The following is a 57,671-nucleotide window of genomic DNA, read 5'->3' on the forward strand; positions in this document are numbered from 1 at the left end:
CTGCACCTAACAGCATCGCCGCATAGCCCGCTTCTCCTGCAACCGGCACTTTTTCTCTTCGAGGCGCTTGGTATCCAGTGTCATAAAGAGATAATGCCAATTGCTTCGCGTCATGGATCAAGTGATCGCTGTTGACGCTGATGCCATCGACGAAATTCAGGAAATTATTGTCTCGTGCTTCATCGGCGGATGTCGATACTTTCGCTGTCGCGATCGATTCGAATACACCGGCCGCCAAATTGACGTAATCTGCTGTCACGTTATTCGGCAACCCTTTCAATTGTTTCATATACAATTCCTTGTTTCCGCCGCCGCCCGGAATTAGTCCGACGCCCGCTTCAACTAGGCCCATATACGTTTCCATGGAAGCCTGTACACGTGCAGCCGGCAAAATGACTTCCGCACCGCCGCCAAGTGTCATGCCGAATGGTGCCGCCACGACCGGTTTGGAGCTGTATTTCAGTTTCAGCATGGCGTTCTGGAACGTTTTTATCGTAAAATCCAATTCAAAAATATTGTCATCTTGCGCTTCCATCAAAATCATGCCAAGGTTCGCGCCGACGCAGAAGTTTTTGCCTTGGTTGCCGATGACGAGCCCTTTGAAGTTTTTCTCGACTTCGTCAACAGAGAAATTGATCATCTGCATAATGTCCAGGCCGATCGCATTCGAGCGGGAATGGAATTCGAGCAGTGCGATGCCGTCTCCGAGATCGATGAGGCTTGCGCCGGAATTCGATTTGATGACGCCGTGTTTTTTCTTGTAACGCTTCAAGTCGATCACTTTTTTATTGACCGGGACGAGCTGGTAATCCGAACCGTCGAAATAATAGAGATCGCCGTTTTCTTCTTTATAGAAGGAATCAAAGCCCTTTTCAAGCAATGCTTCCACAAATGCCGGTACAGTCAAACCTTGTTGTTTCATCATATCAACAGATTGTTTCACGCCGATCGCGTCCCACACTTCAAATGGTCCTTGTTCCCAACCGAAGCCCCATTTCATAGCGTTGTCGATAGCCACGATATCGTCGGCGATTTCACCGTGCAACTGTGCAGAATACACTAATGTCGGAGACAGGATGCTCCATAATAATTCACCTGTACGGTCGTCTGCATAAACGAGTGTCTTCATTTTTGCAGACAATCCTTTTTGCTGCTTCGCCATTTCCTGTGAAGGCGTTTTCAATTTCTGGGAAGGGCGGTATTCCATCGTTTCCGGATCGAGCTCCAGAATTTCTTTGCCTTTTTTCTGGAAGAAGCCTTGCTTTGCTTTTGCGCCGATCCAGCCGTTTTCGACCATTTTTTTCATAAAGTCCGGCGTTTGGAACACTTGCTGTTCTTCGCCTTGCGTCTGGTCGTAGACGTTTTTCGCGACGTGCATGAACGTATCGAGTCCGACAACGTCAAGCGTGCGGAATGTTGCGGATTTCGGGCGGCCGATGAGTGGTCCTGTGACAGAATCCACTTCGCCGATCGAATAGCCGCGTTGTTGCATTTCGCGCAGCGTTACGAGAAGTCCATATGTGCCGATGCGGTTGGCGATAAAGTTCGGCGTATCTTTTGCCAAGACAACCCCTTTTCCGAGGCGGTCTTCGCCGAATTGCTGCATAAACTCGACCACTTCCGGAGCTGTCGTTTCAGCCGGAATGACTTCGAGCAGTTTCAAATAGCGCGGCGGATTGAAAAAATGAGTTCCGAGGAAATGCTTTTGGAAATCGTCCGAGCGCCCTTGTGCCATTGCGTTGATGCTGATGCCTGATGTATTGGAAGAAATGATGGTGCCAGGCTTTCTGACCGCATCGATCTTTTCATAAAGCGATTTTTTGATGTCCAAGTTTTCAATGATGACTTCGATGATCCAATCCACGTCGGACAATTTTTCGAGATCATCCTCCAAGTTGCCGGGAGTGATCAGCTGTAAATTATTCTTCACTGTCAATGGTGCCGGTTTTTGTTTCAATAGATTCTGAGTTGCAGTTGTTGCGATCCGGTTGCGCACTGCTTTGTCTTCCAGTGTCAGCCCTTTCGCTTGTTCTTCTTTCGAAACTTCTCTCGGGACAATGTCGAGCAACATGACTGGAATTCCGATATTAGCTAGATGAGCTGCGATTCCTGAACCCATGACGCCTGATCCGAGCACTGCCGCTTTTTGAATTTTGTATGACACGAGCAAACCCTCCTATTTTTGAATGAACACTCATTCATTTTCTGGGTAAAAAAAAGAAATACTTTTCTTCTCATTCCTAGTGTAAATTATTTTGCCTATTTTCGCAATATTTAATCTGAAGATTTTCATGCGCTTTAATTCAAGCACTTGGAGATAAAGGAAATAAAGGGTAAACTGATGAAGACTATTAAAGGAGGCAATTTCATGAAATCCCTGAAAACTACTGACCAATTTAACGATACAATCCAAAACGCCAAACCCGTCATTGTAAAATTCCAAGCCGGCTGGTGCCCGGATTGCACACGTATGGACATGTTCATCGACCCGATCATCGAACAATACAATGACTATGAATGGTTCGATGTGAACCGCGACGAATTGCCGGATATCGCCGAGCGCTATGAAGTGATGGGCATTCCAAGCCTGTTGATTTTTAAAAACGGTGAAAAACAAGCACATCTGCATAGCGCCAACGCCAAATCACCGGCGTCTGTCATCCACTTCTTGGAAGAACAAAACGTTTAATACCTGGAGCGTTGGAAGACTTTCGCGAATTATATGAAGCAGAGGTGCAGGAATGGATCAACAACAGGAAATCAAGGAATTATAAAAACTCGTAACATACTACAAAGACGTCATCCACAATATGTCGGCGCCGATCATCCCGTCCATTGTGCCGAACACCATTCTCGTGCCGATTGCCGGATATATCTTCCGCAATCGTTTCGAAACGATCCGGACAAAAGTGCTCGATTACGCCGATACCCACCGCGATGCACAACAAGTCGTCTTCGATTTTACCGGTGTGACGATGCAGGACGTCCAGTCATTCGATTTCAATGAGCTGGCACTCGAACTGAACCCGTTGAACAGTGCACTGAAATTAATGGGGCTGCGCAGCATTTACGTCGGTTTTAACCCGCGTTTTGTCCAGAAATCGTCCATGCAGGCATTCAAGTCAATTTGGAAGTCTATACGACGTTCCGCAGCGCCTTGCAAACCTTGCTCGACGAACGGGGAAAACAATTGCGCTGAACCGCTCCTAAGGAGGATGCGACATGAAAGTGCTGCTGCCTTTTCAAGCAATGAACCAATACGCAGAAGAAATTCCCAAAGCTTTTCGTCCCTCTGCTTGTGGTCCGGTGACAGCCGCCTCGATCCTCAACTACCACGAAGGTCTCGCGCCGGGAATCGGACCGTTATATAAACATCTCGGTGCGACGAAGATCGGCTTGAGCGCATTTTGCCTCATACGCCGTCTGCAAAAGGTGACCGGACCAAGGTACGCTATCAAGCGGACCCGTTCAATCCAACAAGTTAAAGAGCAACTCATTGCCGGATATCCGCTCGCAGTTAAATTCGACCGTTATTTTTCATTGCGCTGGAAAACAAAAACCGCCTTCGCTTATCATTGGGTTCCGCTCGTCGGCTTTGAGGAAACCGGGGATGATATCATCTTGTATGTACACGATAATGGACAAAAAAACCGCCCGAGCAAATTGCGGGCGGTGTCGTTCCGTGAAAACCGGGATGTAATTAGTTTTATCCGGATAACCCCGGTGGCAAAAATTACGTAAACGATTTTTCCAATAGTCTTGCGAGCAGACGGAACTCCCGCTCATCGCATAACTGGACCAAATCAGCAGAATAATTCGGCACTGCAATCTCTTCGAGTGCCACATCCAACTGGAGGTCATCTTTGATGACCGCCAGTTTTTTGGATAATGCGAGCATTTCCCCGTTTTCTTCGATCTTCTTTTTTTGCGCAGGCTTCAACTCATCGATATTGTTGAGCACGCCTTCAATCGAACCATAGCGCTGGATGAGTTGTAACGCCGTTTTCTGGCCGATGCCTTTAACGCCTGGATAGCCGTCGCTCGCATCCCCCATAAATGCTTTAACGTCGGCAAATTGTTCCGGCAAGATGCCGTACTCTTCCCCGAAGCGCACATCCGTGTATACGTCATAGACATGGAATCCTTTTTTCATAAAAGCGATCTGCACTGAGGGGTTCAATAGCTGTAGCATGTCTTTGTCGCCGGTGATGATCGTATAATCCGCCTCATCCGGCCATTGCTTCGTAAACGAACCGATAAAATCATCCGCTTCGATGCCTTTTTCGCCGTAGTTTTTCCATCCGAGCAATTTGGACACTTCCCGTGCCTGGTCGAATTGATGTTTCATATCCGCTGGCGGCTCCGGGCGGTTCGCTTTATAACCATCGAACATTTCCGTGCGGAACGTATGCGCCCCCATGTCCCAGCACACCGCGATATGCGTCGGCTTCATCAAGGATTTCGCCGTAAGCACGTGGCGCGCAAATCCTTGGACGCCGTTCGTCGCAAGCCCGTCCTCTGTGCGGAAGAACTGTCCGACCGCTGCTGTCGCAAAATACGAGCGGAACAACAGCGCCATCCCGTCTATGAGCATGATATGTGGTTTTTCCATAATAATTCCTCCATTCAACTCTATTTCCATTGTCCATTATACATGCTAAGCCATTAAAAAAGGGTGCCGGATTCCCGGCACCCTTCCTTTAGCTTCCTATCGTTTGCGCTTAATCGCTTTGTATTCAAGATTCACAGCTTTATAGAACGATGCCATCATTAACAGCATGATGAACGAGAACGGGAATGCGGCAATGATCAAAGCCGTCTGCAAGGACCCGAGTCCACCTGCAGAGAGCAGGATGACCGCGATGGTCGATTGCGCAATTCCCCATGTGAACTTCACCGCATTCGCAGGATGCAAAGAACCGTTAGTGGTCTGCATGCCGAGCACGAATGTTGCTGAATCTGCGGATGTAATGAAGAAAGTCGAAATGAGCAACACAGCGACGATCGACAAAATCATGCCAAGCGGCAATTCATTAAAGACCGCAAACAAAGTTTCTTCTGTCAAGAGCCCTGTCAGATCAACGCCGCTGCTTTGGACATCGATTGCCGTCGAACCGAATGCCGCGAACCAGATGAAACTGATGAACGTCGGAATGAGCAAGACGCCAAACAAGAATTCCCGGATCGTCCGGCCTTTGGATACGCGAGCGATGAAAATCCCGACAAATGGTGACCATGAAATCCACCAAGCCCAGTAAAAGATGGTCCAGCCGTCAATCCACGAGCGGTTCTCACCGTCGACAGGTGCTGCACGGAAACTCATTTGCACCAGATTTTGGAAATAGCTTCCGAGTGAATCGGTGAACATATTGAAAATCAACAAGGTTGGCCCAAGAACAATGACCAATATGAGCAATGTGCTGGCAAGCACCATATTCGTATTAGACAAATACTTGATCCCTTTGCTGATTCCTGACCAGGACGAAATCATGAACAACACCGTCACCACTGCAATAATGACGATTTGCGTAATCAAACTATCCCCTGAAATTCCATCAAACAAATAAGCGAGTCCGCCATTGATTTGGATAGCGCCGAAACCGAGCGTTGTCGCAACACCGACTGCTGTCGCGAATACGGCAATCACGTCAACAAGCACACCCCATGGCCCTTTCATCCGGTCGCCGAATAACGGGCGAAGCGTAGAAGAAATAAGGCCTGGCTCTCCTTTACGGAATTGGAAATATGCAAGTGACAGGGCGACTACCGCGTAAATCGCCCATGCATGGATGCCCCAGTGGAAAAATGTAAAACGCATGGATTCCCGGAACGCTTCCTGAGATCCCGGCTCTGCTGTGGCCGGGTCAATCGCGAAATGCGAAAGCGGCTCTGCCGCACCCCAGAATACGAGCCCGATACCCATGCCCGCTGAGAACAGCATCGCAATCCAAGTTATGAATGAGTATTCCGGCTTGTCTGTATCTTTCCCTAAACGAATCTGCCCCATCGGACTGACGAGGAAGTATAGGCAAAACAATACCATTACAGAGACGATCAATAAATAATACCAACCGAAGGAAGTAGTCAGAAATGATTTCATATTGCCTGTAACTTCTTCGAAATGCTCTGGAGCAAGCGCACCGTAACCAACCGCTAAAGCAATTAGAAAAATTGCAATCCAAAACACGTTTGTTACTTTCTTCATATAGTCTCCTCCTTTTATTTTTCTTCACAAGATACTACGCTACGGAACAATCGAAGCCTTGTCAACTGTCTGAATTATGTATCAATAGCGCGGTGAAAAGCACTCTATTCAGTACCCCGAGCCTTACAGAACAAAACAATGGGAAAAGTGCCCAGTTAATGAATTCTATTGATCGAACGGTTTTCATGTCTTCCTATTATAAGAGTGTCGCAAAAACCGCCATTATTCAGATGAGATTTTCCGCATATAAACACCCCCACCTTGCGAAATTTAAAGCACAGACAAGGAAAATGACGATGCACAGTTTCACCCTGGTTGTTTGAGAAAACAGGATGGACGGGTAAAGTGTTAAGGTACTTTTATCATTAGTCATTTTTTCATCCAAACATCAAAAAAGAACTGGAGCTGAACTGATATGACAAGTAAAAAAACTGCAATCATTACCGGTGCAAGCAGCGGAATAGGGCAAGCGACCGCAAAGGAGTTAGCGGCTAGGGGATTTCATGTCATGCTCGCTGCGAGACGCGAAGATCGACTGGTGGAATTGAAAAAAGAAATTGAGGCTGCCGGAGGTACGGCGGACTATAAAGTGACCGATGTCACATCAGCAGATGAAATGAAGTCGTTGGCAGAGTCCGCACTTGAAAAAACCGGAAGCATCGATGTGCTGGTGAACAATGCCGGGCTCATGCCGCTATCTTTTATGAACAAACTGAAAGTAGATGAGTGGGATCGCATGGTCGATGTCAACATCAAAGGGGTCCTTTATGGAATCGCTGCAGTTCTGCCAATCATGGAAAAGCAGAAATCGGGCCACATCCTGAACGTTTCTTCAGTGGCTGGCCATATGGTCTTTAAAGGAAGCGCAGTTTACAGCGGCACTAAATATGCTGTCCGTGCCATTTCCGATGGACTGCGCCAGGAAATCGATCCGTCACATGAAATCCGTGTCACCATCGTGTCACCGGGAGCGGTCGAAACCGAATTGACCAACACTATTACCGATGAAGATATACTAAACAGCTTCAAAGGCGCACCGATGAAGATGCTCGAAGCACAGGACATTGCAAATGCCATCGCCTATGCTGTCGAACAGCCGCCGCATGTTGACGTTAACGAGATTTTGATCCGCCCTAGACAACAGCCTTAAAAAAGAATGGAGACGATTTAGATGAAAACCGATTTTTCCAAGATCTATATAAACGGTCAATGGGTTACAGGTTCCAGCGATAGCCAGATGAAAAATACAAACCCTTTTACGGGTGAAGAACTGGTGACCACGCAAGCTGCAGATAACAACGATTTGGATGCCGCCTATAAAGCTGCAGCGACCGCGCAAGCGGCATGGTCAAAAGAGTTGCCCCAGACCAAACAGGCTGTTATGGAAAAAGCACTGAAAGTCATGCAGGAAAACAAAGAGTTGATCATCGATTGGCTTGTCAAAGAAGCAGGCAGTACCGTCACAAAAGCGACGGTGGAGTTCGGGGCATCGATCAACATCCTGAAAGAGGCTATGACATTCCCGTTCCGGATGGAAGGCAAAATTCTCCCCTCTCAGCAAGCGGGTAAAGAAAATCGGGTATACCGCAATTCACTAGGCGTCATCGGTATCATCAGTCCATGGAACTTTCCCTTCCATTTGGCGATTCGTTCCATCGCACCCGCAATCGCAACAGGCAATGCTGTTGTCATTAAACCGGCAACCGATACTCCGGTAACCGGGGGCCTTCTTTTCGCCAGCATATTTGAAGCGGCCGGATTGCCTAAGGGGCTGTTGAACGTAATAGTAGGAAGAGGATCTGAGATCGGCGACGACATCGTGACACATCCAACACCGCGTTTGATTTCGTTTACCGGATCGACGCCTGTCGGCAAACGCATCGGCGAACTAGCCGGCGGCGCTTTGAAAAAAACTGCACTGGAGCTTGGCGGTAACAATAATTTCATCGTACTCGGTGACGCTGATTTAGATCAGGCTGTAGATTCTGCACTATTCGGCAAATTTTATCATCAAGGCCAAATCTGCATGTCCATCAACCGCATTTTTGTCCACCAGGATATTTACGACAAATTTGCAGAGCAGTTCATCGAGCGCGCCGGCAAATTGAAGTTCGGCAACCCCGCTGAACAGGACACTCAAGTCGGGCCGCTGATCAACCGCGATCAGGTCGACCGCATCCTGAAAGAAATCGACGCAACTGTTGAACAAGGCGCAGAAGTTCGCCTTGGCGGAAAGGCCGATGGCAATGTGCTCGAGCCGACTGTCCTGACAGGTGTCACCAACGACATGCCGCTCGCTGAAAATGAAATCTTCGGCCCTGTCGCGATTTTGATTCCTTTTGACAGCGATGAAGAAGTCGTCGGAATGGCGAATGCCTATCCGTTCGGTTTGAGCGGGGCTGTCCATTCTGCAAACATTGAACACGCTACGAACATCGCTCACAGGATCCACACCGGCATGATCCATGTCAACGACCAACCGGTAAACGACGAAGCGCATATGCCGTTTGGCGGCGAAAAAGACTCCGGCCTCGGCCGCTTTAACGGCGAATGGGTGCTCGAAGAATTTACGACCTTAAAATGGCTGTCAGTTCAACACCAGCGCCGTGAATACGGTCCATTTGTTGATAATACTAAAAATTAAAAACTGTTACGCCGGCAGCCTCGGATTTGGTACTGCCGGTTTTTTCTGTCTATTTTTAGAGATTGAAAATAGAATTCTCCCATTCAAACTGCTTCATTTTATTTAAGTCAACTTGAAGATTTTGTTTAATTTCTTTATCTCACTATAATATACAGCTAATGCAAATCTATAATATTGAAGCTCCTACCTGCAAAATATAGCACGAGTGCTGATGAGATTCATTACGATGCTTTTAGACGTTTCTAAGCCTTTAATAATTTTCTTCTTTTACTTTTATACAGCTGGTTGAAGTGTAAGTGGTGACTCCAGCGGAAGAACGGAGTGATGAGACCCCGCAGGAAATGAAAGAGCGAAGCATAGCTGAGTTCATTCATTTGCGACGCATCTGCTTGCAGATGCGTTGCAATCGGTTTTAAAGCTACGAGGAGGCTCAGCGCTTCGTCCGCTGAAAGCGTCCGCCGAAACGGAACTCAGCGGCTTTCTATAATGCACAAAAAAACGCCAAAACCCTTCTAAAAGGATTTTGGCGTTTCGTTTACTCCATAAAATTCTATGGAGACGGCGGGAGTCGAACCCGCGTCCAGAGACTCCGTTACTTGAGCATCTACGCGTGTAGCTTATCTATTGGATTTCGCCGCACAGTCTGCCGATAAGCAGGCTTCCTGAGGGCTAGTTCGAGAATCTCTTCCAGACGGCTCAAACGGCACCGGCTGTCGTATCCCACTAAAAGTGAGCTCTATGCAGCCACATGGGCGATGGATACATAAAGCAGATCCGAGCTTACGCTGCGAATGCTAGGTTGTTGTTAGTTTTGCCAGTTGTTATAAGTTACGTTGGTGACGAAGCCGACCCTCCGACGCGCAACCCAAGCCCAGATCATCCCTGTCGAATCCGTAACGTCCCCTCATTAAAAGAGACACGGAAGATGTTTTGGCTTCGGTGTACTACTCTTATTATAGGACAAGATTGATCAGACTTCAAGCTTAACGGCTGCGTTCTTTCATGGCGCGGTCGATATCCCGCTTGGCATCCTTTTTCTTAAGGTCTTCACGCTTGTCGTATTTCTTCTTCCCTTTACCGACACCGAGCAGCACTTTCGCATAACCGTCCTTCAAGTACATCTTCAGCGGAATGATCGCTGCCCCTTCGACTTTCGATTTGCCGATGAGTTCATTGATCTGTTTTTTATGGAGCAATAATTTCCGTGAGCGCAGCGGGTCGTGGTTAAACTGGTTGCCTTGCTCGTAAGGTGCAATGTGCATGTTCGAAATCCAGGCTTCACCGCCCCTGATACGGACGAATGCATCCTTTATCTGGACTTTGCTTTTACGCGCAGATTTGATCTCCGTACCGAGCAAGACGATGCCTGCTTCGATCGTCTCTTCAATTGCGAAATCAAAGCCCGCTTTTTTGTTCTGTGCAATTACTTTGCCTTCTCCTTTGGCCATTTCTGTTCACCTCAAACTGTTGGAAAAAAGCGGCTCGCGGCCGCTTTTTTTATTTCTTCTTTTTGTGGCTCTGCTGTTTGGCAGCTCCTTCGTAAAACTTTTTCTTTTGGCCTTTCGGTTTGCGGTCCGGACCGCCTTCACCGCGCTTTTTGCCGTCTTTCGGTTTGTCGCTGCCGTTTCTGCCGCTGCGAATCACTTTCGGGCTATCTTTGCGCGTACGGCGTGTGTTTTGCGTCATGCCGACGATTTCAAAATCGATGGACGATTCTTCCGGTTTAACCCCGATCACTCGCACTTCGACTTCGTCACCGATGCGGAACTGGCGCTTTGTACGCTCGCCGATCATCATCATCTGGCGGTCATCAAACTGGTAGTAATCATCGGTCAAGTTGGAAACGTGCACTAAGCCTTCAATCGTATTCGGCAGTTCGACGAACATCCCGAAGTTTGTCACAGACGATATGATGCCAGTGAATTGTTCCCCGACTTTATCCGCCATATACTGAGTTTTCTTCAATGCGTCCGTATCGCGTTCCGCTTCAACTGCTCGGCGTTCCCGCTCAGATGTGTGCGTTGCGATATCATCCATTTCCGCTTCCCAGTGGCGCAATGTCTTGTTCGACAAATCCTTTTCGATCAAATATGTCCGAATCAGACGGTGGATGATCAAATCCGGGTAGCGGCGGATCGGTGAAGTGAAATGCGTATAGAATTCCGTCGACAGCCCGAAATGTCCAAGGCTTTGCGCTGAATATTTCGCCTGTTGCATCGAACGGAGCATCATCGTCGAGACGACAGGCTCTTCCGGCGTGCCCGCGATGGACTCGACGATCTCCTGCAAAGCCTTAGGATGAATTTCATTGCCAGATCCTTTGACGACGATTCCGAAATTCGTGATGAACTCGAAAAAGCGCTGCAGTTTTTCCGGTTTCGGCTCTTCGTGAATGCGGTATAAAGACGGTACGTCCATGCGGTGGAAATGTTCAGCGACGGTTTCATTCGCTGCGAGCATGAATTCTTCGATCAAGCGTTCTGCGACCGTACGCTCACGGACGACGATATCAATTGGATAGCCTTCCTCATCGACAATCACTTTGGACTCCTTAAAGTCAAAGTCGATAGCTCCGCGGCTCATCCGGCGCTGGTGCAACACAGATGAAAGTTCTTTCATCAGTTCAAACATCGGAACCAGCTCAGCGTATTGCTCTTTTAATTCTTCATTATCTTTTTCAAGAATTTCATAGACGTCAGTATACGTCATGCGTGCAGATGTGTTGATGACACTTTGGAAAATATCGTGGGACACCACTTCGCCTTTGTCGTTGAAAATCATTTCACAAGACAAAGTCAAACGGTCGACTTGCGGGTTGAGCGAGCAGATTCCGTTCGACAGACGGTGCGGAATCATTGGAATGACCCGGTCTGTCAAATAAATGCTTGTTGCCCGGTCATAGGCTTCCCGGTCGATTGCGGATCCTTCTGTCACATAATGGCTGACGTCTGCGATATGGACACCCAGTTTGTATGTGCCGTCTTCGAATTTTTTCACTTGAATGGCATCATCCAAGTCTTTTGCATCCGCGCCGTCGATCGTCACGATTTGTTCCGTACGCAAATCGCGGCGGTCATCTAGATCGCTCGGTTCGATTTGGTCCGGCACGGCATTCGCCTGATCCAGCACGTCTTGCGGGAACTCGACGTCGATGCCGTATTTGTGGATAATCGACAGAATGTCGACGCCCGGATCGTTTTTATGGCCAAGTACTTGTGTCACCATACCAGTAGCAGACAAACGCCCCTCCGGCCAGCCGGTGATTTCAACGACGACTTTATGACCGTCGACAGCACCAAGTGTGTCGTCCTTGGCGATGAAAACATCCATATTCATTTTCTTATCATCCGTGACGACAAAGCCGAAGCCTTTGTTAGCCTGGAACGTGCCGACGACTTTTGTCGTGCCGCGCTCTAGTATGCGGATGATGGTGCCTTCACGGCGGTCGCCGGACGAGCCTTCAGAGACACGAATCATGACCGTATCGCCGTTGACCGCTCCGTTTACTTCATTCGGCGGGATAAAGACATCATCAAGACCCGCTTCTTCCGGCGCAAAAAAACCGAAGCCTTTTGCGTGGCCGATAAACTTGCCGCGCATCAAATTCATACGATCCGGCACGCCATAGCGGTTAGAGCGCGAACGCACCAATTCGCCTTTTTCTTCGAGCTTAACGAGTGTTTTCACCAATTCTGTAAATTCATCGGCATCTTCAAAGCCGAACTGTTCTTCTATTTCTGTTACGGTTAATGGCTTGTAAGCCTCTTCCCGCATAAACGCCAATAAGCGCTGATCCAATGACTGTTCATTCTTACCCAATCCTAACTCCTCCTTTTGAGACCGTCTCATACGCTCCAATCGAGCGATTCGAGAAACTCATATATATCCTCGTGCAATTGCTTTTTCTCCTGATCCAGCGTAATGACATGGCCGGATTTTTCGTACCATTTGATGCGCTTATCGGTCGATTCCGCTTCGTCGTGGATGATGTTCGCGGACTCTGTGTTGATGACTTTATCGAGTGAGCCTTGCACGACAAAGAGCGGCGTATAAACATGATCGACATTGTTCCGGACTTCACCGATTAATTCACGCAGCTCTGCGAGTGTTTCCATCGGCTTTTCCTCGAACCTCTTCATCTCTTCTTCGATAAGTTTATCATCTTTTCCTTCATAATTCTTGTATTCGCGGGCATACTTCAAAACACCTTCATACATGAGGTCTGTCGACTTCATATGCATCGGTGCGCACATCGTGACAATGCCCTTAACAGGCTTTGTATACCCGAGTTTCAAGCTGAATACGCCGCCGAGCGACAATCCGGCGACCGCGATTTCTTTATAGCCTTTATCGATCAAGGTTTGATATGCTTCTACTACATCTTTCCACCAGTCAGCCGGTCCCGTCTCCACAAGCTTTTCCGGTGCGACGCCATGTCCCGCGTAATGAGGCGCGATACTCGTATAGCCTTTCGTCTCCAAAAACCGGCCGAGCATCCGCACGTCCGCAGAGTTCCCGGTAAACCCATGCAATAACAACACGGCTCTTGGCCCATTCTCAAAGAAAAATGGTTTCGGTTGTGAAATACGCATGAAAATTCCCTCCAACTATTTCTCGTTACTACAATATTTAAATGAGTATATATGTTGAACTAAAGAAATATCAGTGAATTACCACTACTACTTGAACACTAACAATTTGCGAACAAACAAACAGATATGTAGCAAAACTACGGAGAAAACCGTGCTGCGCACTGCGTCGCAAAGGATCGCCCTCGGAAGGTCGGGCAACACCTTTCCCGCGGGAAAGCGAGTCAACCGAGACCCCGCAGGAAATGAATAAGCGAAGGGAAGCTGAGCTTATTCATTTGCGATGCTCGAACGCAGTGAGAGTTGAGCAATGCTTTTCTCGGAATGGTTTTGCGGAATATCTACAGTGGAAATTTATTAGTTCAACTTATATAGTTCCCAATTCCCACTAAAAGAAAACGCCCAACCACTATATGGTCGGGCGATTTGCTCTACATTATACTTTCGTTACAGCGATAGCCAGAATAAAGAATAAGGCAGCAAGAACGATCGTTACCCGGTGAAGGACAAGATCCAACCCACGGGCTTTTTGCTTGCCGAAAAGTTGCTCTGCTCCACCGGAGATGGCTCCTGAAAGTCCTGCACTTTTCCCTGATTGCAATAGGACGACAACAATTAAAGCTATCGAGACTATAAGAAGTAATGTCATTAACAATGTATGCATAAATACCACCTCCTGAAAAGAACGTTCACAACAAACTCTAGTTTACCAAAAATTGAAACCTGTAGCAATAGAGCCCCTAAAAAATACAAATGGAATGGAGAAATCGGCTGAACCTATCCCCTGCTAGCTCGACAATGCTTAATCCCGAATTGTCACTATACCAAATGAAATTATAGAGGCTGGTGAAATACATTTCAACGCTTCTTAATTAAGCACGCTAGCGGAAACAGAACTAGCTTAGCCGCTTGTAAACTCCTTGTGCTCATACATCCGCATTGTAAATGCATCGCAAATGAATACTCGCCTATTCCTCATCACTCTTATACTCAACACTCCAAGCTAAAAGGAGTTTACAGATGAAGCAAGTTTCGTTAATACTCACTACAATTCGCTGACTTTCTTTCACTACTCCTTTAAACCTGAAGCGAAAGCTCTCCCCGCTTAACACTTAAAAAGGGTTAAGGCCATGCCCACTCCGCGGAAAGCGTACCCTGAAACGCAGCCTCGACCACCCCGCACTCTAACAAAAAACTGCCGGAAAAATTCCCGGCAGCTTGTCATCATCTATTCACTCTTACTTTTTCAAGTTATAGAAAGTTTTAACGCCTAAGTATTTCGCAGTATCGTGCAATTGGTCTTCAATGCGCAGTAGCTGGTTGTATTTCGCTACGCGGTCCGTACGGGACGGAGCACCTGTTTTGATCTGGCCGGCATTTGTCGCAATTGCGATATCCGCAATCGTGACGTCTTCCGACTCGCCTGAACGGTGGGAGATGACCGCTGTGTAGCCTGCACGCTTCGCCATTTCGATCGCATCGAAAGTCTCAGTCAATGTACCGATTTGGTTTACTTTGATCAGGATCGAGTTGGAGACGCCTTGCTCGATGCCTTGTGCAAGTTTCTTCGTGTTCGTTACGAACAAATCATCGCCGACAAGCTGGACTTTTCCGCCGATGCGCTCTGTCAACAATTTATGGCCATCCCAGTCATTCTCGTCCAAGCCGTCTTCGATGGAAACAATCGGGTATTTATTGGACAATTCTTCATACCAGTCGACCATTTCGGCAGATGTTTTCACCGTGTTGTCGCCAGCCAAATTATAAACGCCTTTTTCTTTATCGTAGATTTCAGAAGCAGCGACGTCCATTGCGAGCAAAACGTCTTCACCTGGTTTGAATCCGGCTTTTTCGATCGCAGTCATGATCGTTTCAAGCGCTTCTTCGTTCGATCCAAGGTTCGGAGCGAATCCGCCTTCATCGCCGACGGATGTGTTATAGCCTTTTTCTTTCAGGACGGATTTCAAGTTATGGAAAATCTCCGTTCCCATGCGCAGTGCATGGCGGAATGATTCCGCACCGACTGGCATAACCATGAATTCCTGGATATCGACGTTGTTATCCGCATGCTCACCGCCATTTAAGATGTTCATCATCGGTACCGGCAATTGCTTGGCGTTGAATCCGCCGAGGTATTGGTAAAGTGGAAGATCCAAGTAATCCGCTGCCGCATGAGCCGCTGCCATGGAAACTCCAAGAATCGCGTTTGCACCGAGGCGCCCTTTGTTTTCAGTTCCGTCAAGCTCGATCAACGCTTGGTCAATCGATACTTGGTCAAGAACCGAGTAGTTTTCTTCGAGTTCTTCAGCGATTTCATTATTTACATGCTCGATCGCTTTTAGAACGCCTTTTCCGAGGTAGCGGCTTTTATCACCGTCGCGCAGTTCGACTGCTTCGTGCTCCCCAGTAGATGCGCCGGAAGGTACGATCGCACGTCCGAATGCACCGCTTTCTGTGAATACTTCTACTTCAACTGTCGGGTTCCCTCTGGAATCGAGTACTTCGCGTGCTTGGATATGAGTAATAATTGGCAATATCAACAGCTCCCTTTTCAATGGTTTGATCGGTTTCATGCTTATGTGCAAATTACAATCGATTCTAATAAAGCGGTTTGCCGGTCATTTCTACCGGCTGTTCAAGGTCGAGCAGTTTCAGGATGGTCGGCGCCAAATCGGCTAAAATTCCGCCGCTTCGGAGCACTTCACCGTGTTTCGTCAAAATGACCGGCACTTGGTTTGTCGTATGCGCCGTCATTGGCAAGCCGTCTTCTGTCAGCACTTCATCGGCGTTGCCGTGGTCAGCCGTGATGAGTGCCGAACCGCCTTGGCGGTGCAGTGCTTCGACAATGCGGCCGAGGCATTCATCGACTACTTCGACGGCTTTGATCGTCGGCTCAAGCATGCCGCTATGGCCGACCATATCGGGATTGGCAAAATTCAAAATGATCGCATCATGTGTGCCCGCATCGATTTGTTCGACGAGGCGGTCAGTCACTTCGTAAGCGCTCATTTCCGGCTGCAGATCATAGGTCGCCACTTTCGGTGAAGAGACGAGAATCCGTTCTTCTCCCGGAAAAATTCCTTCACGGCCTCCGCTCATGAAAAATGTGACGTGAGGGTATTTTTCCGTTTCGGCAATGCGCAATTGAGTCATGCCGTTTGTGGATAACACTTCGCCGAGCGTATTCACCAAATTGACGTTGTCGTAAGCGATACGGGTTCTCAGTTCTTCACTGTAAGTCGTAAAGCTGACCAACAGCACATTCATCGGATGGTGGACGCTTAACGGGAAATGTGTGAAATCAGGACGCGTCAAGACAGAAGTCAGCTGAATGGCGCGGTCCGGTCGGAAGTTAAAGAAAATGATGGAGTCGCCGGACTGGATTACAACAGGTGGCTGTGCATCGCTTGCTATTGTAAATGGCAAGACAAACTCATCGACGATGCCATGTGCATAGGAAGCTTCTACACCTTCTCTAGCTGTCGCGGCATTCAGGCCAGTCCCGTCGACCATTGCCCGGTAGGCAAGCTCGACGCGCTCCCATCTTTTATCACGGTCCATCGCATAATAGCGGCCGCTGATTGAAGCAAAGCGCCCGATCCCGATCTCCTGCATCTGCTTCTCAGTTTCTTCTATATAACGGAGCGCGGTTTTCGGTCCAACATCGCGGCCGTCCAAAAATCCGTGAACAAACACTTCGCTCAAGCCTTGCTGTTTCGCGAGTCGCAACAGGGCGAACAAATGCTCGTAATGACTATGGACACCCCCGTCGCTGAGAAGTCCACAAACGTGCAATGCTTTGCCGTTTTCTTTAGCGTTCAGAACGGCATCCAAAAATGCGGCATTTCGGAAGAAATCACCGTCTTTGATTGATTTGTGGATACGTGTCAAATTCTGGTAAACGGTGCGGCCGGCACCGATGTTCAAATGGCCCACTTCGGAATTGCCCATTTGCCCGCCCGGCAAGCCGACCGCTTCGCCGGCCGCCGTCAACAATTCATGCGGGTATTCATTCCATAGACGGTCGAAATTCGGCTTATGCGCTAGTGCAACTGCATTGCCCGCTGTTTCTTCACGGCAGCCAAAGCCATCTAGGATGATCAAGGCTGCCGGATGTGCCGTTTTACGCATGTGAACCAGCCTCCAACAGCTTGACGAACGATTCCACTTCTAAGCTCGCCCCGCCGACCAATGCGCCGTCAATATGCTCCATCGAAAGCAACTCCTGGATATTTTCAGGTTTGACACTTCCTCCGTATTGAATGCGCAGTTTTCCGGCCGTTTCGCCGCTGTAGAGAGCAGCAATTTTCTTGCGGATAATACCGCATGCTTCATTGGCATCTTCGGCGGTTGCTGTTTTTCCGGTTCCGATCGCCCAGATTGGCTCGTAAGCGATGACCAGCTCAGCGATTTGCGCGTCCGTCAAGCCGTCGACTGCCTTTTCAACTTGTGTTTCCACGATGCTTTCCATTTGGCCGGCTTCACGCTGTTCATTTGTTTCGCCGACACAAAGAATCGGCATGAGTTGATGCGAAAATGCCGATTTTACTTTGGCATTAACTGTTTCATCGGTTTCATTGAAATACTGGCGACGCTCTGAATGGCCGATAATGACATAATCGACAGCGAGATCGGCTAGTTGCATGGGACTGATTTCACCCGTGAATGCCCCTTCGCCTTTTTCATGCATCGTCTGCGCACCGATTTTCAAGGCGCTGTTTTCTGCAGAGCCTACTAATTGCGATAAGTATAGAGCCGGTGCACAAATAACAGCGTCGAGCTTATCTGCATCCGGAACCAAGCCATTGACTTTCTCCACAAACTCTTTCGCTTGCGATGCTGTTTTGTACATTTTCCAGTTTCCTGCAATGATCGGTTTTCTCACAAAAACACTCTCCTTATTTATCGCTTAATGCGGTGACGCCCGGCAAATCTTTACCTTCCATAAATTCCAAGGAAGCACCGCCGCCTGTAGAAATATGGTCCATTTTTTCTGCGACATTGAACTTCTCGACCGCTGATGCGGAATCGCCGCCGCCGATGACTGTATAGCCGGATGTTTCCGCCATAGCCTCAGCCACCGATTTGGTCCCGTTTGCGAAAGCTTTGATTTCAAAAACGCCCATCGGCCCGTTCCAAATGACCAGTTTCGACTGTTTGATGACTTCAGCGTAAAGCTTCGCCGTTTCAGGCCCGATATCAAGCCCCATCCAATCGGATGGAATCTCTTCGATTTTCACTGTTTTCGTATCTGCATCTTTTGAGAATTCACTCGCGATTGTCGCATCGACCGGCAAATAAAGCTTAACGCCTTTTTCCTGAGCTTTGTCGATGAACGATTTGGCAAGCTCCAATTTGTCTTCTTCGACTAGCGAATTGCCGATTTCATGGCCAAGCGCTTTAATGAAAGTATACGACAAACCGCCGCCGATCAGCAGATTATCGACTTTGTCGAGCAAATGATCGATGACGCCGATTTTGTCTTTCACTTTAGCCCCACCGATGATCGCAGTGAACGGACGTTCCGGCTCTGATAAGGCTTTACCGAGCACGTCGAGTTCTTTTTCGAGCAGCAGCCCTGAGACCGCCGGCAAATGTTCGGCAATTCCGGCAGTAGAAGCATGCGCTCTATGTGCAGCGCCGAATGCATCATTGACGAAGACATCTGCAAGTGCCGCAAACTGTTTCGCGAGTTCCGGATCGTTCTTTTCTTCCCCGGCATGGAAGCGGACATTTTCGAGCAGAAGGATTTCGCCGGCATCCAGTGCTGCAATTTCCCTCTCCACTGTTTCTCCTATGGATTCATCCAGGCATTTCACGTCACTCCCGAGCAATTCGGACAGTCGCGCACCTGCCGCAGCAAGTCTCATGTCTTCATTGACTTGGCCTTCCGGACGGCCGAGGTGGCTTGCTAAGATCACTTTTGCGCCTTGCTCGACCAAATACTCAATCGTCGGGATCGCCGCCCGAATCCGTGTATCGTCGTTCACTTTACCGCCACTCATCGGCACGTTAAAGTCGACACGGCAAAACACACGTTTTCCTTTCAAATCCAAGTCCTTCATGGTCATTTTCTGCAGCATGAAAATACCTCCTAATTATATTCAAAAAAAATAAGGGGCGGGGTAAATTCCCCACCCCTTTTACCCTCTTTATTATAGAGGTTCATCGGTAATTAAGCTATGATTTTCAGGTTACAGGCCTTTTTTGTACATGTGCACTGCCAAGTCGACGCAGCGTGCAGAGTAGCCGGTTTCGTTGTCATACCAAGCTAAAACTTTGACCATATTTCCGCCTAAAGACATTGTGGACTGTGCATCCACTGTAGAAGAAGCTGGATTGCCGTTATAGTCGCGGGATACAAGCGGAAGTTCGCTGTATGCCAAGTAGCCTTTCAGCTCATTTTCAGTCGCTTCTTTGAGCGCTTGGTTCACTTCTTCGACTGTAGCGTCCATTTCAAGTTCTGCCACAACATCGATCAAGGACACGTTCGGTGTCGGAACGCGAATTGCCATGCCGTCGATTTTGCCTTCGAGTTCCGGCAATACTTTTGCAACTGATTTCGCTGCGCCAGTTGTCGTCGGAATCATGGACTCGGCTGCTGCACGTGCCCGGCGGTAGTCGGAGTGAGGCGAGTCAAGCAGGACCTGGTCGTTCGTGTATGAGTGGATCGTTGTCATCATGGCTTTCTTGATGCCGAATTTATTGTTCAATACTTTGGATATGCCGGCCAAGCCGTTTGTTGTGCAAGATGCGTTAGAAACAACGTGATGCTCCTGGGGGTTATAGGAATCTTCGTTGACACCCATGACAAGCATTTTCATGCCGTTTTTACCAGGTGCAGAAACGATGACTTTCTTAGCGCCCGCCTCAATGTGTTTCGATGCAGAATCTTCAGTGGTGAAAATCCCTGTAGATTCCAATACGATGTCGATTTCATGTTTTTTCCAAGGCAATTGAGCCGGATCTTTTTCGGAGAATACTTTGATTTCTTTGCCATTGACGAAAATCGATCCTTCTTTAGCAGAAATATCAGCATCCAATATGCCATGTACAGAATCGTATTTCAATAGATGCGCAAGCATATCTGCATCTGATAAATCGTTAACTGCCACTACTTCCACTTCATTGTTGTTCATTGCTTCACGGAATACAACGCGGCCGATACGGCCAAAACCATTAATTGCTAATTTTAAAGTCATTTATAATTCCTCCAGTTTTGTTGTTGGATTGAGTATTGCTCTTGCTGCACCTTCATCAGTAATTAGGATGGTGCGTTCCGGCGCCGCTTGAAAATAAGATTCGATGGCACGGGCTTTTGTTTGGCCTCCAGCAACCGCCATGATACTCGGTGCTTTTTGGACCTGCTCTAGTTGAATGCCCGCTGTTGGAATGCGGTAAACTATTTTTCCTGTTTTGTCGAAATAATAACCGAACGCTTCGCTGACAGCTCCACCGGATTTGATCTTTTCGACTTCTTCAGCAGAAGAGCGGCGCCTAATGGCCATTTCTTCTGCATCGCCAATGCCATGTATGACCAAATCAGTTTGGTCATACAACTCCATCATTTCCTTAATGATCGGTTCTTTCACCATCATCTCCAGCGCTTCCGCACTTAAATGTTCAGGCAAGTAAAGCGTGCGGACTGCACCGCCTGCTTTTTCTGCAAAGGAGGAAGCGATCGTATTCGCCTGGTGCAACATTTCTTCACCTAGGCCACCTCTTGCTGCGACAAATTGCAAATCGGGATTTTTTCTCGCCGGCCGGACCTGCGCTGCAACACCAGCCATCGTACTGCCTCCAGTCACGGCAATCACGCGGCACGTTTCGAGCATCTCTTCGACTAGACGAGCCGCCTGGCGCCCGATTGCCGATTTGACCGTTGATAGCCGGTCGCTATCTCCCGGCAATACGACTGCCAGCTTGATGCCAAGTTTTTCTTCGAGCTGTGCTTCTAAAACAGCCGTTCCTGACAATTCCTTGACCAGCTCTTGAAGTTGTTCGAGTACAGTAGCTCCAAGACTTGTCAATGTCATGCCGCTTTTGCTCATCTCAATCAATGCATGATCGCGCAACAAGTCGGTTTCTTTACGGATTTCCCTTTCGGCAGCACCTGTCAGTTCACTAAGCGTGCGCCTTCCTACAGGCTGCTCCGCTTGAATCAGCTCGAGAATGCTATAGCGCTTTTTCAGCAAGCTGGGCAGTTCTGGCAATAAATTCACTTGTGCTTGCAGAACTGAATCCATCGCTCCACCCCTTTGTTGGACGTTTTTAGTCCCGCTTAGTTTTATTTAGTCCCACTACAATCATTGTAGCGGACCAGCTGAATTTATGCAAACAAAAAGAAGCGCTAAAAAACTAACGCTTCCAGTAGTTCGCCGTAGCCGAAATTCCCGTAAAGCAGTATGTGCTCATTTTCTGCAAGCACCGGAATCATCAGCATGTATTTTTCATGTAATTGTTCATCTTCTTCTATATTGACTTCCCGATACTCGAGCGGGAAGTCCTCTTGGAACAGCCGAATCGCAGATTTCGCTTGTTCGCAAAGTCCGCAGTTCGGCCGTGTGTATAGCGTATACATTCAAAGCCCCCCTTTAAAAGCCGCGACCAGCGCCGCCGCCACCGGAAGATCCGCCACCGCCGCCGCGGAATCCGCCACCGCCACTGCCGCCGAATCCTCCGCCAAAGCTGCCGGGACCAAAGAAACCGCCGCGTCTTGAGCTTCTGCCTCTACCACGTTTGCCGCCCCGGCCGCTTCCACCTGTAAATAACAACAGCAACACCAAGACGACGATAAATGTGATGATCAACTTCATGATGCCGCTCCCGCCTTCGTCGGAGGTCACTTCATTGAGCGGTTGCGGGCTGACAGCTTCACCGTCCCAGCCGTATTCTTCCGCGACTTCCTGATACAGAGCTTGATACGTATTAAGCAGCGCTTGATCTGGCTGGTCTTCGCGCAAATACGGAACGGCGTAGTCATCCAAAATCCGTCCGACTTTGCCGTCTGGAAGCGCGCCTTCCAATCCGTAGCCGATCTCGATGTAAATTTCACGATCGCTCATCGACAGCACGACCATCACGCCGTTGTTTTCTTCCTGAGACCCGACACCGTAATGGCGCAAGGCTTCGTTTGCATAGCTTTCAATCGGTTCACCTTCTAGTGAATCAACGACCATAACGGCAATTTGAGCAGTCGTGGCATCTTCCAGTTCCGCACCCAGCTGGTTGATTTGAGCTTCCTGTTCTTCACTGAGGACGCCGGCGATATCCTGAATGTAAATATCATCAGTTAGTTCCGGAAATTCCACCGCCTGAACAGACCCGCCAAAGAATAGCAGAAGAAGGAACAAGCTTGCAGCTTTTTTCATCATTCTTCATCAGTCCCAAAATCTACATCCGGTGCATCTTCCGCTCCAGCATCAGCTTCGAAGTATTCTTTCTCATCAAATCCGAAGATGCCAGCTATCATATTGCCTGGAAAACTCCGGACTTCCCGGTTGAATTCAGTCACTGAAGCATTATAATCCTGGCGTGCTACCGCGATGCGGTTTTCTGTTCCAGCCAATTCGTCGGATAATTGCTGGAAATTCTCGCTCGAGCGGATTTCCGGATAATTCTCGACGACGACCAACAAACGGCTAAGTGCTCCGCTCAGTTCGGTATCGGCCTGCGCCTGCTCTTCGACAGATCCTGCAGAAGCCATAGTTGCACGCGCTTCCGTCACACTATCGATGACAGACTGTTCCTGATCGGCAAAACCTTTTACGGTCTCCACCAAGTTCGGAATCAAATCGAGCCGGCGCTGCAATTGACTTTCCAATTGCGCATACGATTCGTTAACGTCTTCTTCTAATTGAACAAAATTATTATAGCTTGAGCTGAATACGGCAATTGCCACGCCAATCATTCCAACCAGCACAAGCAATGGAATAAGTAGTTTTTTCATCTTTACGCCCCCTCTTCTTTTACAATAGTAATTTCTACGGTACCATCCTGTCCATTTTTGGCAACCATTACTCGTATATTCTACGTATCTCCACTTGAAAAGATTCAACAAAAAACCCGCACAGTCTTATGATAGACTGTGCGGGGTTTTTCATTTTTATGCCCTCGGAGGGGATCGAACCCCCATCTCAAGAATCGGAATCTTACGTGTTATCCATTACACTACGAGGGCAATTTTTCTTGACGACTTTTCTATTATACAAAAGCTTTCCCGTTATTTCAAGCGCCTATTTTCAATTCGTTAGATTTGACCTTCATTGACCAAGATGTGTATGATGAATGTACGGCTGAACGGCGTTTCAGTAGCCCTTACATTTACCCGAAGGAGGAAATTATCTATGAATTTAATCCCAACAGTAATCGAACAAACAAGCAGAGGCGAGCGTGCTTATGATATTTATTCCCGTCTGTTGAAAGACCGCGTCATTATGCTCGGCAGCGGAATTGATGATAATGTCGCCAACTCCATCGTGGCACAATTATTGTTCCTCGAAGCGGAAGATCCAGAGAAAGACATCTCGATTTATATTAATAGCCCAGGTGGCAGCATTACAGCTGGCATGGCGATTTACGATACGATGCAGTTTATCCGTCCGAATGTCCAAACGATCTGCATCGGCATGGCTGCATCCATGGGGGCCTTCTTATTGGCGGCTGGAACAAAAGGCAAACGCTTTGCGCTTCCTAACTCCGAAGTGATGATCCATCAACCACTCGGCGGTGCCCAAGGCCAAGCGACTGAAATTGAAATCGCTGCGAAACGCATCTTGTTCTTGCGCGACAAACTCAACACCATTCTTGCCGAGCGTACAGGACAAACGCTTGAAGTCATTTCACGCGATACAGACCGCGACAACTTCATGACCGCAGAACGCGCGCTTGAGTATGGTTTGATCGACCAAATCATCACACGCAGCAAAATGCCGGAAAACCATCAAAAAGAAGATTGACCTAAACAGAAAAGAGCCGTTTCCACTGCGCTTACAGCGCAGTGGAAACGGCTCTTTTTTTACGGAATAGAAATCCCCTTGCTTTACGCTTCTTTTTCGATCAATTTCGCCAGCGAGTCGACCGCTGCTTCTTCATCTGCTCCATCTGCAGAAATCGTCACGTTCGTACCTTTGCTGACAGCGAGGCTCATGATGCCCATAATGCTCTTGGCATTTACTTTTTTATCGCCTTTTTCCAAGTAAACGTCCGAACTATAGCGATTGGCTTCTTGTACGAATAATGCCGCTTGCCTCGCTTGTAATCCTGTTTTCAATTGCACTTCAACTTGTTTTTCCACCATGCATATCCTCCTCCGGAAACTTGACTCTCTCGCAATCTATAGAAAAGAACAACCGACTAACGGCTGATCGTTTCGCCTTTTCTCAACGACTCGGCAATCTCATCGATTTTCCGAAGTCTGTGGTTGACGCCAGATTTGCTCACTTTTCCTGCCGAGACCATTTCGCCCAGTTCTTTCAGCGTCACATCTTGATGTTCGACACGCAAGCGAGCAATTTCTTTCAAGCGATCCGGCAATTGATCGATGCCGATCACTTGGTCGATAAAGCGGATATTTTCGATTTGGCGAAGTGCAGCGTCAATCGTTTTGTTTAAATTCGCTGTTTCGCAATTGACTAAGCGGTTTACGCTATTGCGCATATCCCGCAGTATGCGAACGTCTTCGAACTTCAACATTGCTACATGGGCACCGGTTAAGTTCAAGAAATCAGATATTTTTTCGGCTTCTTTCAAATAAGTAACAAAGCCTTTTTTGCGTTCGATCATCTTGCCATTCAATTGGAAATGGTTCATCAAATTGACTAAAGACTCGGCATGGTCTCTATAGGAAGAATAAACTTCCAAATGGTAGGAGGACGTTTCCGGATTGTTGACAGATCCTCCGGCTAGGAATGCACCGCGGAGATACGCTCGCTTGCAGCACGTCGTTTCAATGAGGTCTGGTGAAATATCCTGCTGAAACTGAAAGCCTTCCGATAAGATCAATAAATCTTCGAGCACTAGTTTCGATCCCTCCCGCAAGCGGCAAATATAAACATTGTTTTTTTTCAAACGCATCTTTTTGCGGACCAGTAATTCAACCGGATAGGCCTTATAGAAGCGCTTTAGCAATGTATAGATTCTTCGCGCAATCGCTGCGTTTTCCGTCTGGATGTCCAGGCTCAACTGGCGGTTGGAAAATGACAGCGTGCCGTTCATGCGGATCATCGCCGACAGCTCTGCCTTGCCACAGCAGTCATCCACTTCGATCTGCGTCATTTCTTTTTTTGTTTCTGATGCAAAAGACAAACCGTGCCCCCCCTTTCAAGCCCTATGAATAACGGCTCTGCGGCTCGTTTTGCTGTTGGCCGTTTGCATATTCAAAGAGCCACTTCGCCACTTTCATCGGTTCATGCCGAACAGCTTCACCGAAAATATTGGTGATGTCGTGGCGGTATACTTCCAGCCCGAGCTTTCTCAGCCGCTCTTCATCGTATTCCACTGGCCATGCTTGTTCTTTTTTATATTTTTCAGCCACGTCATGCGGCATCTGGACTTTGTCGAGGAGAATAGCATCGAGAAAACCCGCGCTCACATGATTGTATAAAGCAGTTACGTGATCCGAAGCGCTATAGCCGTAAGTTTCGCCCGCTTGGGTCATGAGGTTGCATATATAGATTTTCCGCGCCGTTGCATTCAACAGCGCTTTTTTAATATCCTTCACTAGCAAGTTCGGCAAAATGCTCGTATAAAGCGAGCCAGGCCCAACGACGATGACATCTGCTGATTCAATCGCTTGAATGGTATCCGGCAAGGTTTTGACGTTAGCCGGTTCAAGGAAGACGCGCTTGATCGGCTGCATATAAGCGGGTATTTTAGACTCACCTTTGATAATTGTGCCGTCTTCCAGCTCGGCATTTAATGTCACCAACTGATTGGCAGCAGGCAATACGGTGCCGTTAACATTCATCACCCGGCTCATTTCGCGCACTGCGTGGGAAAAATCACCCGTCATATCAGTCAAGGCGGCGAGCATTAAATTGCCGAGTGAATGCCCTTCCAAATCATGCGAATGCGTGAAACGGTATTGGAACATCTCTGCCACGAGTGGCTCAGCGTCCGATAAAGCAGCCATCACGTTTCGGATATCTCCGGGCGGCGGAATATCCAAATCATCACGTAAGCGACCCGAGCTGCCTCCATCATCCGCAACTGTGACAATCGCCGTCAAGTCGAGCGGAAAAGTTTTCAAGCCGCGCAGCAAAGTGGACAGACCTGTGCCGCCCCCGATAATAACGATTCGCTTTCGCTGCAGACTTTTTTCCATGAGCTCAACCCTTTCTGATTTTCACGTCTCTATGCGTTATGATGACTTTATGATTTTTAGATAAGTATTTACCAAAGTATTCAGCGAGTGTCACGGAGCGGTGCTGGCCGCCTGTGCATCCAAAGGCGATTACAAGCTGTGCTTTGCCTTCCTGCTTGTACTGGGGAATCATGAAATCGAACAGATCTTCCAGCTTGTCGACCAAGGTGCGAGTTTCCTGCCATTTCAAGACATAATCCGATACCGGCTGATCCAGACCGGAAAGCGGATTCAACGCTTCAATATAATAAGGGTTCGCCAAGAAGCGGACATCGAAAACTAAATCCGCGTCGATCGGCATGCCGTGTTTAAAGCCGAAGGACACCACATTGACAGTAAAGACATTACTCGATTTCGTAGAAAAATCCGTTGTAATCTTTTCCTTCAGTTGGCGCGGACTCATTTCGGAAGTGTTGTACATATAATGTGCGCGCCCCTGCAGGTCCTTCAACATATCCCGTTCTTTTTTGATGCCACCCAGAACGAGTCCGCCTGGCGACAGCGGGTGGGAACGCCGTGTTTCCTTATAGCGGCTGACGAGCGGCTGGTTTTCCGCGTCGAGAAACAGAACGGTGATCGACACTTCCGGTTCTTTCGACAGATCGTCGATAGCGTCGACTAAACTGTCGAAAAAGTCGCCGCCACGCAAGTCCATAACCGCAGCGACACGTTTCATCGACTTGCCGGAATCCCGCATCAATTTGATGAATGTCGGCAAAAGCGCCGGCGGCAAATTATCGATTGTAAAAAAACCGAGGTCTTCGAAACTTTGAATCGCTACTGTCTTTCCTGCACCGGACATTCCGGTGATGATGATCAATTCGGTTTCTTCATAGTGATTATCCATGTTGGCGGTTCTCCTCTTCAGTCGATGTTTGGATGTTTTCTTCGAGCAGTTCGAACTCTGGCGTGTAATAAAACGTACCGTATTGAACGCCTTCCTGACAAGCTGCAAATAACAGGTTGGTGCGGTCGCCTTCTGCCATCGGAAGTGTCCGGAGGCTTTCAACCGGATGCCACTCAAGCACTCCTTCACGCGTTTCTTCATACGGGGTTCCGTGAAGTTCGGTCGCACGGAACGTAAAGAGCATCCATTCGTCGACGGTTTTGCCGCCTTCTTGAATCATCATCGTATAGACGCCTTTTAAATGCACACCAAATGGCTCTGTACCCGTTTCTTCCTTAAATTCCCGGATTGCAGCTTCGTAAATGGATTCGCCGCTTTCCATTTTACCGCCGGGTGCCACATACCAATCCCTGCGCGGCTTTTTCATCAGCAATACTTTGTTATTCTTTATAAGCAATAAATTCGCGATTCGCTGCACATTTGCCACTCCGCATCTAATATAAACTAATTTCATTATACATCTATCCCGGCGTGTCATGCAAAAAAACGCAAAAAAAGAGGCCACTCTCCGGATAACCCGAAAAGCAGCCTGTCAAATAAACTTTATAAAAAGGGGGTTGATTTACTATTCATATACTACCTGTTTTGCATGACAAAGCTGTTACAAAGCGATTAAGAAAGCATTAAGCTTGTGCTTTCGCACCGATTTTCTCTGCAAGCTCCTCCACGTAATGCTGAACGCTTTGTGCTGCGATGCTGCCGTCGCCTGTCGCAGTCACGACTTGGCGCAAGGTTTTGTCGCGCACATCGCCCGCTGCATAGATCCCAGGCACTGACGTTTCCATTGCGTCATTCGTTTCGATATAGCCTTGGTCATTCAAGATGCCCAAAGACTCAAACGGTTTTGTCAGCGGCAGCATGCCGATATAAATAAAGACGCCGCCTGCTTCAAATTCCTGTTCGGAATCATCTTCTGTTGAAACCAATGTGACGCTGCCGACTTTGCCGTCTTTGTCGTTGATTTCTTTTACAGTATGGTTCCAGATAAAGTCGATTTTATCGTTAGCGAATGCGCGGTCCTGCAAGATTTTCTGTGCGCGCAATGTGTCTCTGCGGTGAACGATCGTCACTTTATCTGCAAAGCGCGTCAAGTAGACGCCTTCTTCGACTGCAGAATCTCCGCCACCGACAACGACCAGCTCTTTGCCTTTAAAGAAGGCGCCGTCGCATACTGCACAATAGCTGACACCACGGCCGCCCAATTCATTTTCGCCCGGAATGCCCATTTTTTTGTATTCAGCACCAGTCGTTAAAATGATCGCACGGGCTTTGTATTCTTTTGAACCGGCTTTCACCGTTTTAAACTCATCGCCATCGACGATTTCAGTAACATCGCCATATGCATACTCGGCTCCGAATTTTTTCGCATGATCGAACATTTTAGTCGATAAGTCTGGTCCGAGAATATGTTCGAAGCCTGGGTAGTTTTCGATTTCTTCAGTGTTTGCCATCTGACCGCCTGGAATTCCGCGCTCAAGCATGAGCGTCGATAAATTCGCACGGGATGTATACACTGCTGCAGTCATCCCTGCTGGCCCTGCACCGATAATTAGTACGTCATAAACATTCGTTGTTTCTGTCATCATACGCCCTCCTCATTATCACTAGCTAAATCGTAAAGCAATCAACTGCCACCTTCAACTTTTATGCCTAGTTGCCGGAATTCGGCACAAAGCGGCTCAGTTCTTCGACGTATTTGGTCACTGTCGAAGCGGAAACACCAAACTTGGCAGCGATGCCTTTTTTGGTCATTTCCCGTTTTTCCGCGGCTTCAACCATATAACTGGTGGCTGCCGCTAACGCAGCAGGATTGCGGAAGCTGTATTGCTCTTCAAACGCCCGCTCGAGGAAGATGAACCATAACTGGAATACGCCGTCATTACGCTGATCGACCATTCCTTCTTGCGCATACAAACGCTCGGCTGTTTCCATCGCGCGCATAAACGCTTTTTCTTCCTTGACTGATTCGCGGAACGGATGGCCAAGCGCATAGCCGAGCATAAACGTTTCCAATATGGATGGCTGTTCCGTTTTTAGCCAGTTCGGGTGCGAAATGATTTCTTGCTTATGGGAAGACTTGCCGACTAGAAACAAGCCGTACAAGCGCTCACTTAAATGAGGGTGGTCGAGCTTGTGGATCAAAAAATCACGGTCATGCTCGAGTGCATCCGCATGCGGCATGACCGCTTGCTCACCCCACGGCTCATAGCCTTCTTTTGCCGGGTCCATTCGTTTCAGTTGCTCCCACGCTTGCTTGGCGGTTTCCTCGTGGCCGGAATGATATGCGGCATGGGATAGCCAGAAATAAAATGCCGGATCTCCGTCAAATCCGCGCTTTTGCAAGCTTTTCAGCCAACGATAAGCTTCTTTGTATTTGCCGACCAACGCGAAAGTAGCGCCCAATTTATAACGATGCTCGAAAACATACGGCTGGATTTTCTTCAGCAAGCCGAGAATATCTTCCAGCTCATCGTTTTTCTCGTAATAATGAAACACTGCCAAATTGCACAAAGCATGCAGATTGCCTGTGTTTTTTCTCAATACATTGTGGAGAAGCGCTTTCGCCATTTCCGTTTCACCGATATAAAAATACGCCAGCGCCAGATTATTATAGGCTCCCCAGAAATCTGCTTTTTCTTCAATAACTTTTTCGAGTAGCTCTATAGCTTCGGGAAACTTCCCTTGTTCCATCAAGCGGCGCGCTTTTTCCTGCATATAGTAATGCTCGCTGTCTTGCGCTTCCCCTTCATCGTCAAACAACTGCCAGTCTTCTTGCTCGGCGAAGTCGATGATTTCCATCGCTTCTGCTGCATAGCTGCCGCGTGTATCCTTCTCCAAATAGTCTTTGGCGTATTTCCGGGCATCAAAAAACAAGCCCAAATGTGCATGGACTTCGGCCAAAAAGAACAGTATATTCGGCTCTTCCGGATCGATCTTATGCGCAGTCTGAAGCTCATCCATCGCCAGTTCAAACTCTTCCCGCTCCATCAACACCACGCCGTAATGCATGAGAATGAGCGGATCGTTCGGGCTCAGCCCTTTGGCGCGCTGTAAGTATTTATACGCTTTATCGTATTGTTCACGCTGCAATTCCTTGAGCGCTTTCTGGCAGTAAAATTCCCCTGTCGGAATGAATGACACTACATTGTCGCGATTTATCCTTTTGTTTTTCTCCAAAATATGCCTCCGTAACAGGAAAAGGAACGATCGAAATCGTTCCTAACCCTAAATGTGCTGTTATTATAGCATATTTCCCTGTTATTTACTTGTCCTTTTTCATGGCATGACGTTCTTGCAGCACGCCCGTCACTTCTGTGAAATCAACTTTCTGTTCTTGCAATAACACAAGCAGGTGATAAAGAAGATCTGCGCTTTCCGTTGCCAATTCACGGGCATCGCGATTTTTAGCCGCAATGATAACTTCGGCTGCTTCTTCCCCGACTTTCTTGCAAATCTTATCGACCCCTTCTTCGAATAAATAGGTCGTATAGGCGCCTTCCGGCATATCGATTTCACGCTGTTTGATCAATGCGCTCAGCTGCCCGATCATATCAGACGCTGTGTTTGAACGTTCACCTGACAAAGTCTCATGAAAACAGCTCGTCTCTCCTGTATGGCAGGCCGGGCCGTTCGGAATCACTTCATAGATCAAGGAATCCCCGTCGCAATCGATCTGCACCGACTGGACGGTCTGCGTATTACCGCTAGTCGCACCTTTGTTCCACAACTCATTGCGGCTTCTTGAGAACAGCCAAGTTTCTTTTGTTTCAATCGTCCGCTCGAGCGCTTCTTTATTGGCGTACGCCAAAGTCAATACTTGTTTCGTAACTGCATCCTGCAATATGACGGGCACTAACCCATTGTCATCAAATTTTACGCTTGTCACCGGACATTCACTCCTTTTTCGTGCAAATACTGTTTCACTTCTCTGACGCTCGTTTCTTTATAGTGGAAAATCGATGCCGCAAGTGCCGCATCGGCATCCACTTTCTCGAATACTTCTTCAAAATGTTCGCGGCTTCCTGCACCGCCGCTCGCTATGACCGGCACTTCGACTGCATCGCGCACGGCCTTGGTCAGCTCCAGATCAAAGCCTTCTTTTTGGCCGTCGCAATCCATGCTCGTCAGTAAAATTTCTCCCGCTCCTAAAGCGACTGCATGTTTCGCCCATTCGACTGCATCCCATTCGGTCCGGTTGCGACCGCCGTGCGTGTAGACGTCCCAGCTATCGCCGCTTTTTTTCGCGTCGATGGCGATGACGATACATTGCGAACCGAAAAAGTCTGCGCCTTCTTTGATCAATTCAGGCCGATCAAGCGCCGCCGTGTTCAAAGACACTTTGTCCGCTCCTGCCCGCAGCATGCGTTTCATGTCATCGGTCGTGCGGATGCCACCGCCTACCGTAAATGGAATCGACAGTTCAGTGGCGACAATACGCACGACTTCGACCATTGTTTCTTTGCCTTCATGTGATGCCGAAATGTCCAAGAACACCAATTCGTCCGCGCCTTGTGCATCGTAAAACTTGGCGAGCTCCACTGGATCTCCTGCATCGCGGAGTTCAACAAAGCTGACGCCTTTGACGACGCGCCCTTCTTTTACGTCCAGACACGGAATGATGCGTTTCGTCAGCATGACAATGCCTCCTCGAGCGTAAAGCGTTTTTCATACAAAGCTTTGCCGATGATGAGACCGGCGATTGGGCTGTCCTGCGCCGCCTCTTTCACCCGTTTCACATCATCAAGCGTCCCGATTCCTCCTGATACGATGACCTGTGACGCATCATCTGCAACTAACTTACGGTTCGCATCGATATTCGGGCCGGCAAGCGTGCCATCCGTCGAAATATCCGTATAGATGAAATGTCTCGCGCCTTTTGAAGCAAAATAAGCGGCTAGTTCAGAAGCCGGTTTATGTGAAGTTTCGATCCAGCCTTCGGTTGCCGCCATGCCGTCTTTCGCATCGATGCCGATGACGATTTTATCTGCACCAAACTCTTCGATGAACGAGGCGACAAGCTCCGGCTCGCGCACAGCTAAACTTCCGATGATGACACGGGCGACACCGTTCGATAAATAATGCTCGATATCTTCCCGGCTGCGGATCCCTCCACCCACTTGGATGTTCGCCGGAAGCTTAGCTGCTTCGATGACGACTTGGTCGTTGATGCGGCTGCCGTCTTTCGCTCCGTCCAAATCGACCATATGGATCCACTTGGCACCTGCTTCGACGAAGCTTTTCGCCATTTCGACCGGCGAATCCGCGTAAATTGTTTCCTGCCCGTAATCGCCCTGGAAAAGGCGGACACATTTACCGCCCCTCAAATCGATCGCCGGATATATTTGAAACTCATTCATGAAGATTCCCCCTGACATTTGCAATCCATTGCTCTAATAGATAATGGCCGAATTCACCCGATTTTTCAGGGTGGAATTGCATTCCTGTAATCAAGCCGTCGCCGACTACGCCCGGCACTTCCAGACCACCATATTCGGCAGTCGCCCAAACTTGTGAATCGTCTGTATCTGCCGCAAGAAACGAGTGGACAAAATAGACATGCGTATCGGCGAGAATATCTTCCAGCCAGTACGGCTTATGAGCAAAGCGCAAGCGGTTCCAGCCCATATGCGGAATGCGGTAATCGCCTTTTGGAAAGCGGCGGATATGCCCTTTCAATAAACCGAGCCCACGCTCCGGGCGCACTTCATCACTGTCTTCATATAATAATTGCATGCCGAGGCAGATCCCGAGAAGCGGTATATTATGCTCCGGAAGCGATTGGATAAACCGCACTAACCCTTTTTCTTCCAGCTGCTTCATCGCATCCGGAAACGCACCGACACCCGGCAGCAATATTGCATCCGCTTCTCCGAGAATCGCCACATCGTCTGAAGTGATGACTGTGCAGTCAAGCTTTTTCAATGCTTGCTCGACACTGAATAAATTGCCCATCCCATAATCGATGATGCCGACAATCATGTTAAAAGCCCCTTTGTCGAAGGAACGCCTTCTACGCGCGGATCGATCATCGTTGCGTCATCGAGCGCACGGGCAAGCGCCTTGAAGATTGCCTCGATGATGTGGTGGGTGTTTTTTCCGTAATGGACGATAACATGTACATTCATGCGCGATTCCAAAGCGAACTTCCAGAGAAATTCATGGACCAGTTCGGTATCGAATGTGCCGACTTTAGCATTCGGAATGTCTCCGCGGAACTCCAGATGAGGCCGGTTCGAGCAATCGATGACCACTTGCGCGAGCGCATCATCCATGGGCACAAATGCATTACCGTAGCGGCGCAAGCCCTTTTTATCGCCTAATGACTCAAGCACCGCTTGCCCGAGGACGATTCCGATATCTTCTGTCGTGTGGTGATCGTCGATATGCGTGTCGCCATTTGCCTGGATGCGGCCGTCAAACTGGCCATGCTTGATGAATAGATCAAGCATATGATCCATAAATGGAACGCCTGTATTAATATCTGCCTGCCCTTTTCCATCAAGCGAAAAGCTGACAGCGACTTCGGTTTCAGTGGTTCTCCGTGTAATGTCTGATTTCCTCATGATTGACTCTCCTTTTTCCAAGCGCGTGATTCGACTGCGCGGGCATGGGCTTCAAGCCCCTCTAGCCTTGCGAGCCGTGCAATTTTTTCCTGGTTGTTGCGCCACGCCTGTTCGCTGTAATGGACGATGCTCGTACGTTTGATAAAATCATAAACCGATAAAGCACTGGAAAAACGGGCAGTGCTATTGGTCGGCAGGACATGGTTCGTGCCAGCGAAATAATCGCCGACCGGTTCTGACGAATAGCGGCCGATAAAAATCGCACCGGCATGGCGGATTTCTTCTGACATTTCTTCCGCATCACTCGTCATGATTTCCAAATGCTCCGGTGCCAATTGATTCGCGGCTTTGATCAGTTCAGCGCGGCTGTCGGCGAGATAAATCGCCCCGTGGTCACGGATCGACGCAGCGGCAATCTTTGCGCGCGGCAAAGATGCCAATTGTTTCGAGACTTGCGCTTTGACTTTTTCTGCAAGCGCCCGACTCTCGGTCAACAAAACAGCGCTTGCAAGCGGGTCGTGCTCTGCCTGCGACAATAGATCCGCCGCCACTTCGTCCGCATAAGCTGTATCATCCGCAATAATGGCGATTTCGCTCGGCCCTGCGATCATATCGATTGCAACGTCTCCGTTCACTTCGCGTTTTGCGAGCGCGACGAAAATATTGCCGGGACCGGTAATTTTATCGACCGGCTCGATCGACTCGGTACCGTATGCCAGCGCGGCTATGGCTTGTGCACCCCCTGATTTATACAGTTCTTCAATGCCGAGAATATGGGCCGCGGTGAGCACACCGTCCGATAATTTCCCGTCAGCATCCGGCGGTGACATCACGACGATTCGCTCAACTCCTGCCACTTGCGCCGGAATGACGTTCATCAGCACCGACGAAGGATAAGCCGCCGTTCCGCCCGGAACGTAAAGTCCAGCCGACTCAATCGCTGTGACACGCTGTGCGACGTAAGAGCCGTCTGCACGTTCGTGCCGGTAGCCTTGCTGCTTCTGCCCTTCGTGGTAGCTGCGGATATTTTGCGCCGCTTCTTTTAAGTCCTCTAACAGCTGCGGATCAAAACGGTCAGTCGCTTCCTGAATTTCTTCTTTCGTCACGCGCAAAGAGGACAGCTCTGCCTGGTCCCATTTTTTCGCGAAGCGCACCAAAGCGGCATCGCCTTCTGTTCGCACCTGTTGAATTATTTCCTTTACGGCTTTTAATTGAGTCGCCGTGCCGTCAGCTAATTTGCGCCGAATCGACAGTTCGGACGACAGACGCTGAATGTTCATCGTGTCACCTGCTCCCGCAGTTTATCGACGAGTTCCGTTATGCGCTGCTGCTTCAATCGGTAGCTGACCGGGTTCGCGATGAGGCGCGACGTAATATCAACAATTTTCTCATATTCCACCAAGCCGTTATCTTTCAGTGTGCGGCCTGTCGACACGATGTCGACAATCCGGTCGGACAAGCCGATCAAAGGGGCCAGTTCAATCGAACCGTTCAACTCGATGATTTCCACTTGTTCGCCTTTGCTGCGGTAATAATGCGAAGCCACTGCCGGATATTTCGTCGCAATGCGCGGCGTCACTTCATTCATTTCCGTATTCGGCAATCCCGCTGTGGCGATATAGCAAGCGCTGATGCCAAGGTCGAGCAGCTCGTGAACGTCGCGGTCATGCTCGAGCAAGACATCTTTTCCGGCTATGCCGATATCCGCTACACCGTGCTCGACATATGTCGGAACGTCCATCGGCTTCGCGAGAATGAATCGAATCCGTTCTTTCGGCGCTTCGACGATCAACTTGCGCGAGTCATCGAGTTCTTTCGGCAGATCATAGCCCGCTCCGACCAATAGCTCATAAGCTTCTTCAAAAATTCTGCCTTTGGGCATTGCAATCGTCAATTCATCCATTTCGCAGTTCCTCCCCTCTGATAACTTTCGTGAATAGCTCACTGAATTGCTCGAGCGCTTTCACAGCAGGCGCAAACTGCAAAGTTACGCGCTTGCCTTCTGCTCTCAACTGTTTGGCTTTATCAAATGCAATTTGTTCGCTTTGTTCATCGAATAAGATCAATGTATGCGGTTCTTGAGGCTCTTCGACCGACAACGTTTCGATCAGCCGATCAACCCGCAAGCCAAAACCGGTTGCTCCGACTTGCAGTCCGAACTTTTCCAACAAGCCGTCATAACGGCCCCCGCTGCCGAGCGGAAATCCGCTGCCAGCACCGTAGAATTCGAATACCAAGCCGGTGTAATATGTCATATGGCTGCTGAATGACAGATCGAACGTCATGGCATCCCCGAGGCCATTTTGTCCTAGCAATTTCTCTAAACGCTCCATATCTCGGTAGAGCTTTTGCTGTTCCTCATTTTCTTCATTGATCCATGGCTTCCAATCCGACACTGTCGTTGCCTGCATCAATTTGCGGAAAGACGGTTGCTTATGTTCCGGAACCGGCAGCTGTTGTGCCAGCTGTTCAAATCCGACACCATTTTTCGCCACAAACAATTCCTGGACGTTCTCACTTTGTTCCGTGTTCAAGCCGAAATCAGCCAATATCAGTTCGAGAAGGCGCGCATGGCCGATGACGATGCGGCCCGAACGGATCCCCAATTCCTGCAGAATGTCCCAGGCTAAGCTGATCACTTCGGCATCCGCATACAAGGAGTCGTCGCCGATCAATTCAACGCCCATCTGTTCAAATTCCGCCGGACGGCCGCCTTCGCGTTTTTGTGCACGAAAGACGTTGGAGTAATAGCCGAGCCGAATCGGCATTTTTTCCCGCAGTAATTTGGATGCCGCAACCCGGGCGATCGGCGAAGTCATATCCGGGCGCAACACCAATGTTTTGCCTTGGCTGTCGAGCAGCTTGAACAGCGCATCGTCTGAAATCGCCGAGATTTTGCCGATCGTCTCGTAATATTCCAGAGTAGGTGTCTGCAGCAGTTCATACCCTGCCCGCTCGATCTGTTCGGTTCCTCGTTTTCTCAGTTGAGCTTTTTGTTTTGCTATCGAAGGAAAATCGTCACGCATGCCTAATGGTTTTTCAAACATTTCGATGGTCATCGTTAAACACTTCCTATTGTCAGTTATTTCACTTTAGTTCGCTAGAGTGATGAATCAGTAAAGTGATTCTTATTTTAGCGCATGCCACTTTCAGCCGTCAAGCGATGACAATATAAAAAATCCTGAAAGCAGTGAGCTTTCAGGATTTTGCTTGTCGGTCGCCCATTTCTTCAGCTGTGTAGATGATCTTCATCGGATTTCCGCCGACAAAGGCTCCAGCCGGTACATCTTTATGGACGAGCGTGGCAGCGGAGACGATGGCGCCGTCCCCAATCTTAATGCCGGGCAAAATTGTACTGTTTGCTCCGATCATGACACGGTCGCCGATAGAAACATCGCCGAGCCGGTATTCCTCAATCAAGTATTCATGTGCAAGAATGGTGGTGTTATAGCCGATGACCGTATTCTCCCCGACTTGGATGCGTTCCGGAAACATGACGTCCGGCATGACCATCAGCGCAAACGACGAATGTTTGCCGATTTTCATTCCAAGAAAATGGCGGAAAAGCCAGTTTTTCATCGGCAAAAACGGTGTGTAGCGAGCGGTCTGGATAACTAGAAAGTTTTTTGCGACTTTCCAGAACGGCACGGTTTTGTAAATATGCCAAAGCGAATTAGCCCCTTCTACAGGATATCGCTCCGTGCGTCTCATTTGACGCCCGCTTTCGTCAATTCCAATAAGTCGGTAATATGGTTCAGCATGAAATCCGGTTCAAAGCTCGCCAGAAACTCTTCTCCTTTTGCAGCCCAAGCAACGCCTGCTGTCCGGACTCCGGCATTTTTTCCGCCTTCGATGTCATGTGAATTATCGCCGATCATCAGCGCCCCGTCCTGATCAGCGTCAAGCAAGCGCAAGGCCAATTCAAGCGGCTCCGGATGCGGCTTCGGATTTTGCACATGATCCAATGCGACTAAGGCATCGAAGACATCATGGACACCCATCATACGCAAGCCGTGGAGGATCGTCTCTTCCCGTTTCGTAGAGACGATTGCCATTTTCATCCCTCTCGACTTCAAGATCCGCAAAGTTTCTGCCACGCCGTCGTATTCTGAGACAAGCTCGTCGTGTAGCGTCCGGTTCAACCGGCGATACTGATTGCTCAGCTCATCGGCGCGCCCGGGTGCGATTTCCGTAAACGTTTGCTCCAGCGACGGCCCGATAAACTGCAGCACGTCTTTCCGTACGTATTGTCCCGGGAAATGCTCACCGAGTACTGACAAGAATGTTTGGACGATCAATTCATTTGTATCGAGCAATGTTCCATCAAAATCAAACAATAAAGTCGTTATATCTTTGTTCATGTCGACACCACTTCCTTCTGATTGTCTTCAGCCCGCCTCCACAGATATGAAATGAATATCGTCAGGACGAGCGCTGTAATGACGCGAATTAGTAGCAGCGGCCAGATTGGGATGCCGAGCGGAATGAAGATAAGCGTATCCTCAACAATCGCGTGGCAAGCCACCAGGAAAATAAAAGCGAGCGTGGCATCTTTCCTGCTAACCCCATCCTCTTGCACCGCCTGGATCATCACACCTGCCCCCATCGCCAAGCCAAAAATCAACCCGGATGCGAGCGTCAGCGATGTATTTTTCTCCACGCCGAGCAGGCGCGTAAGAGGCCCCATCATACCCGCGATTTTCTGCAGGTAATGTCGATCTTTCAATACTTGGATCATGAGCATGAGCGGAATGACGATCATCGCCAGCTGCAACACTCCGAAACTTGCCTTCTCCAAGCCGAGCAGGAAGATACCAAGCCATGTTTCCGGAGCTGCCGCGACTTCCGGTGCAAAACCGTATTGCGCAATCTCACCGCCGCCTGACCATAATAAATTGATCAAGATCCCGGACATGGCAGCAAGCCCGAAACGGACAACCAGGACAACCCATAAGCGAACGCCGACTTTCAGTGCTACAGCGGTCTCAATAAAGATATTATGAGAAAATGATAACATGACCGCCAGGATAAAAACTTCCTTCACTGTCAGTTCAAGCGATAAAATCCCTGCTATTCCGGCATACAGGTTCAGCGCATTGCCAAGCACCAGCGGCACGGCGGCTTCGCCGCTTAAACCGAAAATCCCCATAACCGGCGCCACAAAATCAATGATAAACGGCAGCACCGGCGTAAATTGCAGCATCGTAATAAGCAAGGTGATCGGAAAAATGATTTTCCCGAGCGACCACGTTGTCTTTAATCCGGCCTTCAAGCCATTTTTCAAAGTCGACATTCGATCTCTTCTTTCCTTCTTATTTGTCCAAATAATGGGGCGGTTTTTTGAGTGCCGTCCGCCGGTAAATGATGAAAGCAAGTCCAATGACAATGGCGATCACCGACACAAACTGTGCGGCGCGCAATTCCCCGATTACATAAAGGCTGTCGGTGCGCATGCCTTCAATGAAGAAACGGCCGACCGAATACCAGATCATATAGAAGAAGAACATTTCGCCGCGCACCAAATTGACTTTTCTAAGCAGCAGCAAAATGACAATTCCGGCCAAGCTCCACATGGATTCGTAGAGAAAGGTTGGATGATAATAAGTACCATCTATGTACATATGGTTAATGATCCAATCCGGGATGAACAAATTCTCGAGAAACTGACGCGACACTTCTCCGCCGTGTGCTTCCTGGTTGATGAAATTGCCCCAGCGGCCGATCGCCTGGCCGATCAAGATGCTCGGCGCCAAAATATCCGCGACTTTTAGAAACGGCGTATTGCGGCGCTTCGTGAAGATATACGCCACAATGACCGAAGCGATCAAAGCGCCGTGTATCGCAATGCCGCCGTTCCAAATGGCTATTATTTCCGCAGGCTGGTCTTTGTAATTCTCCCATTCGAACATAACATAATAAATGCGCGCGCCGACGATGGCGAGCGGAACAGCCCAAATCAGTAAATCGGTCAGGTAATCCGGATGCAGGCCGCGTTTGACCATTTCCTTTTGTCCGACTAAAAATGCGATGACTATGCCGCTGGCGATAATGACGCCGTACCAGCGCACGTCGATCGGTCCGAGTGAAAATGCCACCGGGTCAATCGATGCTAAAATTGAATACATAAAGTGCACCTTCCCATTCGCTTAATTTGTATCTTGTGCGATGACGTCATCAAGCCGCTTGGAAAACTCTTCAGCAGCATTGACCCCCATGCGTTTCAGGCGGTAGTTCATCGCTGCCACTTCGATAATGACGGAAAGGTTGCGTCCCGGACGAACTGGAATGGTCAGCTTGGTCAATTCCGTATCGATGATTTTCATCGTCTCTTCCTCAAGGCCGAGACGGTCGTATGTTTTGTCAGGATCCCATAACTCGAGATCGATGACTAGCGAAATGCGCTTAAAGTTGCGCACGGCACTGGCACCAAACAAAGTCATAATGTCGATGATGCCGACACCGCGGATTTCGAGCAAGTGCTCGATCAGTTTCGGCGGATGTCCGATGAGCGTATCTTCTCCTTCTTGACGAATCTCCACACAATCATCCGCAACTAGGCGATGGCCTTTTTTGACCAGCTCCAATGCTGTTTCGCTTTTCCCGACGCCACTTTTCCCAGTCAGCAAAACACCGATGCCGTAAATATCGACAAGAACACCGTGTACAGCAGTCGTCGGAGCAAGCTGGCTTTCCAAAAAATTCGTCAGCAAACTCGAGAATCGTGTCGTCGTCATTTTTGTGCTGAGCACTGGCACATGCCTTTCAGAAGAAGCGATGACCAATTCTTTAGGCACTTCAACATCGTTGGAGACGATGATTGCGGGTGTATCATCTGTACATAATTTCATCATCCGGTCGAGCCGCTCTTCCGGTTTCAGCATGGCGAAAAAGGAAAGTTCCGTCTTGCCAAGCAATTGCATCCGGTTCGCCGGATAATGAGTGAAATATCCGGCCATTTCAAGGCCAGGCCTCGAAATATCACTGATGGCGATTCGTCGGCCGATGCCTTCCTCGCCGCTGATCAGCTTTAAGGCAAACATATCCATCACTTGTTTCACTGTAACTTGTCCCATATTTTCCCCTCATTCCCCCGGCTGTGCAATTGAAGACTCTAAAAGCCTTGCTCCTGCCAGCGGTTTGTTTTTATTTTAACATGGAAAAAAGGAAATTGAAGGATTTCGTCCCCTTTCTGCCTGTTTCCTTCTATATAAGAAATGAAAGGAGGAATTGTTTATGAAGATACTTATTGATGCTGGACATGGCCCTGCCACTTACGGCAAACGCACACCGGATGGCAGAATGCGGGAATTCCACTTTAACGCCGCCGTCGCAGAGGAGGTGAAAAAAAGGCTTGCTGCAGAAGGCTACACTGTGTTGTTCAGCCACCAGGCGGACCGCGATGTTCCCTTAGTAGAGCGAACCCGTTTCGCCAACCGCACCGGCGCGGATCTTTTAGTGTCGATCCATGCCAATGCTGCAGGGACTGGTGGCTATAACGCTGCCGAAGGAATCGAATGCTTTGTCTACCCTGCCGCACCTGCACGCACACGCAAATTCGGCGAGTTGCTTCAAAACTCGCTCGTTGTGTCGACGCGGCGAAAAAACCGCGGCTTGAAAACAGCCGATTTCGCTATGTTGCGCGATACATCAATGCCTGCAGTGTTAGTCGAATGCGGATTTATGACGAATAAGCAAGAAGCGGCACTATTGCAATCCACTGAATACCGGAAACGCTGTGCCCGCGCAATTACCTTTGCAATCACCTGCATGGAAATTTAACGCCAAAACCCCCATTGGAGAGTTTTCTCCAATGGGGGTTTTGTGTTGTGCACTGATTAATCGATTGTCAAATAACGGACGAGAATCGATCCGGTTTTGGTTTCGCCGTAAACGAGCAACGGTCCACCAGCTGATTCCGTATCCCCGCTCTTCGTGAAATGCATTTTCTTTTGCATAAACTGCCCTTGCTCATGGCTGCTGTCGATATCCGATAGCATAACGTCCATTCGGCCAAGGTTAGAAGAAACCTCGCCGCGCAGCGCCAAATGCTGTGGAATGTAAATTTCCACGTTGCCGGCCAAAGTCTTCGCTTCGATTTTTTTCGCTTGTTTGCTGCGCGTCGTCGCCACGACATTGCCATTGAGCGATTTGGCATCGACGTCTTCAATATCGCCGTCTACATAAATGCGGCCGTTCAACGTCTCCGCTTCGAGCTCGCGGCCTTTCACTTCCATGATTTGAATCGGGCCATTAGCCGTTTCCAGCTCAGCTTCTTCGAATTGAATCGTTTTCAAATCGATTTTGCCGTTTGCTGTTTTGGCTTTGATCAAAGCTGAATCGATGCGTTTCATCGTAAAGCCGCCATTGAACAAGCGGACGACAATTTGCTCGTAAGCCGCTGCCGGCACATACAACACAATATTCACTTGCGTCGTTTTCATATCACTGATGATGCGCAATTTCCGCTCATCCGCAATAAACACAAATTTCTCCAGGAAATCATGTTTAGCCTGTTCCGGTGATTCTGCACGGAACGCTTTCACGCTGCATTCTGCACGTATCGATCCGTCTTGGGAAGGGAAAACTTCCAATTGGCCATTGGCGATGTCCGCAATGATCGTGTGCAGTTCCGCACTTTCCTCCGTAAAAGTATGTTCAAAGCGGATTGCTTCACCAAATGGAGAATCGAATTCCATTGTTTTTAGCTTATCTGCGGATGTTTGCATAAACTGCATCATCCGATCGCCCAGATCATTGAAATCTTTGGACATATTCTTAGAGAAATCTTTCGAAAAGTCTTTAGAGATTCTTTTGAACACATCTTCCGGACGGAAAAATCCTCGCTTACCCCGTGAACTGCGTTGCGTATCACGGCCATAGTCTCTAGAACCGCTTGATTCTCCGCCATCGATCGCCTTTAATAGTTCGACCGCTTCACGTGCCGAAATGGTTCCGTTCTCAACCATGTCCAAAATGCGTTCTTTTTCAGTTTGCATATCGTTTGGCCTCCTCTTCGGCTTTTCTGCCTTCGCAGAAAAGCCTGTTCTATTTTAATGATACGTTTTGACGCGTGGAAAGTTTCACTTTACTTTCTTTTTCTTTGCTGCTGCTTTTCCGATGCGCTCTTCCATCCGTTTGCGGTCGCGCTCGAGAATCGGCTTTAAATACATGCCGGTGTAGGATTCTTTGACATTGGCGATATCTTCCGGCGTCCCTATCGCTATAATAGTCCCGCCTTTGTCTCCGCCTTCCGGTCCAAGGTCGATCAAATAATCGGCGGTTTTGATGACATCGAGGTTATGCTCGATCGTCAACACCGTATCGCCGTTATCCACCAGCCGCTGCAACACTTTCAATAAGCGTGAAATATCATCGGCATGCAGGCCTGTAGTCGGTTCGTCCAAAATGTAGAATGATTTGCCGTTTGAGCGTTTATGCAATTCTGAGGCGAGCTTGACGCGCTGTGCTTCACCGCCGGAGAGCGTGGTCGCCGGCTGTCCGAGCGTAACATACCCAAGTCCGACATCGACAATGGTTTTTAATTTGCGGTTGATTTTCGGGATGTTCTCAAAGAATCCATAAGCATCTTCCACTGTCATTCTCAATACGTCTGCGATGTTTTTATCTTTGTATTTCACTTCCAGTGTCTCGCGGTTATAGCGTTTGCCGTGGCATATTTCACAAGGTACATAGACATCCGGCAGAAAATGCATTTCGATTTTGATGATGCCATCGCCTCGGCAGGCTTCGCATCGTCCGCCTTTGACGTTAAAGCTGAAACGGCCTTTTTTGTATCCGCGCACTTTTGCTTCATTGGTCGAAGCATAGAGGTCTCGGATGTCATCGAACACTCCCGTATAAGTTGCCGGATTGGAACGTGGTGTCCGTCCGATCGGTGACTGGTCGATCTCGATGACTTTTTCCAGCTCTTCGATGCCTTCTACCGATTTGTGCTGGCCAGGCTTGGCCCGGGCACGGTTCAGTTTATGGGCAAGCGACTTATAGAGGATTTCATTGATCAATGTACTCTTCCCAGAGCCTGAGACACCCGTAACGGCTGTGAATAAGCCAATCGGGATGTCGACATCGACGTTTCTCAAGTTGTTCGCCGAAGCCCCCCGAATCGAAATCTTCCGGTCACTCGGCTTTCGGCGCTCAGCTGGCAGCGGAATGAATCTCTTTCCACTTAAATACTGGCCAGTCAATGATTTTTTATTTTTCATCACTTTTTCCGGTGTGCCCGCGGCAACGATTTCCCCGCCGTGCACGCCAGCTCCAGGGCCTACATCGATTAAATAGTCCGCTGCCATCATCGTATCTTCATCGTGTTCGACGACGATGAGCGTATTGCCGATATCCCGCATATTTTTCAAGGTGCTGATGAGGCGATCATTATCCCGCTGATGAAGGCCGATCGATGGTTCATCAAGGATGTATAATACGCCCGTCAGCCGGGAGCCGATTTGAGTCGCGAGGCGGATGCGCTGGGCTTCGCCTCCCGACAAGGTTCCGGATGCCCGATTCAACGTTAAATAATCCAGTCCGACATTGATTAGGAAGCCAACACGCTCCTGAATCTCCCGGAGGATCATATTGGCAATCTGCCGGTCTTTCTCGGACAACGTCAACCCGTCAAAAAATGCCTGTGCTTCGGTAATCGAGTATTCCACAACTTGGCCGATATGAAGATTATTGACTTTGACGGCGAGTGATTCCGGCTTTAGACGGTAACCCGCACACGTTGGGCACGCTTGCTCGCCCATAAATTTCTCCATCATGTCGCGGATATAGTCGGAACTTGTTTCCCGGTAGCGCCGATCGATGTTCGATAGCACCCCTTCAAAATAAATATGGCTGTCTCGGATTTTGCCGTAATCATTTTCGTAGCGGAAGCGGATTTTTTCATTGTCCGAGCCGTGCAGGATAATGTGAACTTGATCTTCCGGCAATTCGTTCATCGGCACGTCCATTTCGATTCCGAAATGGCGGCACACTGCTTGCAGAAGTTGCGGATAGTATTGTGAACTCGTCGGGCGCCACGGAGCAATCGCGTGGTCGGCGAGCGTCACAGTCCAATCGGGAATGACGAGTTCCGGATCGACTTCGAGCTTCAAGCCGAGGCCGTCACATTCCGGGCACGCGCCGAATGGCGAGTTGAACGAAAACATTCTTGGTTCGAGTTCGCCGATGGAAAATCCACAGATCGGGCAGGCATGATGTTCACTGAACAACAGTTCTTCCTGATCCATTACATCAACGAGCACGCGCCCTTCCCCGAGGCGCAGAGCCGACTCAAGCGAGTCGCTTAAGCGCGGGGCAATACCTTCTTTCATGATGATTCGGTCGATGACCACTTCAATGGAATGCTTTTTGTTTTTGTCGAGTGAAATATCATCGTCCAAATCAATGAGTTCCCCGTTGACGCGGACCCGAACATATCCTTGCTTTTTCACATCTTCCAGCAACTTCACATGCGTTCCTTTACGGCCTGACACGAGCGGCGCCAAAATTTGCATGCGCGTCCGCTCCGGATATTCAACCAAACGGTCGACCATTTGTTGCACCGTCTGCGAAGAAATTTCAATGCCATGGTTCGGGCAGATCGGCTTGCCGATCCGTGCGTACATCAGACGGATGTAATCGTAGATTTCCGTTACGGTCGCAACTGTCGACCGCGGGTTTTTGCTTGTCGTCTTCTGGTCGATTGAAATCGCCGGAGATAAGCCTTCAATCAAATCGACATCCGGCTTGTCCATCTGCCCGAGAAATTGGCGGGCATATGAAGACAATGATTCAACATAGCGCCGTTGCCCTTCCGCATAAATCGTATCAAATGCCAAAGACGATTTCCCGGAGCCGGACAACCCGGTCATAACGACCAGCTTGTCACGCGGAATGACGACGTCAATATTCTTTAAGTTATGGGCACGCGCACCTTGTATGCGTATCTCTTGGTTTTTCAAGTTCTATCATCCTTCCGCTTTCAATTCCAGCACCGTGTCGCGCAGTTCGGCGGCGCGTTCGAAATCGAGCGCTTTTGCTGCTTCCTTCATTTCCGTTTCGAGCAAAGCGATCAGCTTCATGCGGTCTGCTTTGTTGAGCTTTTTCCCTTGCACTGCTTTGCTGATATACTCTTCCGTTTCCTCCGCCGCTTCTGTTGCACGGATAACATCGCGAATTTTCTTCTTTATCGTAACCGGCGTAATGCCATGTTCTTCATTATAAGCCGCTTGGATCGTGCGGCGACGATCGGTTTCATCGATCGCTTTTTGCATTGAATCCGTTATTCGGTCCGCATACATAATAACATGGCCGTTCTCATTTCTAGCCGCACGCCCCATCGTCTGAATCAAGGCGCGTTCTGAGCGCAGGAAGCCTTCCTTGTCCGCATCCAAAATAGTAACTAGGGAAACTTCCGGAATGTCTAGTCCTTCACGCAGCAAGTTGATTCCGACAAGCACATCGTATACGCCCATCCGCAACTCGCGGATGATCTCGATGCGCTCGAGCGTCTTGATTTCGGAATGCAGGTAATTGACCTTGACCCCGGCTTCTTTCAAGTAATTCGTCAAGTCTTCCGACATTTTCTTCGTCAACGTTGTCACCAACACCCGTTCGCCGCGTTCTTTGCGCTGCTGGATTTGGTCCATGAGATCATCGATTTGCCCTTCGATCGGCTTGATTTCGATTTCAGGATCGAGCAAGCCAGTCGGGCGGATGATCTGCTCCACCATCTCTGGTGTATGTTCAAGTTCATATGCTCCCGGTGTTGCTGAAACGAATACAGCCTGTTTAATATGCTCTTCAAATTCCGTAAATGTTAATGGACGATTATCCATCGCTGACGGCAGGCGGAAACCGTAGTCAACCAGTACTTTTTTACGCGCTTGGTCACCATTGAACATACCGCGTACTTGCGGCAAGGTCACGTGGCTTTCGTCTACGACCAATAGGAAGTCGTCCGGGAAATAGTCGATCAATGTATAGGGTTGTGCGCCTGGTGGACGCAACGTCAAATGGCGCGAATAGTTTTCGATGCCCGAGCAGAAGCCCATTTCACGCATCATTTCCAAATCATAGCGCGTCCGTTGCTCGAGCCGTTGTGCTTCGAGCAATTTGTCTTCCGCACGCATTTCTATCAGACGCTCTTCCAGTTCTGCTTCAATGTTCTCGATTGCTTTGACCATTTTTTCTTCACGCGTAACAAAGTGGGACGCCGGGAAAATGGCGACATGTTCTCGATCCCCGATGATTTCACCTGTCAGTGCATCCACTTCACGGATGCGGTCGATTTCGTCGCCGAAAAATTCGACGCGCAAGCAGCGTTCATCGCGTGAAGCTGGGAAAATTTCCACTACGTCGCCGCGAACGCGGAACGTACCCCGGATAAAGTTGATGTCATTGCGTTCGTACTGAACGTCTACCAATTTACGGAGCAGCTGATTGCGCTCGATCTCCATGCCTTTGCGCAGCGACACTACGAGTTCACGGTATTCTTTCGGTGAACCAAGACCGTAAATACAAGAAACGGAAGCGATTACAATCACATCATCCCGTTCGAATAAAGAACTTGTCGCCGAGTGGCGCAATTTATCGATTTCATCGTTGATGCTGGCATCTTTTTCTATAAATGTGTCGGATTGAGGCACGTACGCCTCAGGCTGATAGTAATCATAGTAACTAACAAAATACTCTACTGCATTGTCAGGGAAAAACTCTTTGAATTCACTATAGAGCTGGCCAGCCAATGTTTTATTATGGGCCATGACCAATGTCGGTTTTTTCACTTGCTGAATCACATTGGACATCGTATACGTTTTTCCTGTGCCTGTCGCGCCGAGCAAGGTTTGCATTCGCTTGCCCCCTAACACTCCTTCGGTTAACTTGGCGATGGCATCCGGCTGATCCCCGGCCGGTTCATAAGGAGCTTGTAGGTTGAATTCCTTTTTCATGGATGTGTCCTCCCGTAATTTTCACTACTTCTACTTTAACATATGCCCTAAAAATCCTCTAACAAAAAGCGAACGTATGTTTTTTCTTTCTTATTTAATCTTTCCGCCCCTTTTGCATCTAGTTATTGGAGCCGTTTTCAAGTCATATCACCACTTGATGCGCTGAGCGCACTGCAAAAAAATCAAATTATCGGCATGAAAAAAAGCCGCCCCGATTAGGGCGGCTTTTCTTACTCGTCTTCTTCCCGCTTGAGCTCTTGAAGCTGTGCGGTATATGTGTCGAAAGATTTACGGTCGTTATGATCCAGGGCTTCGTCGATGAGTGCCAGCAATTGCGTTTCCTGCTGTTCGCGGTGAACATGCTTCAAGAATAGGTCTAGATAAATCTCGTTCAGCAGTTTTTCCGCTTCCGTGATTTTTTTCGTTTGAGCCATCGCTTTCATGAAGTCAGCATAAGAATAATAGTTTTCCATTCTTCTTCACCCCGAATGCTTTTCATTAGTATACACGACAACGCCAGAAAGAAGCAAGAGTTTTTTGAAAATTACAACGAAATTGAAAAAATATTTTTTTCGAAAATTAGTTATTGTTTATTTTCCATTTTTTATTATAATAATTTATGTAAAGTAAATTTAGGGGGTAAATATACATGGGCAAAAAGAATCAATACCCCGTTTCTTATACAATTTGCAGCAGCACATATGCGCTGTTGCCGTATATGGACGGCCACCGGCTCCTGACACGGGTCATCGAAGACCGCAGTGAATTTCTCGTGGAGGAATCGGTCTATAAAATTGTAGCGAAGTCATGCTCCTTCTACCGCGGCTCCCTCGCCAGCGCTACCCTCTACGCCCAGAAAGCGATCGGCGTAAAGCATAAGCCACCGATCATCGTCGGCGAGTATTACGGCAATCCACTGATTTTCTTTCCCACCCACTCTCCGAAAAACCGTGATTCTGTATGGTTCAATTTTGATGCCATCGATTTGATTGCAGCAGACAACAGTGGACGCGGCAGCCTGGTGTCTCTCAGCAATGGCGTTGTCGTTCCTGCAGACATCTCGCCGATCGCGCTTCGGAACCAGCATTCTTTCACCGGTTCCTTGCGTCGTTATTTCAAAAAAGCGCAGCGCGTCCATAACCACCGGATGAATTATGTGACGAAACGGGCATTTCCCCCGCGCAGCCATCAGCCATTGGATTAAAGCGTTTTGGCCGCAGCAGCCAAATAAAACCGCAATAAATCCTCTACGGTATTTTTCAGACGGATATTCAAATAGCGGCGGTGATCTTCATAGCCGCCATGGCAAAAGATGTATTCCGAGAAATTGCCGTCTTTTACACCACGTCTCAACTTCATGCCGTTTGCCCTCATCAGTTCGATCGTTTCGGCCAGGTCGCTCCTTACGCGTTCAATCGCTTTATCCAGCAATTCCACATAGGGGGCTTTCAGCTTAAAAGCGCTATTCTGGATCCACTCACGATCCCGCTCCAAAATGAGGAGAACCATCGGCAATTCCACCCGCTTCTCAAACACGACCATTTCTGCCCTTGAAATTAGGGCCATCTCCTCACCCCTCCCCGATAGGAACGAGTGTTCTTATTTTAATTTTAACGGGGAATTCGGAAATTGCAAGAGCCTCTAGTAAAATAAATCCATTTTAATTGCCGTGATTCGTTAGGCTCGAACAATTAGCATCGCCCAATCGTTGAGCCATTAAAAAAATCGCCGTTTATGAAATGCAAGTTTCCATGAATGCATTTCATAAAGGCGATCTTTTTATTGAAAAAAAACAGTCGGCCGTATATTTCCTTTAACTACCGGATGGCGCGGAACGCCCACAGGGAACCGACAAAAAAGACGGAAGAAACCCATAGGAATGCTTCGTGCCAAAACCAGACGGATAACGAGATGCCGGTAAAGGACACGAGCGCGAAAATACCGGCAAACATCCGGCTTTGCATATCGCGCTGATGCTCTCTCTCACGGCCTTCTTTATTCTCCAGATAGTTCCGTATTTTCTCCGGCTCTTCCAGGAAATTGATGATTTTTTTCGGGAAAGCTCTGAGAGGCCCAGTCGAATTGAGCACCCAACGCAGCACATCTTCCTTGCCGAAAATTCCTTTTCCTTCGCGTTTTGTCGAAGCCCACTCCAATACGCGCGGACGTGCAAGCGCGAACAGATCGACTTTCGGATCTAGCACGTGCAAGACTCCGACAAAAATCGAAGCGGCCCGTCCGAAGAATGCAAATTCTGCCGGAAGCTGAACCGGCTGTGTCCGGACAATGTCCTGCATATCTTTCAACAGACGCTCGACTACAAAACTATCCATCTGCATCAATTCATTCGATTCGTAAGCGGAGACCAGCCGTTCCACCGCATCTTCCAACAGATTGCGGTCAGCGTGCGGCAATAAGAAGCGCAGATCTTCCAAGCCATCCAGCACCTGCTCATAGTTTTTGAACAGAATGCCTTCAGCAATCAACAGAATCGCCTGCGAGTCGCGCTCGGAAATCGTGCCGATCATGCCGAAATCGATCAGCACGATTGTGCCGTCCGGCTTCAATAAGATGTTGCCGCCGTGGGGATCGGCATGAAATTGTCCGCCGTACAGCACTTGCTCCAAAAACAGGATGAACAATCGCTCGGAAATTTCGTGGCGATCGAGTCCGTGTTCTTCTATAAAGCTGATATCGGTGATGCGTGCGCCTTCGATCCACTCCATGACAAGCACGCGGCGTGTCGTATACTCATCGTAATAGAGCGGAATGTGGACACCGGACATTTCCGCAAAGCGATCCGCAAAAGCACGTCCATTTTGCAATTCTCGGACAAAGTTCAATTCATCACCTATTGTTTCGGTCATTTCAACATACAATTGGTCAAAATCGACTTGTTTCGTAAACGGCGTGAATTTCTTCGCGAGCCAAATGACGACGCGCATCGCCTGGAAATCGGCGCGGATGATGTGGTCTGTGCCTGGCCGCTGGACTTTGACTGCCACTTCGGTGCCATTTTTCAAACGCCCTTTATACACTTCGCCGATCGATGCGGAAGCAATCGCCTCATCAGACAACTCGCTCAAATAATTGGCGTGTTCGACATTCCACTCCTGCTCCAGCACTTCAATGATGTCTTTTCGGGGAACGGATGGCACACGGTCGGTCAAGCCTTCTAGTTCCGCCAAAAAGCTTGGCGGCATAATATCCGCACGGGTCGATAGGAATTGGCCCAATTTAATCATCAGGCCGCCCAGCTTGAGCGCCAATTCCTTGTATTCTTTCGCTTGCCGGGTGACGAGCTCGTTCCAACGCTGCCCCACAACTGGCGTCCACTTGCCCCTATTGCGCCTTTGGAAAATCGACACTTGCAAATAAAAACGAATCGCCATGGAAACGATGCGGTAAATTCGGATATATGTAAACTGGTTCATGTATGAGCTCCCCCCTATTGTCTTCATTATAGAGTTTGGTGACAGATTAGTCCAAAAAGTGGTATGTTTTTAACGGATGGACTCTCAAAGGGGGATGGAAATGGAAACAATTCATTATGAACAAAAAGGCAATCTGGCGTTCGTTACATTAAACCGCCCAGATGCGATGAACGCATTCAATTATGATATGCTCGCAGAACTGGGCCAAGTAGCGGAAGCGGTCCGCATCAATCCGGACATCCGCATTGTTATCTTCACTGGGTCCGGCGACAAAGCGTTCAGTGTCGGTGCCGATTTGAAAGAGCGCAAAACTTTGACGCCAGAGCAAGTGAAGCGCAATATCTACAAAATCGGTGAAGTGTTCACAACGATCGAAAACTTGCCGCAGCCGACGATCGCCATGATCAACGGCTATGCGTTCGGCGGCGGCATGGAACTCGCACTGGCATGTGATTTCCGCCTAGCTGCAGATGATACATTGCTCGGACTGACGGAGACGAGCCTTGCGATTATCCCGGGCGCCGGGGGCACGCAGCGTTTGCCGCGGCTCATTGGCGAAGCGAAAGCGCTGGAATTGATTTTAACCGCACGACGTTTGAAATCAGCGGAAGCACTCGACTATGGCCTCGTCACCCGCACCGCCGCAAGTGAAGATTTGCCTGCCGTTACGGGCGCGTTTGCCGATTCGATTTTGGCGAATGGCCCGATTGCGCTGCAGCAAGCGAAGTTCGCCATCAAAAACGGCATGAACACCGATTTGCAGACCGGCTTGCAAATCGAAAGAAAAGCATACGAAATCACCATTCCAACAGAAGACCGCGTTGAAGCGCTAGTAGCATTCGGCGAAAAACGCAAACCGGAATTCAAAGGACGTTAATCAAAAAACCAGGCGGGAAATTCTCCGCCTGGTTTTTCATATGCCTATTATAGACGTTTCATCCATCCAATAATCTCTTCTAATCTGGCAAAGCGCAAATTCGGCTTGCCGGTGCGCGACAAATTATGGTCCGCTTCCGGGAAACGGACCAACTCCGCTTCTTTGTGCATGCTTTTCAGCGTGATGAACAATTGCTCTGCTTGCTCGATCGGGCAGCGGTGGTCGTTTTCCGAATGCAAAATTAACAGCGGCGTGTTGATGTCTTTTGCGTATTTCAGCGGGGAATGCGCCCATAATTTCATGACGTCTTCCATTCCGACTCCGTGTTGCCAATCGCTGAAATAATAGCCAATATCCGAAACGCCGAAAAATGAAATCCAGTTGGAGATGGAGCGCTGGGTCACGGCCGCTTTAAAACGGTCGGTATGCGAAACGATCCAATTGGTCATGAATCCGCCGTAGCTGCCACCGGTCACTCCGAGGCGTTCCGTGTCGACCCAGCTGTTCGTTGTGATGACTCTATCGAGTGCCGCGAGAATGTCACGGTAGTCACCGCCGCCGTAGTCACCGCGCACCGCATCGACAAAGCCTTGGCCATAGCCATGGCTGCCCCGCGGGTTGATGTACAGGACGCCGTAGCCGTTTGCCGCGAGCAATTGCATTTCGTGGACGAATGTATTGGCGTACATCGCATGCGGACCGCCGTGGATGTTGACGACGAGCGGATAGTTTTTGCCTTCTTCAAATCCGCACGGCTTCATCAGCCAGCCGTGGATTTCAAGGCCGTCTTCACTTGTTAGCGAGACCGTCTCCGGCGCAATCAACTCCGCCTCAGCTAAATAGCTTTCGTTGCAAACCGTCAGCGCTTTGCGTTCCCCTGCAGAAATATCGAGCTTGTACAACTCCCCGGGTGAGACGGGATTGCTGATTGTGGCAAGGGCAAAACTGCCGTCACGCGCAATGTCATAGCCGTAAACATGTTCGTCTTCCGGCGTTGCCGGATATACCGCGCCGTCAAGCGATGCGAAATACAAACGTACATCGCCTTCTGTCGAAACTTGGAAATACAAATGATCGTCTTTTGTCCAGATTACACCCGGCGCATCCGACCCTTGCTGGTGGTCTGCGACGACATAATCGCCGACAGGCGCATCGATGCCTTCCGTCAAGCACTGGCTGGTTTTCCCACCTAAATCATATACATAAACTTCCGCATGAGTGGCATTCTGGTAAGCGCGTGAATGGCCGACAAACGCGATATGCGCATCATCAAATGAAAAGGCGGCGTTGCCGTAATATCCTTCCTCTTCGATAATGGCGGTTTCTTTCCCCGTGTCAAGGTCGCGCAAGAACAGTGATTGGCGAAACACAAAATCGAGGTTTTCTTCTTTTATAGCCCCGTAGACTAATTTCTTCCCGTCGTGGGAAATCGCTTCTAGCCCATATTGATACGGTCCTTCCGTCAGTTGTTCCGCATGCCCCGACTCCAGCTCAACAAATCCGATTTGGCGATGGAATTCCTGCTTCACAAGCCCATTGCCGTCCATTTTGTACTTCATTTTGCTCGTGCGGTATGGTTCGGGGTTTTTCTCGTCTTTGTCTTTGTCTTCCTCTTTTTCCGTAAAGGTGGTGCCGTCTTTTGCCAGTGCATTGACCCAGATCTTCGTGCCGCACGGCGACCAGCGGAAGGCGCTTACACCTTTATCGAAATCGGTTACAGCGCGCGCTTCGCCTCCATCAGCAGACAGCACATACAATTGGTTTTTGTCGTTGCGGTCTGATAAAAACGCTAGTTGGTGGCCGTCAGCTGACCAAGCGGGCTGGCTATTGCGTCCTTTGCCGTGAGTCCAAGCAGTGGTCTTGCCGGTTTCCAGCGAAATATGATGGATATGCGCATGATATGTATTGTCTTCTTCATCCATTTGAGTCTGGACGAATACTGCCCGTTTGCCGTCCGGTGAAATCTTTGGGTTGGCCACGGAAATCAGTTGGAGCAAGTCTTCTATTTCTACAGCTTTTTTCGTCATATGGTCATCCCCTAAATAAGTATTTCGATTTTCGTAATAATTACTCTTCAACTATATAGAAAGTTGTCTGTCTTTTCAATCAAATCCCCTTTGATGAGTTGGTATTGGTTTATTTCTTCCATAGAATACCGAGCCATAAAAAACCGCCTCCCGGTCGAGCCGGAAGGCGGTTTATTCGATTACTTCTTCACTGCTTGATCTTTCAGCGAGCGGCGCAGGATTTTTCCTGTCGTGTTTTTCGGCAACTCGTCGAGAATTTCGATGTTGCGCGGCACTTTGTATTTCGCCAAATGCTCGGCACAATAATTCTTCAGCTCATCGATGGAAACCGACTCGTCTTTCAAGACGACATACGCGTTGACCGATTCCCCGAAATCAGCGTCCGGCAAGCCGACGACTGCCGCCTCGACAATTGCCGGGTGGGCAAACAGCACTTCTTCCACTTCGCGCGGATAAACATTATAGCCCCCGACAATGATCATATCTTTTTTGCGGTCGACGATATAGAAATAACCTTCTTCATCGATTGTCGCCAAGTCACCCGTGTAGAGCCAGCCATCTTTAATCGCCGCCTGTGTTTCTTCCGGCATTTTGTAATAGCCTTTCATGACGTTCGGTCCGCGGACGATCAATTCGCCCACTTGCCCGACTGGAACTTCTTCGCCTAGCTCGTTGACGACTTTGTTCTCGACATTGATGATCGACGTGCCGATCGATCCTGCTTTGCGCGGACGGTCGATCGGGTTGAAGCAGGTGACCGGTGAAGCTTCGGACAAACCGTAGCCTTCTGAGATCCGCACATTGAATTTGTCTTCAAAATTATGAAGCAGTGCGACCGGCATTGCTGAACCGCCGGAAATCGCTAGGCGCACAGAATCAAAATCAGCCGGATCGCCGTCTGGATATTGATACATGAAATTGTACATCGTCGGTACGCCCGCGAAAACAGTCGCTTTCGATGCTTTGATTGCTGCAAACACTTCCTGAGGCGCAAAACGCGGCACGAGGACAATGGTTGCGCCTTGCATAAGCGGCGCATTGACGACGACCGTCAATGCAAACACATGGAACACTGGCAGCGTCGCGATGACTCGGTCATCCGGCGAAATCTGCAGGTAGCCTGCAACATCTCTCGCATTGGAATACAAATTGCCGTGCGTCAGCATCGCCCCTTTAGGCTTGCCGGTCGTTCCCGACGTATAGAGGATGACGGCATTATCATCTTCAACGACATCCACTGTGCCGGTAAATGCTTCGGAATTCGTCAGCATTGCAGTGAACGAGCGTACTTTGTCTTTGACTGCATCCTGCAATTGCGCCAGTTTCTCTCCGGTTGAAGGGTCGGTTTCGCAAATGATGTACGTCTCTACTGCCGGCAGTGCCTGATGGGCTTTTTCCACAAGCGGCAGCAGGGCATCGAGCGCCACAACCACTTTCGCATCGCTATTATTGACGATGTAAGCGATTTCATCCGGGCTATAGATCGGGTTGATCGGAACCGCTGTCGCGCCGATGCGCATCGTAGCATAAAGCGAAATGAGAAAATGCGGGGTATTGCTCAGTAGAAATGCGACGTGGTCCCCTTTTTCCACGCCCAGTTCTTGCAGTGCACCAGCGAATTTTGAAACGGATTGATCGAACTCTCCGTAATTTGTTTCTTTGCCCATGAACGTATAAGCAACTCGGCCTGCTTCTTGTTGTGCGATTTCGTGAACACGTTCTCCCAAATTCATAGATATCCCTCTTTCCATTGAATGAATACTCATTCATATTTACTTTATTCATTATAAAATAAATCTTCAGACAATACAACAGCCACCCAAAAAGCCCCATTCAAAAAGCTGCCGAAGAACTCCGGCAGCTGACAAAAATCAATAGGCTTTCAAATGGGCGATATAGCGCCAACGGATCAAGAAGAAATACAAAATCTGCATGAGCGTAAATCCGCCAAGCACGATCGCCATTTCAGACAGAATCGACAGTTCCGCAAACTCGTCCCACACCACTTGCAGCGAAATGAAGGCGAATGCGCTATGGAGTAGCGCCAGTGCCCACGGCAGGAAGAACAGCGGCACCAATTGGCGATTGACGATTTTACCGAGTTCCCGCTCGGTCATCCCGAGGCGCACCATCAATTGATATTGCCTGCGGTCGCGGTCGAGCCCTGTGTACAATTTAAAATAGATGAAGCTCCCTGCCGCTAGCAGGAACACCGCCGCCACCATCAAGCCGATAAACAGAAGCAGCGCGAATGAAGATTTAAACCAGCGGTATTCGTAACCCGGATTCTCAAAATAATAATTGAGATTGGCGAAGTTGCCGCTGACCATCGCTTCACTGATCGGATAACGAATGGTTTCGCCGATTGTTACCGTTTCGGTCCAATCGGGCACATGAAAAGCGTAATAGCGGAAATCCGATGCGCCGGTCGGAAAGCCCATGAGCGGTTCGTCGACTGTGCGGAAGTCTTCATTGTTCATAATGATCGTATTGGCGTTTAAGGTATGCGCCGGAAACAGGACTTGCGGATATGTCCGGTCGATCGTCAGCTCAACACCGCTTTCCACGAGCTGTGTTTCCGTATAGCTGTTTTGCAACTCCCGCAGCGATTCCTGTGAAAATGGTACGAACATTCCTTCACTTGCTTCCAGCTGTGCCGGTTCGTAGCCGAGTGCGGCGGCGAGCCGGTTAAACTGGGACAAAGACATGATGTCGACATCATTGCCACTCGCACTCGATGTTTGCCGTTTCACTTCCAGCGGCACGAGCGTATAAGCGAGTTGCTCTTGTTCGAGCTCCTGCTTCAGTTGAGCCAATTGCTGCTGCTCTTGTTCGTTTCCGTCAAAAGACACATAAATCAGCCCAAGCGGATTGCTTTGGCGAAATTCAGCGGTATATGACGTGAAGGATGCGAGCGTCCCGACCGCCAAAAACGCCACGGTCGACACGATCGTCACGATAAAGAACATCTGCGCGCTGTCTTTTAATTTAACGGCCGTTTCCGCAAGCGATACGAGCCGCGTCTTATGCCAGTAAATGCTGCGGCGCTTCTTGTACAATTGCAAAAACGTATGGATCGAATGCGTGAAAAATAAATACGTACCAACTGT

The 57,671-nt window shown here is 48.9% G+C and carries 54 protein-coding genes, 1 tRNA gene and 1 other RNA gene (2 of these 56 cut by a window edge); 9 read left to right on the forward strand and 47 right to left on the reverse strand.

Features of this window, described 5'->3' with window-relative positions; all coding sequences use genetic code 11:
* Window positions 1–2,164, reverse strand: the 5' portion of a protein-coding gene (locus tag J7E21_RS13015; protein ID WP_215108442.1) for a 3-hydroxyacyl-CoA dehydrogenase/enoyl-CoA hydratase family protein. The gene continues 221 nt to the left of window position 1, outside the view; 2,164 of the gene's 2,385 nt are visible here — the first part of the coding sequence; the start codon lies at window positions 2,162–2,164; its stop codon lies beyond the left edge, outside the window.
* 204 nt (window positions 2,165–2,368) lie between these two features.
* Between J7E21_RS13015 and J7E21_RS13020 the strand changes: the two genes are divergently transcribed.
* The 3 genes from J7E21_RS13020 to J7E21_RS13030 all read left to right on the forward strand — a co-directional run bounded on the left by J7E21_RS13020 (window position 2,369) and on the right by J7E21_RS13030 (window position 3,741).
* Entirely contained in the window at window positions 2,369–2,689 is a 321-nt protein-coding gene (locus tag J7E21_RS13020; protein ID WP_215108444.1) for a thioredoxin family protein, read from the forward strand.
* A 121-nt stretch (window positions 2,690–2,810) separates the two neighbouring features.
* Window positions 2,811–3,371, forward strand: a complete 561-nt coding sequence (locus J7E21_RS16610) for an STAS domain-containing protein (RefSeq protein ID WP_353047792.1) — start codon at window positions 2,811–2,813, stop codon at window positions 3,369–3,371.
* The gene (locus J7E21_RS13030; protein WP_353047791.1) at window positions 3,271–3,741 is read left to right on the forward strand and encodes a C39 family peptidase; all 471 of its coding nucleotides are present in this window, start codon (window positions 3,271–3,273) and stop codon (window positions 3,739–3,741) included. Before J7E21_RS16610 ends, J7E21_RS13030 begins: the two co-directional genes overlap by 101 nt.
* Here the strand turns inward: J7E21_RS13030 and J7E21_RS13035 are convergent.
* Window positions 3,734–4,612, reverse strand: coding sequence for a 5'-3' exonuclease (locus tag J7E21_RS13035; protein ID WP_215108448.1), 879 nt, complete (start codon window positions 4,610–4,612; stop codon window positions 3,734–3,736). The two genes, J7E21_RS13030 and J7E21_RS13035, sit on opposite strands and share 8 nt — an antisense overlap.
* Before the next feature lie 96 nt (window positions 4,613–4,708).
* Complete coding sequence (locus J7E21_RS13040; protein WP_215108449.1) at window positions 4,709–6,205, reverse strand: glycine betaine uptake BCCT transporter; 1,497 nt, start codon at window positions 6,203–6,205, stop codon at window positions 4,709–4,711.
* 415 nt (window positions 6,206–6,620) lie between these two features.
* On the opposite strand from J7E21_RS13040, the gene J7E21_RS13045 reads away from it, so the two are divergent.
* Together J7E21_RS13045 and J7E21_RS13050 are read left to right on the forward strand one after the other, a co-directional pair.
* Window positions 6,621–7,355: an SDR family oxidoreductase gene (locus J7E21_RS13045; RefSeq protein ID WP_215108451.1), complete on the forward strand. Its 735-nt coding sequence runs from the start codon at window positions 6,621–6,623 to the stop codon at window positions 7,353–7,355.
* A gap of 21 nt (window positions 7,356–7,376) precedes the next feature.
* The gene (locus tag J7E21_RS13050; protein ID WP_215108453.1) at window positions 7,377–8,849 is read left to right on the forward strand and encodes an aldehyde dehydrogenase family protein; all 1,473 of its coding nucleotides are present in this window, start codon (window positions 7,377–7,379) and stop codon (window positions 8,847–8,849) included.
* Window positions 8,850–9,399: 550 nt separating this feature from the next.
* Here the strand turns inward: J7E21_RS13050 and ssrA are convergent.
* The 15 genes from ssrA to J7E21_RS13125 form a co-directional block, all read right to left on the reverse strand.
* Window positions 9,400–9,753, reverse strand: a transfer-messenger RNA (tmRNA) gene (gene ssrA, locus J7E21_RS13055).
* 79 nt (window positions 9,754–9,832) lie between these two features.
* A complete protein-coding gene (smpB, locus tag J7E21_RS13060) occupies window positions 9,833–10,297 on the reverse strand; it encodes an SsrA-binding protein SmpB (protein WP_215108455.1) in 465 nt (154 codons plus the stop codon).
* 49 nt (window positions 10,298–10,346) lie between these two features.
* Complete coding sequence (gene rnr / locus J7E21_RS13065) at window positions 10,347–12,698, reverse strand: ribonuclease R (RefSeq protein WP_215108457.1); 2,352 nt, start codon at window positions 12,696–12,698, stop codon at window positions 10,347–10,349.
* The gene (locus J7E21_RS13070) at window positions 12,695–13,441 is read right to left on the reverse strand and encodes an alpha/beta hydrolase (protein WP_215108459.1); all 747 of its coding nucleotides are present in this window, start codon (window positions 13,439–13,441) and stop codon (window positions 12,695–12,697) included. The genes rnr and J7E21_RS13070 overlap by 4 nt, the downstream gene beginning before the upstream one ends.
* A gap of 433 nt (window positions 13,442–13,874) precedes the next feature.
* Window positions 13,875–14,102 (reverse strand): preprotein translocase subunit SecG, encoded by a 228-nt coding sequence (gene secG / locus J7E21_RS13075; protein ID WP_058381240.1) that lies wholly within the window; start codon window positions 14,100–14,102, stop codon window positions 13,875–13,877.
* A 574-nt stretch (window positions 14,103–14,676) separates the two neighbouring features.
* The gene (gene eno / locus J7E21_RS13080; RefSeq protein ID WP_215108461.1) at window positions 14,677–15,972 is read right to left on the reverse strand and encodes a phosphopyruvate hydratase; all 1,296 of its coding nucleotides are present in this window, start codon (window positions 15,970–15,972) and stop codon (window positions 14,677–14,679) included.
* Window positions 15,973–16,036: 64 nt separating this feature from the next.
* Entirely contained in the window at window positions 16,037–17,569 is a 1,533-nt protein-coding gene (gene gpmI / locus J7E21_RS13085; protein ID WP_215108463.1) for a 2,3-bisphosphoglycerate-independent phosphoglycerate mutase, read from the reverse strand.
* Window positions 17,562–18,323 (reverse strand): triose-phosphate isomerase, encoded by a 762-nt coding sequence (tpiA, locus tag J7E21_RS13090; protein ID WP_215108465.1) that lies wholly within the window; start codon window positions 18,321–18,323, stop codon window positions 17,562–17,564. The genes gpmI and tpiA overlap by 8 nt, the downstream gene beginning before the upstream one ends.
* A gap of 13 nt (window positions 18,324–18,336) precedes the next feature.
* On the reverse strand, window positions 18,337–19,518 hold the full coding sequence (locus tag J7E21_RS13095) for a phosphoglycerate kinase (RefSeq protein ID WP_251047999.1): 1,182 nt from the start codon (window positions 19,516–19,518) through the stop codon (window positions 18,337–18,339).
* Window positions 19,519–19,632: 114 nt separating this feature from the next.
* Complete coding sequence (gene gap / locus J7E21_RS13100) at window positions 19,633–20,640, reverse strand: type I glyceraldehyde-3-phosphate dehydrogenase (protein ID WP_215108469.1); 1,008 nt, start codon at window positions 20,638–20,640, stop codon at window positions 19,633–19,635.
* Complete coding sequence (locus J7E21_RS13105; protein ID WP_215108471.1) at window positions 20,641–21,684, reverse strand: sugar-binding transcriptional regulator; 1,044 nt, start codon at window positions 21,682–21,684, stop codon at window positions 20,641–20,643. It abuts the gene before it with no gap.
* Between the two features lie 104 nt (window positions 21,685–21,788).
* A complete protein-coding gene (locus J7E21_RS13110; protein WP_215108473.1) occupies window positions 21,789–22,019 on the reverse strand; it encodes a glutaredoxin family protein in 231 nt (76 codons plus the stop codon).
* A gap of 13 nt (window positions 22,020–22,032) precedes the next feature.
* Window positions 22,033–22,812: a TPM domain-containing protein gene (locus J7E21_RS13115; RefSeq protein ID WP_215108475.1), complete on the reverse strand. Its 780-nt coding sequence runs from the start codon at window positions 22,810–22,812 to the stop codon at window positions 22,033–22,035.
* Window positions 22,809–23,387: a LemA family protein gene (locus J7E21_RS13120; RefSeq protein WP_215108477.1), complete on the reverse strand. Its 579-nt coding sequence runs from the start codon at window positions 23,385–23,387 to the stop codon at window positions 22,809–22,811. Before J7E21_RS13120 ends, J7E21_RS13115 begins: the two co-directional genes overlap by 4 nt.
* Before the next feature lie 159 nt (window positions 23,388–23,546).
* Window positions 23,547–23,618 (reverse strand) — tRNA-Arg (locus tag J7E21_RS13125).
* A 166-nt stretch (window positions 23,619–23,784) separates the two neighbouring features.
* Here J7E21_RS13125 and clpP point away from each other — a divergent pair.
* Window positions 23,785–24,396: an ATP-dependent Clp endopeptidase proteolytic subunit ClpP gene (gene clpP, locus J7E21_RS13130; protein ID WP_215108479.1), complete on the forward strand. Its 612-nt coding sequence runs from the start codon at window positions 23,785–23,787 to the stop codon at window positions 24,394–24,396.
* A gap of 83 nt (window positions 24,397–24,479) precedes the next feature.
* Here clpP and J7E21_RS13135 read toward each other — a convergent pair whose 3' ends face one another.
* From J7E21_RS13135 to hprK, 20 genes are all read right to left on the reverse strand, one after another.
* On the reverse strand, window positions 24,480–24,737 hold the full coding sequence (locus tag J7E21_RS13135; RefSeq protein ID WP_215108481.1) for an HPr family phosphocarrier protein: 258 nt from the start codon (window positions 24,735–24,737) through the stop codon (window positions 24,480–24,482).
* Window positions 24,738–24,793: 56 nt separating this feature from the next.
* The gene (gene whiA, locus J7E21_RS13140; protein ID WP_215108483.1) at window positions 24,794–25,744 is read right to left on the reverse strand and encodes a DNA-binding protein WhiA; all 951 of its coding nucleotides are present in this window, start codon (window positions 25,742–25,744) and stop codon (window positions 24,794–24,796) included.
* Window positions 25,745–25,766: 22 nt separating this feature from the next.
* Window positions 25,767–26,762, reverse strand: coding sequence for a gluconeogenesis factor YvcK family protein (locus tag J7E21_RS13145; protein ID WP_215108485.1), 996 nt, complete (start codon window positions 26,760–26,762; stop codon window positions 25,767–25,769).
* Window positions 26,763–26,766: 4 nt separating this feature from the next.
* The gene (gene rapZ, locus J7E21_RS13150; RefSeq protein WP_215108486.1) at window positions 26,767–27,648 is read right to left on the reverse strand and encodes an RNase adapter RapZ; all 882 of its coding nucleotides are present in this window, start codon (window positions 27,646–27,648) and stop codon (window positions 26,767–26,769) included.
* A complete protein-coding gene (locus J7E21_RS13155; protein WP_215108604.1) occupies window positions 27,641–28,126 on the reverse strand; it encodes an NUDIX domain-containing protein in 486 nt (161 codons plus the stop codon). The genes rapZ and J7E21_RS13155 overlap by 8 nt, the downstream gene beginning before the upstream one ends.
* Before the next feature lie 205 nt (window positions 28,127–28,331).
* A complete protein-coding gene (gene trxB / locus J7E21_RS13160) occupies window positions 28,332–29,291 on the reverse strand; it encodes a thioredoxin-disulfide reductase (RefSeq protein ID WP_215108488.1) in 960 nt (319 codons plus the stop codon).
* A gap of 67 nt (window positions 29,292–29,358) precedes the next feature.
* The gene (locus tag J7E21_RS13165) at window positions 29,359–30,885 is read right to left on the reverse strand and encodes a tetratricopeptide repeat protein (protein WP_251047989.1); all 1,527 of its coding nucleotides are present in this window, start codon (window positions 30,883–30,885) and stop codon (window positions 29,359–29,361) included.
* A gap of 85 nt (window positions 30,886–30,970) precedes the next feature.
* Window positions 30,971–31,594, reverse strand: a complete 624-nt coding sequence (hisIE, locus tag J7E21_RS13170) for a bifunctional phosphoribosyl-AMP cyclohydrolase/phosphoribosyl-ATP diphosphatase HisIE (RefSeq protein ID WP_215108490.1) — start codon at window positions 31,592–31,594, stop codon at window positions 30,971–30,973.
* A complete protein-coding gene (gene hisF / locus J7E21_RS13175) occupies window positions 31,591–32,343 on the reverse strand; it encodes an imidazole glycerol phosphate synthase subunit HisF (RefSeq protein ID WP_215108492.1) in 753 nt (250 codons plus the stop codon). The genes hisIE and hisF overlap by 4 nt, the downstream gene beginning before the upstream one ends.
* On the reverse strand, window positions 32,337–33,065 hold the full coding sequence (gene hisA, locus J7E21_RS13180) for a 1-(5-phosphoribosyl)-5-[(5-phosphoribosylamino)methylideneamino]imidazole-4-carboxamide isomerase (protein WP_215108494.1): 729 nt from the start codon (window positions 33,063–33,065) through the stop codon (window positions 32,337–32,339). Before hisA ends, hisF begins: the two co-directional genes overlap by 7 nt.
* On the reverse strand, window positions 33,058–33,687 hold the full coding sequence (hisH, locus tag J7E21_RS13185) for an imidazole glycerol phosphate synthase subunit HisH (RefSeq protein ID WP_215108496.1): 630 nt from the start codon (window positions 33,685–33,687) through the stop codon (window positions 33,058–33,060). The genes hisA and hisH overlap by 8 nt, the downstream gene beginning before the upstream one ends.
* Window positions 33,684–34,271, reverse strand: a complete 588-nt coding sequence (gene hisB / locus J7E21_RS13190) for an imidazoleglycerol-phosphate dehydratase HisB (RefSeq protein ID WP_251047990.1) — start codon at window positions 34,269–34,271, stop codon at window positions 33,684–33,686. The genes hisH and hisB overlap by 4 nt, the downstream gene beginning before the upstream one ends.
* Window positions 34,268–35,551 (reverse strand): histidinol dehydrogenase, encoded by a 1,284-nt coding sequence (gene hisD / locus J7E21_RS13195; RefSeq protein ID WP_215108498.1) that lies wholly within the window; start codon window positions 35,549–35,551, stop codon window positions 34,268–34,270. Before hisD ends, hisB begins: the two co-directional genes overlap by 4 nt.
* Complete coding sequence (gene hisG, locus J7E21_RS13200; protein ID WP_215108500.1) at window positions 35,548–36,174, reverse strand: ATP phosphoribosyltransferase; 627 nt, start codon at window positions 36,172–36,174, stop codon at window positions 35,548–35,550. Before hisG ends, hisD begins: the two co-directional genes overlap by 4 nt.
* Window positions 36,167–37,330 (reverse strand): ATP phosphoribosyltransferase regulatory subunit, encoded by a 1,164-nt coding sequence (gene hisZ, locus J7E21_RS13205; RefSeq protein WP_215108502.1) that lies wholly within the window; start codon window positions 37,328–37,330, stop codon window positions 36,167–36,169. Before hisZ ends, hisG begins: the two co-directional genes overlap by 8 nt.
* A gap of 139 nt (window positions 37,331–37,469) precedes the next feature.
* Complete coding sequence (locus tag J7E21_RS13210) at window positions 37,470–37,982, reverse strand: acyltransferase (protein ID WP_215108504.1); 513 nt, start codon at window positions 37,980–37,982, stop codon at window positions 37,470–37,472.
* On the reverse strand, window positions 37,979–38,632 hold the full coding sequence (gene ppaX, locus J7E21_RS13215; RefSeq protein WP_215108506.1) for a pyrophosphatase PpaX: 654 nt from the start codon (window positions 38,630–38,632) through the stop codon (window positions 37,979–37,981). The genes J7E21_RS13210 and ppaX overlap by 4 nt, the downstream gene beginning before the upstream one ends.
* Window positions 38,629–39,564, reverse strand: coding sequence for a nucleoside recognition domain-containing protein (locus tag J7E21_RS13220; RefSeq protein ID WP_215108508.1), 936 nt, complete (start codon window positions 39,562–39,564; stop codon window positions 38,629–38,631). The genes ppaX and J7E21_RS13220 overlap by 4 nt, the downstream gene beginning before the upstream one ends.
* A 19-nt stretch (window positions 39,565–39,583) precedes the next feature.
* Window positions 39,584–40,396, reverse strand: a complete 813-nt coding sequence (lgt, locus tag J7E21_RS13225) for a prolipoprotein diacylglyceryl transferase (RefSeq protein ID WP_215108510.1) — start codon at window positions 40,394–40,396, stop codon at window positions 39,584–39,586.
* Window positions 40,397–40,417: 21 nt separating this feature from the next.
* Window positions 40,418–41,344 carry an HPr(Ser) kinase/phosphatase gene (gene hprK, locus J7E21_RS13230; protein WP_215108512.1) on the reverse strand — a complete coding sequence of 309 codons (927 nt, stop codon included), beginning with the start codon at window positions 41,342–41,344 and terminating at the stop codon, window positions 40,418–40,420.
* A 160-nt stretch (window positions 41,345–41,504) separates the two neighbouring features.
* Here hprK and J7E21_RS13235 point away from each other — a divergent pair, with 160 nt between their 5' ends.
* Complete coding sequence (locus J7E21_RS13235; RefSeq protein WP_215108514.1) at window positions 41,505–42,050, forward strand: N-acetylmuramoyl-L-alanine amidase family protein; 546 nt, start codon at window positions 41,505–41,507, stop codon at window positions 42,048–42,050.
* A gap of 56 nt (window positions 42,051–42,106) precedes the next feature.
* Here J7E21_RS13235 and J7E21_RS13240 read toward each other — a convergent pair whose 3' ends face one another.
* The 4 genes from J7E21_RS13240 to J7E21_RS13255 all read right to left on the reverse strand — a co-directional run bounded on the left by J7E21_RS13240 (window position 42,107) and on the right by J7E21_RS13255 (window position 48,696).
* Window positions 42,107–43,267, reverse strand: coding sequence for a DUF4097 family beta strand repeat-containing protein (locus J7E21_RS13240; RefSeq protein WP_215108516.1), 1,161 nt, complete (start codon window positions 43,265–43,267; stop codon window positions 42,107–42,109).
* 84 nt (window positions 43,268–43,351) lie between these two features.
* On the reverse strand, window positions 43,352–46,234 hold the full coding sequence (gene uvrA, locus J7E21_RS13245) for an excinuclease ABC subunit UvrA (RefSeq protein ID WP_215108517.1): 2,883 nt from the start codon (window positions 46,232–46,234) through the stop codon (window positions 43,352–43,354).
* 6 nt (window positions 46,235–46,240) lie between these two features.
* A complete protein-coding gene (gene uvrB, locus J7E21_RS13250) occupies window positions 46,241–48,223 on the reverse strand; it encodes an excinuclease ABC subunit UvrB (protein WP_215108519.1) in 1,983 nt (660 codons plus the stop codon).
* A gap of 230 nt (window positions 48,224–48,453) precedes the next feature.
* Window positions 48,454–48,696 carry an IDEAL domain-containing protein gene (locus tag J7E21_RS13255; RefSeq protein WP_215108521.1) on the reverse strand — a complete coding sequence of 81 codons (243 nt, stop codon included), beginning with the start codon at window positions 48,694–48,696 and terminating at the stop codon, window positions 48,454–48,456.
* Between the two features lie 176 nt (window positions 48,697–48,872).
* Between J7E21_RS13255 and J7E21_RS13260 the strand changes: the two genes are divergently transcribed.
* Window positions 48,873–49,427 (forward strand): competence protein ComK, encoded by a 555-nt coding sequence (locus J7E21_RS13260; RefSeq protein ID WP_215108523.1) that lies wholly within the window; start codon window positions 48,873–48,875, stop codon window positions 49,425–49,427.
* On the opposite strand, the gene J7E21_RS13265 is transcribed toward J7E21_RS13260, so the two are convergent.
* The gene (locus J7E21_RS13265) at window positions 49,424–49,789 is read right to left on the reverse strand and encodes a YhjD family protein (protein WP_215108525.1); all 366 of its coding nucleotides are present in this window, start codon (window positions 49,787–49,789) and stop codon (window positions 49,424–49,426) included. The genes J7E21_RS13260 and J7E21_RS13265 overlap by 4 nt on opposite strands.
* A 251-nt stretch (window positions 49,790–50,040) precedes the next feature.
* A complete protein-coding gene (locus J7E21_RS13270; RefSeq protein ID WP_215108527.1) occupies window positions 50,041–51,657 on the reverse strand; it encodes an ABC1 kinase family protein in 1,617 nt (538 codons plus the stop codon).
* A 100-nt stretch (window positions 51,658–51,757) separates the two neighbouring features.
* Between J7E21_RS13270 and J7E21_RS13275 the strand changes: the two genes are divergently transcribed.
* Window positions 51,758–52,534: an enoyl-CoA hydratase-related protein gene (locus J7E21_RS13275; RefSeq protein WP_215108529.1), complete on the forward strand. Its 777-nt coding sequence runs from the start codon at window positions 51,758–51,760 to the stop codon at window positions 52,532–52,534.
* A 47-nt stretch (window positions 52,535–52,581) separates the two neighbouring features.
* On the opposite strand, the gene J7E21_RS13280 is transcribed toward J7E21_RS13275, so the two are convergent.
* The 3 genes from J7E21_RS13280 to J7E21_RS13290 form a co-directional block, all read right to left on the reverse strand.
* Window positions 52,582–54,561, reverse strand: coding sequence for a S9 family peptidase (locus tag J7E21_RS13280; protein ID WP_215108531.1), 1,980 nt, complete (start codon window positions 54,559–54,561; stop codon window positions 52,582–52,584).
* Window positions 54,562–54,740: 179 nt separating this feature from the next.
* Complete coding sequence (locus J7E21_RS13285; protein WP_215108533.1) at window positions 54,741–56,294, reverse strand: fatty acid--CoA ligase family protein; 1,554 nt, start codon at window positions 56,292–56,294, stop codon at window positions 54,741–54,743.
* 138 nt (window positions 56,295–56,432) lie between these two features.
* Window positions 56,433–57,671: the 3' portion of an FtsX-like permease family protein gene (locus J7E21_RS13290; RefSeq protein WP_215108534.1), read on the reverse strand. 699 nt of this gene lie beyond the right edge of the window; only the last 1,239 of its 1,938 coding nucleotides appear in the window; the start codon falls outside the window, past its right edge; the stop codon is at window positions 56,433–56,435.

This window comes from Planococcus sp. ISL-109 (assembly GCF_018613655.1).
GTDB lineage: Bacteria > Bacillota > Bacilli > Bacillales_A > Planococcaceae > Planococcus.

What these genes read in the sequence shown, in the direction of transcription:
- J7E21_RS13020 (WP_215108444.1), top strand. Translation starts at nt 2,369, where the DNA reads ATGAAATCCCTGAAAACTACTGACCAATTTAACGATACAATCCAAAAC.
- J7E21_RS16610 (WP_353047792.1), top strand. Translation starts at nt 2,811, where the DNA reads ATGTCGGCGCCGATCATCCCGTCCATTGTGCCGAACACCATTCTCGTG.
- J7E21_RS13035 (WP_215108448.1), bottom strand. Translation starts at nt 4,612, where the DNA reads ATGGAAAAACCACATATCATGCTCATAGACGGGATGGCGCTGTTGTTC.
- J7E21_RS13040 (WP_215108449.1), bottom strand. Translation starts at nt 6,205, where the DNA reads ATGAAGAAAGTAACAAACGTGTTTTGGATTGCAATTTTTCTAATTGCT.
- J7E21_RS13045 (WP_215108451.1), top strand. Translation starts at nt 6,621, where the DNA reads ATGACAAGTAAAAAAACTGCAATCATTACCGGTGCAAGCAGCGGAATA.
- J7E21_RS13050 (WP_215108453.1), top strand. Translation starts at nt 7,377, where the DNA reads ATGAAAACCGATTTTTCCAAGATCTATATAAACGGTCAATGGGTTACA.
- smpB (WP_215108455.1), bottom strand. Translation starts at nt 10,297, where the DNA reads ATGGCCAAAGGAGAAGGCAAAGTAATTGCACAGAACAAAAAAGCGGGC.
- rnr (WP_215108457.1), bottom strand. Translation starts at nt 12,698, where the DNA reads ATGAGACGGTCTCAAAAGGAGGAGTTAGGATTGGGTAAGAATGAACAG.
- J7E21_RS13070 (WP_215108459.1), bottom strand. Translation starts at nt 13,441, where the DNA reads ATGCGTATTTCACAACCGAAACCATTTTTCTTTGAGAATGGGCCAAGA.
- secG (WP_058381240.1), bottom strand. Translation starts at nt 14,102, where the DNA reads ATGCATACATTGTTAATGACATTACTTCTTATAGTCTCGATAGCTTTA.
- gpmI (WP_215108463.1), bottom strand. Translation starts at nt 17,569, where the DNA reads ATGCGTAAAACGGCACATCCGGCAGCCTTGATCATCCTAGATGGCTTT.
- gap (WP_215108469.1), bottom strand. Translation starts at nt 20,640, where the DNA reads ATGACTTTAAAATTAGCAATTAATGGTTTTGGCCGTATCGGCCGCGTT.
- J7E21_RS13105 (WP_215108471.1), bottom strand. Translation starts at nt 21,684, where the DNA reads ATGGATTCAGTTCTGCAAGCACAAGTGAATTTATTGCCAGAACTGCCC.
- J7E21_RS13110 (WP_215108473.1), bottom strand. Translation starts at nt 22,019, where the DNA reads ATGTATACGCTATACACACGGCCGAACTGCGGACTTTGCGAACAAGCG.
- J7E21_RS13115 (WP_215108475.1), bottom strand. Translation starts at nt 22,812, where the DNA reads ATGATGAAAAAAGCTGCAAGCTTGTTCCTTCTTCTGCTATTCTTTGGC.
- J7E21_RS13120 (WP_215108477.1), bottom strand. Translation starts at nt 23,387, where the DNA reads ATGAAAAAACTACTTATTCCATTGCTTGTGCTGGTTGGAATGATTGGC.
- clpP (WP_215108479.1), top strand. Translation starts at nt 23,785, where the DNA reads ATGAATTTAATCCCAACAGTAATCGAACAAACAAGCAGAGGCGAGCGT.
- J7E21_RS13135 (WP_215108481.1), bottom strand. Translation starts at nt 24,737, where the DNA reads ATGGTGGAAAAACAAGTTGAAGTGCAATTGAAAACAGGATTACAAGCG.
- J7E21_RS13145 (WP_215108485.1), bottom strand. Translation starts at nt 26,762, where the DNA reads ATGGAAAAAAGTCTGCAGCGAAAGCGAATCGTTATTATCGGGGGCGGC.
- rapZ (WP_215108486.1), bottom strand. Translation starts at nt 27,648, where the DNA reads ATGGATAATCACTATGAAGAAACCGAATTGATCATCATCACCGGAATG.
- trxB (WP_215108488.1), bottom strand. Translation starts at nt 29,291, where the DNA reads ATGACAGAAACAACGAATGTTTATGACGTACTAATTATCGGTGCAGGG.
- hisF (WP_215108492.1), bottom strand. Translation starts at nt 32,343, where the DNA reads ATGCTGACGAAACGCATCATTCCGTGTCTGGACGTAAAAGAAGGGCGC.
- hisA (WP_215108494.1), bottom strand. Translation starts at nt 33,065, where the DNA reads ATGAATGAGTTTCAAATATATCCGGCGATCGATTTGAGGGGCGGTAAA.
- hisH (WP_215108496.1), bottom strand. Translation starts at nt 33,687, where the DNA reads ATGATTGTCGGCATCATCGATTATGGGATGGGCAATTTATTCAGTGTC.
- hisB (WP_251047990.1), bottom strand. Translation starts at nt 34,271, where the DNA reads ATGAGGAAATCAGACATTACACGGAGAACCACTGAAACCGAAGTCGCT.
- hisD (WP_215108498.1), bottom strand. Translation starts at nt 35,551, where the DNA reads ATGAACATTCAGCGTCTGTCGTCCGAACTGTCGATTCGGCGCAAATTA.
- hisG (WP_215108500.1), bottom strand. Translation starts at nt 36,174, where the DNA reads ATGGATGAATTGACGATTGCAATGCCCAAAGGCAGAATTTTTGAAGAA.
- hisZ (WP_215108502.1), bottom strand. Translation starts at nt 37,330, where the DNA reads ATGACCATCGAAATGTTTGAAAAACCATTAGGCATGCGTGACGATTTT.
- J7E21_RS13210 (WP_215108504.1), bottom strand. Translation starts at nt 37,982, where the DNA reads ATGAGACGCACGGAGCGATATCCTGTAGAAGGGGCTAATTCGCTTTGG.
- ppaX (WP_215108506.1), bottom strand. Translation starts at nt 38,632, where the DNA reads ATGAACAAAGATATAACGACTTTATTGTTTGATTTTGATGGAACATTG.
- J7E21_RS13220 (WP_215108508.1), bottom strand. Translation starts at nt 39,564, where the DNA reads ATGTCGACTTTGAAAAATGGCTTGAAGGCCGGATTAAAGACAACGTGG.
- lgt (WP_215108510.1), bottom strand. Translation starts at nt 40,396, where the DNA reads ATGTATTCAATTTTAGCATCGATTGACCCGGTGGCATTTTCACTCGGA.
- hprK (WP_215108512.1), bottom strand. Translation starts at nt 41,344, where the DNA reads ATGGGACAAGTTACAGTGAAACAAGTGATGGATATGTTTGCCTTAAAG.
- J7E21_RS13235 (WP_215108514.1), top strand. Translation starts at nt 41,505, where the DNA reads ATGAAGATACTTATTGATGCTGGACATGGCCCTGCCACTTACGGCAAA.
- J7E21_RS13240 (WP_215108516.1), bottom strand. Translation starts at nt 43,267, where the DNA reads ATGCAAACTGAAAAAGAACGCATTTTGGACATGGTTGAGAACGGAACC.
- uvrB (WP_215108519.1), bottom strand. Translation starts at nt 48,223, where the DNA reads ATGAAAAAGGAATTCAACCTACAAGCTCCTTATGAACCGGCCGGGGAT.
- J7E21_RS13255 (WP_215108521.1), bottom strand. Translation starts at nt 48,696, where the DNA reads ATGGAAAACTATTATTCTTATGCTGACTTCATGAAAGCGATGGCTCAA.
- J7E21_RS13260 (WP_215108523.1), top strand. Translation starts at nt 48,873, where the DNA reads ATGGGCAAAAAGAATCAATACCCCGTTTCTTATACAATTTGCAGCAGC.
- J7E21_RS13265 (WP_215108525.1), bottom strand. Translation starts at nt 49,789, where the DNA reads ATGGCCCTAATTTCAAGGGCAGAAATGGTCGTGTTTGAGAAGCGGGTG.
- J7E21_RS13270 (WP_215108527.1), bottom strand. Translation starts at nt 51,657, where the DNA reads ATGAACCAGTTTACATATATCCGAATTTACCGCATCGTTTCCATGGCG.
- J7E21_RS13275 (WP_215108529.1), top strand. Translation starts at nt 51,758, where the DNA reads ATGGAAACAATTCATTATGAACAAAAAGGCAATCTGGCGTTCGTTACA.
- J7E21_RS13280 (WP_215108531.1), bottom strand. Translation starts at nt 54,561, where the DNA reads ATGACGAAAAAAGCTGTAGAAATAGAAGACTTGCTCCAACTGATTTCC.
- J7E21_RS13285 (WP_215108533.1), bottom strand. Translation starts at nt 56,294, where the DNA reads ATGAATTTGGGAGAACGTGTTCACGAAATCGCACAACAAGAAGCAGGC.